Origin of the sequence: Halocatena salina (genome assembly GCF_023115355.1) — an archaeon.
Lineage (GTDB): Archaea > Halobacteriota > Halobacteria > Halobacteriales > Haloarculaceae > Halocatena > Halocatena salina.
Genome location: NZ_CP096019.1, coordinates 1,654,236 through 1,711,560, shown reverse-complemented (window position 1 = coordinate 1,711,560; position 57,325 = coordinate 1,654,236). Strand labels below are relative to the sequence as shown.

Annotated in this window: 57 protein-coding genes (1 of these 57 running past the window's edge); 23 read left to right on the top strand and 34 right to left on the bottom strand. The window is 59.4% G+C overall.

The window, feature by feature from the left end; all coding sequences use genetic code 11:
- Positions 1-165 precede the first annotated feature (165 nt).
- Positions 166-585, top strand: coding sequence for a Holliday junction resolvase Hjc (gene hjc, locus MW046_RS08725; protein ID WP_247992729.1), 420 nt, complete (start codon positions 166-168; stop codon positions 583-585).
- Here the strand turns inward: hjc and MW046_RS08720 are convergent.
- Positions 572-1,237, bottom strand: coding sequence for an SWIM zinc finger family protein (locus tag MW046_RS08720; protein ID WP_247992728.1), 666 nt, complete (start codon positions 1,235-1,237; stop codon positions 572-574). The genes hjc and MW046_RS08720 overlap by 14 nt on opposite strands.
- Positions 1,238-1,314: 77 nt before the next feature.
- On the bottom strand, positions 1,315-2,331 hold the full coding sequence (locus tag MW046_RS08715; RefSeq protein WP_247992727.1) for a DNA primase regulatory subunit PriL: 1,017 nt from the start codon (positions 2,329-2,331) through the stop codon (positions 1,315-1,317).
- 112 nt (positions 2,332-2,443) lie between these two features.
- On the opposite strand from MW046_RS08715, the gene MW046_RS08710 reads away from it, so the two are divergent.
- Together MW046_RS08710 and MW046_RS08705 are read left to right on the top strand one after the other, a co-directional pair.
- Complete coding sequence (locus MW046_RS08710) at positions 2,444-3,034, top strand: DUF7474 family protein (protein WP_247992726.1); 591 nt, start codon at positions 2,444-2,446, stop codon at positions 3,032-3,034.
- A 20-nt stretch (positions 3,035-3,054) separates the two neighbouring features.
- On the top strand, positions 3,055-4,245 hold the full coding sequence (locus tag MW046_RS08705; protein ID WP_247992725.1) for an inorganic phosphate transporter: 1,191 nt from the start codon (positions 3,055-3,057) through the stop codon (positions 4,243-4,245).
- A gap of 47 nt (positions 4,246-4,292) precedes the next feature.
- On the opposite strand, the gene MW046_RS08700 is transcribed toward MW046_RS08705, so the two are convergent.
- The 3 genes from MW046_RS08700 to MW046_RS08690 are packed head-to-tail and all read right to left on the bottom strand — an operon-like array spanning position 4,293 to position 5,643.
- Positions 4,293-4,730 (bottom strand): DUF5807 family protein, encoded by a 438-nt coding sequence (locus MW046_RS08700; RefSeq protein ID WP_247992724.1) that lies wholly within the window; start codon positions 4,728-4,730, stop codon positions 4,293-4,295.
- Between the two features lie 56 nt (positions 4,731-4,786).
- Positions 4,787-5,227, bottom strand: coding sequence for a DUF7112 family protein (locus tag MW046_RS08695; RefSeq protein WP_247992723.1), 441 nt, complete (start codon positions 5,225-5,227; stop codon positions 4,787-4,789).
- 32 nt (positions 5,228-5,259) lie between these two features.
- Positions 5,260-5,643 (bottom strand): 30S ribosomal protein S6e, encoded by a 384-nt coding sequence (locus tag MW046_RS08690; RefSeq protein ID WP_247992722.1) that lies wholly within the window; start codon positions 5,641-5,643, stop codon positions 5,260-5,262.
- Positions 5,644-5,741: 98 nt separating this feature from the next.
- On the opposite strand from MW046_RS08690, the gene MW046_RS08685 reads away from it, so the two are divergent.
- Positions 5,742-6,011 (top strand): WNWW family protein, encoded by a 270-nt coding sequence (locus tag MW046_RS08685; protein ID WP_247992721.1) that lies wholly within the window; start codon positions 5,742-5,744, stop codon positions 6,009-6,011.
- A gap of 7 nt (positions 6,012-6,018) precedes the next feature.
- Here the strand turns inward: MW046_RS08685 and MW046_RS08680 are convergent, their stop codons facing one another.
- The 4 genes from MW046_RS08680 to MW046_RS08665 all read right to left on the bottom strand — a co-directional run bounded on the left by MW046_RS08680 (position 6,019) and on the right by MW046_RS08665 (position 10,908).
- Positions 6,019-8,169, bottom strand: a complete 2,151-nt coding sequence (locus MW046_RS08680) for a beta-glucosidase (RefSeq protein WP_247992720.1) — start codon at positions 8,167-8,169, stop codon at positions 6,019-6,021.
- Between the two features lie 263 nt (positions 8,170-8,432).
- Entirely contained in the window at positions 8,433-9,551 is a 1,119-nt protein-coding gene (locus tag MW046_RS08675; protein ID WP_247992719.1) for a DUF373 family protein, read from the bottom strand.
- Between the two features lie 31 nt (positions 9,552-9,582).
- The gene (sppA, locus tag MW046_RS08670) at positions 9,583-10,599 is read right to left on the bottom strand and encodes a signal peptide peptidase SppA (protein ID WP_247992718.1); all 1,017 of its coding nucleotides are present in this window, start codon (positions 10,597-10,599) and stop codon (positions 9,583-9,585) included.
- Between the two features lie 60 nt (positions 10,600-10,659).
- Positions 10,660-10,908: an amphi-Trp domain-containing protein gene (locus MW046_RS08665; protein ID WP_247992717.1), complete on the bottom strand. Its 249-nt coding sequence runs from the start codon at positions 10,906-10,908 to the stop codon at positions 10,660-10,662.
- 259 nt (positions 10,909-11,167) lie between these two features.
- Here MW046_RS08665 and MW046_RS08660 point away from each other — a divergent pair, with 259 nt between their 5' ends.
- Complete coding sequence (locus tag MW046_RS08660) at positions 11,168-11,488, top strand: transcription factor S (RefSeq protein ID WP_247992716.1); 321 nt, start codon at positions 11,168-11,170, stop codon at positions 11,486-11,488.
- A gap of 70 nt (positions 11,489-11,558) precedes the next feature.
- Here MW046_RS08660 and MW046_RS08655 read toward each other — a convergent pair whose 3' ends face one another.
- The 5 genes from MW046_RS08655 to MW046_RS08635 all read right to left on the bottom strand — a co-directional run bounded on the left by MW046_RS08655 (position 11,559) and on the right by MW046_RS08635 (position 17,353).
- Positions 11,559-12,323: a DUF7001 family protein gene (locus tag MW046_RS08655; RefSeq protein ID WP_247992715.1), complete on the bottom strand. Its 765-nt coding sequence runs from the start codon at positions 12,321-12,323 to the stop codon at positions 11,559-11,561.
- A gap of 6 nt (positions 12,324-12,329) precedes the next feature.
- On the bottom strand, positions 12,330-13,262 hold the full coding sequence (locus MW046_RS08650; RefSeq protein WP_247992714.1) for a sulfide-dependent adenosine diphosphate thiazole synthase: 933 nt from the start codon (positions 13,260-13,262) through the stop codon (positions 12,330-12,332).
- Between the two features lie 133 nt (positions 13,263-13,395).
- The gene (locus tag MW046_RS08645) at positions 13,396-15,609 is read right to left on the bottom strand and encodes an amino acid permease (protein ID WP_247992713.1); all 2,214 of its coding nucleotides are present in this window, start codon (positions 15,607-15,609) and stop codon (positions 13,396-13,398) included.
- Between the two features lie 130 nt (positions 15,610-15,739).
- Positions 15,740-16,486, bottom strand: coding sequence for a 4-phosphopantoate--beta-alanine ligase (locus MW046_RS08640; RefSeq protein ID WP_247992712.1), 747 nt, complete (start codon positions 16,484-16,486; stop codon positions 15,740-15,742).
- A gap of 9 nt (positions 16,487-16,495) precedes the next feature.
- Positions 16,496-17,353: a pantoate kinase gene (locus tag MW046_RS08635; RefSeq protein ID WP_247992711.1), complete on the bottom strand. Its 858-nt coding sequence runs from the start codon at positions 17,351-17,353 to the stop codon at positions 16,496-16,498.
- Between the two features lie 390 nt (positions 17,354-17,743).
- On the opposite strand from MW046_RS08635, the gene MW046_RS08630 reads away from it, so the two are divergent.
- Positions 17,744-18,397: a hypothetical protein gene (locus tag MW046_RS08630; protein ID WP_247992710.1), complete on the top strand. Its 654-nt coding sequence runs from the start codon at positions 17,744-17,746 to the stop codon at positions 18,395-18,397.
- Between the two features lie 11 nt (positions 18,398-18,408).
- Here MW046_RS08630 and aspS read toward each other — a convergent pair whose 3' ends face one another.
- From aspS to MW046_RS08615, 3 genes are all read right to left on the bottom strand, one after another.
- On the bottom strand, positions 18,409-19,713 hold the full coding sequence (gene aspS / locus MW046_RS08625) for an aspartate--tRNA(Asn) ligase (protein WP_247992709.1): 1,305 nt from the start codon (positions 19,711-19,713) through the stop codon (positions 18,409-18,411).
- 66 nt (positions 19,714-19,779) lie between these two features.
- On the bottom strand, positions 19,780-20,481 hold the full coding sequence (locus tag MW046_RS08620; protein ID WP_247992708.1) for a phosphoglycerol geranylgeranyltransferase: 702 nt from the start codon (positions 20,479-20,481) through the stop codon (positions 19,780-19,782).
- A 159-nt stretch (positions 20,482-20,640) separates the two neighbouring features.
- Positions 20,641-21,639 (bottom strand): methyltransferase domain-containing protein, encoded by a 999-nt coding sequence (locus MW046_RS08615; RefSeq protein WP_247992707.1) that lies wholly within the window; start codon positions 21,637-21,639, stop codon positions 20,641-20,643.
- 111 nt (positions 21,640-21,750) lie between these two features.
- On the opposite strand from MW046_RS08615, the gene MW046_RS08610 reads away from it, so the two are divergent.
- Positions 21,751-22,311, top strand: a complete 561-nt coding sequence (locus tag MW046_RS08610; protein WP_124956347.1) for a TATA-box-binding protein — start codon at positions 21,751-21,753, stop codon at positions 22,309-22,311.
- Positions 22,312-22,449: 138 nt separating this feature from the next.
- On the opposite strand, the gene MW046_RS08605 is transcribed toward MW046_RS08610, so the two are convergent.
- Positions 22,450-23,001 (bottom strand): hypothetical protein, encoded by a 552-nt coding sequence (locus tag MW046_RS08605; protein WP_247992706.1) that lies wholly within the window; start codon positions 22,999-23,001, stop codon positions 22,450-22,452.
- Positions 23,002-23,621: 620 nt separating this feature from the next.
- On the opposite strand from MW046_RS08605, the gene MW046_RS08600 reads away from it, so the two are divergent.
- Positions 23,622-23,975: a DUF7473 family protein gene (locus MW046_RS08600; protein WP_247992705.1), complete on the top strand. Its 354-nt coding sequence runs from the start codon at positions 23,622-23,624 to the stop codon at positions 23,973-23,975.
- A gap of 20 nt (positions 23,976-23,995) precedes the next feature.
- On the opposite strand, the gene hisG is transcribed toward MW046_RS08600, so the two are convergent.
- Complete coding sequence (gene hisG / locus MW046_RS08595; RefSeq protein WP_247992704.1) at positions 23,996-24,841, bottom strand: ATP phosphoribosyltransferase; 846 nt, start codon at positions 24,839-24,841, stop codon at positions 23,996-23,998.
- A gap of 161 nt (positions 24,842-25,002) precedes the next feature.
- On the opposite strand from hisG, the gene MW046_RS08590 reads away from it, so the two are divergent.
- From MW046_RS08590 to dinB, 4 genes are all read left to right on the top strand, one after another.
- Positions 25,003-26,292, top strand: a complete 1,290-nt coding sequence (locus MW046_RS08590) for an amidohydrolase (RefSeq protein ID WP_247992703.1) — start codon at positions 25,003-25,005, stop codon at positions 26,290-26,292.
- 181 nt (positions 26,293-26,473) lie between these two features.
- Positions 26,474-27,109: a DUF4013 domain-containing protein gene (locus tag MW046_RS08585; RefSeq protein WP_247992702.1), complete on the top strand. Its 636-nt coding sequence runs from the start codon at positions 26,474-26,476 to the stop codon at positions 27,107-27,109.
- Between the two features lie 61 nt (positions 27,110-27,170).
- The gene (locus tag MW046_RS08580; protein WP_247992701.1) at positions 27,171-28,097 is read left to right on the top strand and encodes an oxidoreductase; all 927 of its coding nucleotides are present in this window, start codon (positions 27,171-27,173) and stop codon (positions 28,095-28,097) included.
- A gap of 65 nt (positions 28,098-28,162) precedes the next feature.
- Positions 28,163-29,404, top strand: coding sequence for a DNA polymerase IV (gene dinB / locus MW046_RS08575; RefSeq protein ID WP_247992700.1), 1,242 nt, complete (start codon positions 28,163-28,165; stop codon positions 29,402-29,404).
- Here dinB and MW046_RS08570 read toward each other — a convergent pair whose 3' ends face one another.
- Positions 29,405-29,716, bottom strand: coding sequence for a hypothetical protein (locus MW046_RS08570; protein ID WP_247992699.1), 312 nt, complete (start codon positions 29,714-29,716; stop codon positions 29,405-29,407). It abuts the gene before it with no gap.
- Between the two features lie 423 nt (positions 29,717-30,139).
- Between MW046_RS08570 and MW046_RS08565 the strand changes: the two genes are divergently transcribed.
- Entirely contained in the window at positions 30,140-32,818 is a 2,679-nt protein-coding gene (locus MW046_RS08565) for an AAA domain-containing protein (protein WP_247992698.1), read from the top strand.
- Positions 32,819-32,884: 66 nt separating this feature from the next.
- Complete coding sequence (locus tag MW046_RS08560) at positions 32,885-33,448, top strand: GrpB family protein (protein ID WP_247992697.1); 564 nt, start codon at positions 32,885-32,887, stop codon at positions 33,446-33,448.
- Position 33,449: 1 nt separating this feature from the next.
- Here the strand turns inward: MW046_RS08560 and MW046_RS08555 are convergent, their stop codons facing one another.
- Positions 33,450-33,848, bottom strand: coding sequence for a YlbF/YmcA family competence regulator (locus MW046_RS08555; protein ID WP_247992696.1), 399 nt, complete (start codon positions 33,846-33,848; stop codon positions 33,450-33,452).
- 201 nt (positions 33,849-34,049) lie between these two features.
- On the opposite strand from MW046_RS08555, the gene MW046_RS08550 reads away from it, so the two are divergent.
- The 6 genes from MW046_RS08550 to MW046_RS08525 all read left to right on the top strand — a co-directional run bounded on the left by MW046_RS08550 (position 34,050) and on the right by MW046_RS08525 (position 41,128).
- Positions 34,050-36,755, top strand: a complete 2,706-nt coding sequence (locus MW046_RS08550) for a PEP/pyruvate-binding domain-containing protein (RefSeq protein WP_247992695.1) — start codon at positions 34,050-34,052, stop codon at positions 36,753-36,755.
- Between the two features lie 49 nt (positions 36,756-36,804).
- Entirely contained in the window at positions 36,805-37,851 is a 1,047-nt protein-coding gene (dph2, locus tag MW046_RS08545; RefSeq protein ID WP_247992694.1) for a diphthamide biosynthesis enzyme Dph2, read from the top strand.
- A gap of 3 nt (positions 37,852-37,854) precedes the next feature.
- Positions 37,855-38,466: an METTL5 family protein gene (locus tag MW046_RS08540; RefSeq protein WP_247992693.1), complete on the top strand. Its 612-nt coding sequence runs from the start codon at positions 37,855-37,857 to the stop codon at positions 38,464-38,466.
- Between the two features lie 528 nt (positions 38,467-38,994).
- Positions 38,995-39,930: a hypothetical protein gene (locus MW046_RS08535; protein WP_247992692.1), complete on the top strand. Its 936-nt coding sequence runs from the start codon at positions 38,995-38,997 to the stop codon at positions 39,928-39,930.
- Positions 39,931-40,602: 672 nt separating this feature from the next.
- Positions 40,603-40,743 carry a hypothetical protein gene (locus tag MW046_RS08530; RefSeq protein WP_247992691.1) on the top strand — a complete coding sequence of 47 codons (141 nt, stop codon included), beginning with the start codon at positions 40,603-40,605 and terminating at the stop codon, positions 40,741-40,743.
- A gap of 19 nt (positions 40,744-40,762) precedes the next feature.
- Positions 40,763-41,128 (top strand): PIN domain-containing protein, encoded by a 366-nt coding sequence (locus tag MW046_RS08525; RefSeq protein WP_282190229.1) that lies wholly within the window; start codon positions 40,763-40,765, stop codon positions 41,126-41,128.
- 4 nt (positions 41,129-41,132) lie between these two features.
- On the opposite strand, the gene MW046_RS08520 is transcribed toward MW046_RS08525, so the two are convergent.
- From MW046_RS08520 to MW046_RS08485, 8 genes are all read right to left on the bottom strand, one after another.
- Positions 41,133-41,993 carry a class I SAM-dependent methyltransferase gene (locus MW046_RS08520; RefSeq protein ID WP_247992690.1) on the bottom strand — a complete coding sequence of 287 codons (861 nt, stop codon included), beginning with the start codon at positions 41,991-41,993 and terminating at the stop codon, positions 41,133-41,135.
- A gap of 394 nt (positions 41,994-42,387) precedes the next feature.
- The gene (locus MW046_RS08515; protein WP_368411402.1) at positions 42,388-44,205 is read right to left on the bottom strand and encodes an IucA/IucC family protein; all 1,818 of its coding nucleotides are present in this window, start codon (positions 44,203-44,205) and stop codon (positions 42,388-42,390) included.
- A 32-nt stretch (positions 44,206-44,237) separates the two neighbouring features.
- The gene (locus tag MW046_RS08510) at positions 44,238-45,629 is read right to left on the bottom strand and encodes a lysine N(6)-hydroxylase/L-ornithine N(5)-oxygenase family protein (RefSeq protein WP_247992688.1); all 1,392 of its coding nucleotides are present in this window, start codon (positions 45,627-45,629) and stop codon (positions 44,238-44,240) included.
- Positions 45,622-46,227 (bottom strand): GNAT family N-acetyltransferase, encoded by a 606-nt coding sequence (locus tag MW046_RS08505; protein WP_247992687.1) that lies wholly within the window; start codon positions 46,225-46,227, stop codon positions 45,622-45,624. Before MW046_RS08505 ends, MW046_RS08510 begins: the two co-directional genes overlap by 8 nt.
- A complete protein-coding gene (locus MW046_RS08500; RefSeq protein WP_247992686.1) occupies positions 46,224-48,032 on the bottom strand; it encodes an IucA/IucC family protein in 1,809 nt (602 codons plus the stop codon). Before MW046_RS08500 ends, MW046_RS08505 begins: the two co-directional genes overlap by 4 nt.
- Positions 48,029-49,534, bottom strand: coding sequence for a pyridoxal phosphate-dependent decarboxylase family protein (locus MW046_RS08495; RefSeq protein ID WP_247992685.1), 1,506 nt, complete (start codon positions 49,532-49,534; stop codon positions 48,029-48,031). Before MW046_RS08495 ends, MW046_RS08500 begins: the two co-directional genes overlap by 4 nt.
- Positions 49,531-50,904, bottom strand: coding sequence for a diaminobutyrate--2-oxoglutarate transaminase (locus tag MW046_RS08490; protein ID WP_247994753.1), 1,374 nt, complete (start codon positions 50,902-50,904; stop codon positions 49,531-49,533). Before MW046_RS08490 ends, MW046_RS08495 begins: the two co-directional genes overlap by 4 nt.
- Before the next feature lie 227 nt (positions 50,905-51,131).
- On the bottom strand, positions 51,132-51,422 hold the full coding sequence (locus tag MW046_RS08485; RefSeq protein ID WP_247992684.1) for a transcriptional regulator: 291 nt from the start codon (positions 51,420-51,422) through the stop codon (positions 51,132-51,134).
- Between the two features lie 86 nt (positions 51,423-51,508).
- Here MW046_RS08485 and MW046_RS08480 point away from each other — a divergent pair, with 86 nt between their 5' ends.
- Positions 51,509-52,465, top strand: coding sequence for a nucleotidyltransferase family protein (locus MW046_RS08480; RefSeq protein WP_247992683.1), 957 nt, complete (start codon positions 51,509-51,511; stop codon positions 52,463-52,465).
- A gap of 4 nt (positions 52,466-52,469) precedes the next feature.
- Here MW046_RS08480 and MW046_RS08475 read toward each other — a convergent pair whose 3' ends face one another.
- Complete coding sequence (locus tag MW046_RS08475; RefSeq protein WP_247992682.1) at positions 52,470-53,192, bottom strand: diphthine--ammonia ligase; 723 nt, start codon at positions 53,190-53,192, stop codon at positions 52,470-52,472.
- 449 nt (positions 53,193-53,641) lie between these two features.
- Between MW046_RS08475 and MW046_RS08470 the strand changes: the two genes are divergently transcribed.
- Both MW046_RS08470 and MW046_RS08465 read left to right on the top strand, forming a co-directional pair.
- Positions 53,642-54,340, top strand: coding sequence for a type 1 glutamine amidotransferase (locus MW046_RS08470; RefSeq protein WP_247992681.1), 699 nt, complete (start codon positions 53,642-53,644; stop codon positions 54,338-54,340).
- Between the two features lie 60 nt (positions 54,341-54,400).
- The gene (locus tag MW046_RS08465; protein WP_247992680.1) at positions 54,401-55,573 is read left to right on the top strand and encodes an acyl-CoA dehydrogenase family protein; all 1,173 of its coding nucleotides are present in this window, start codon (positions 54,401-54,403) and stop codon (positions 55,571-55,573) included.
- 8 nt (positions 55,574-55,581) lie between these two features.
- On the opposite strand, the gene MW046_RS08460 is transcribed toward MW046_RS08465, so the two are convergent.
- The 4 genes from MW046_RS08460 to MW046_RS08445 form a co-directional block, all read right to left on the bottom strand.
- Positions 55,582-55,965, bottom strand: a complete 384-nt coding sequence (locus MW046_RS08460) for a thiol-disulfide oxidoreductase DCC family protein (protein ID WP_247992679.1) — start codon at positions 55,963-55,965, stop codon at positions 55,582-55,584.
- 1 nt (position 55,966) lies between these two features.
- Positions 55,967-56,428, bottom strand: a complete 462-nt coding sequence (locus tag MW046_RS08455) for a cupin domain-containing protein (protein ID WP_247992678.1) — start codon at positions 56,426-56,428, stop codon at positions 55,967-55,969.
- 63 nt (positions 56,429-56,491) lie between these two features.
- On the bottom strand, positions 56,492-56,656 hold the full coding sequence (locus tag MW046_RS08450; protein ID WP_247992677.1) for a DUF6757 family protein: 165 nt from the start codon (positions 56,654-56,656) through the stop codon (positions 56,492-56,494).
- A gap of 292 nt (positions 56,657-56,948) precedes the next feature.
- Positions 56,949-57,325: the 3' portion of a beta-CASP ribonuclease aCPSF1 gene (locus MW046_RS08445; RefSeq protein ID WP_247992676.1), read on the bottom strand. 1,537 nt of this gene lie beyond the right edge of the window; only the last 377 of its 1,914 coding nucleotides appear in the window; its start codon lies off the right edge, out of view — the gene reads right to left on this strand; the stop codon is at positions 56,949-56,951.

The window sequence follows — 57,325 nt, the reverse complement described above, 5'->3', positions numbered from 1 at the left end:
GCGCGTATCGGTGCAACGACGCCATTCACTATAAACATAATTATTAATAATACTAAACTCGCCTAGGTTCCTAAAGGGTCGTCAGGAAACGGAACGGGAGTTGGTCGGGTTGAAAGCTTCAATCGACCGCTATCCCTTTAGGTATCCCCCCAAGAGACGGATACGATGGCGAATCGCAAGGGAGAACGGCGAGAACGAGAGCTTGTCAACCTGCTCGACGAGCACGGGTTCGCGGTGATGCGCGCGCCCGCAAGTGGGAGCGCAACCGAACGAGAGTTACCGGACGTGCTCGCGGGCAACGGATCGGTCTTTTACGCGATCGAAGCGAAATCGAGTGGTAGCGACTCGATCTATCTCTCTGGAGAGGAGGTTGAGAGTCTCGTTTTCTTCGCGCGGAATTTCGGCGCGAAACCCCGTATCGGCGTGCGGTTCGACCGCGAAGACTGGTATTTCTTCCATCCGGGCGATCTGTACGTCACCGAGGGGGGAAACTACCGCGTGAAACGCGAAACAGCACTTTCCTCGGGGACGGATCTCACCGAGCTTACGGGCGAATCCACGAAAACGGCGCTCACTGACTACTAGTGGCGTTGGGAAGTCGCGCCTGTCTCGCGGACTGTGGACGCCATTCACGTTCGAGCCGTGAGTGTGGAAACGCGTACTGTCGTCGTTGCTCGAACGGTTCGTCTGACGGCCCAGAAAAGGGGTAGACGCACATAACGACGGGATCCCCGTGGGGATAGCCGACGTTAGTCGGGTAGTCGGCGACAGTTCCGTCATCGATCAGCACGCAGTCCGCCCGGTCTCCGGTCTGTTCGACTACGACGAGCAGATCGTCGGTTTCCCGATCCCGAACCGTAGTTCCCGGAGTGAACTGACACGCCTCACAAACCGCCGGTTCCTCGGTGTGGACGAACGAGCGTCGACCACAAGCCAAGCAGGTGACAGCTCGGTGATCGGGAGCTGGAAGACGACCCCCCGTTATTTCGAGTGCAACTCGTCGGAGATGCTTGCATCGTTCGCCTCGATACTGGTGGTCAGGGCACGTACACCACCCCGACTGGAGGTCGACTTCGTACGCCGATTCGCTCTGCCCGACGACGACATATTTTCCGTTTCCAAGCGCTCTGGCGCGCATTTTCTCGGTCCATGCCCGTGCTGCCCGTGGTGGAAGACGACGGGTATCCGGAGCGAGAGCAACCGCCGATGACGCTGGTGAGTGTTCTGGATGCGTCATGATGTTTGGGGAATGTGGTTCCACACGAAACGTAGGTGTTCGAGCAGTATGAACCACACGCCCGTTGTGGCAGTTGCTCACTCGCTGTCCGTGGAGACGTCCGAGAGTTCCGCGGCGTAGGCCTCAAGAGGATGGTCGTAGTCGGAATGGTCTTCCTCACAGATGCCGTGTGCGCGCATGGTGTCAAAGCTCGGTGGTGAGAAGGGGACCGCTTGGCCCGCCAGTCGTTCCGTCGCGTACACGAACTGTTCGTCGTCGATACCACAGATCTCGGGAATCGTCTCGGGCGTCTGGCCGATGCCGGAGAGGAACGTGATGAGCGTGAATCGTTCCACCTGACCGAGTTCGTCGTCGCCGGATCGTTGGAGCAGCGTGGCGATACAGGCAGGGAATGCGTCCGGTTCGAAGCGATCGATGACGTCTGGATACTCGATACCTACGAGTTGAGTTCGGATTTCCCGAACGGTTGGGCGGAGTGGCTCTGCGATCTCGGGAGGAACCACGAATGGGAGTCCATCGAGCACCCGTGTTTCGATGGCCTTTCCGAGGATTTCGAGGAGTTCCGATTGGCTCACAAAGACGGACCCAGCAGTCAGTTCACGCTGGACGAGCGACCATCCGGCCTCTCCGGGCGCGAACTGGAGATACCGATCGACTGAGACGCGATAGGAGACCGTTTCATGGCGTTTCTGACGGTCTAGCCGTTGGACATCGCCGTCCAATCCCAGCTCCGCCAACACCGTTTCGAGCGAGAACGACTGGTCAGTCTGTCGGTCTGTTCTCGTCATTAGCTCCTCATCGATGCGTGTACGGGCGGTCGTGGCTTCGACAGCCGCATACTTCTCCACCGCACCGGGTGTATCCAGCAAGGAAACCAGCATCCGTGCAATGGGGTACGATAGCAGCTCGGTTCGAGAAGACACATGGCGGTCGGATTCGACGGTCCCCTCGGTGAGTGCGCGTATCACCCGTTCTCGGCCACGTTCGACCACTGCGTTGTTGGTTCTTACGAGCGAACCAAGATCCACGTCCGCATTGGCAACGGCGTCTCGGGCCGCGTCGAGAAACGGGTAGCGGGCGTGGTAGGCGTCCATGCTCCCGTTTCGCTGTGCCAGCGAATAAGCACGGCGGTCGACAGAAGGGCACCACAGCCCGCGTCACTCGGGATCCGAACGATATTGTATCCCGAGAGCAAACCCAGCGTTCGTGGCGCAGTTTCAGTATCCGTGTCCGGACTGTCGAACGACGACGAACCTTCACACGCCCGATTGTCGGTTCGATGGGACACCGTGGACCGACATCGAGGCGGCGTACATCGACATTCTGAGCACGCTTGCACAAGGAGCAAAACGTGAAGGCCGACTCCGCGAGGAGTCACCCGGTCGGTGGGATCGCCTGCATTCCGCGACGCTCAGTCGGCTCCGACACGATCAACGCGTCCGTGAAACACCCGGCGGTGCACTGGAGTTGCTCACTCCAGTGGCGTTCAAAGAGCAGATCGCCGTCCCGTCCCAAGAGCCGCTGGGACTCATCTACGAGGAGGGAAGCGTTCCCGGCTGTCACGACCACGCCGTCTTTGCGCTCATCGCGTACTATGAGATGGTCGGCCTCTCTTGGAGCGAAACCCGAGAGTACGTCACAGACTGGCTCCGTGAATCCGGGACGTGGAATCGGGGGGGATTCGAGGAAGCGACCCCCGAGGCGGTCGTCGACAACAAACGCCACGTCTACGTTCGGGGGTACGGTTGGCGGCAGGCTGCAGAAGAAGCTGCTGCTGTCATCAAACGACGGAAGTAACAGCGTTTTATAGTCATCATATGGACAGTGTCTTGTTCCTCTTTGCGGTGGGAACAGCGGCGTTTGTCGGCATTAACATCGGTGGCTCTTCGACTGGCGTCGCCTTCGGTCCTGCCGTAGGAAGCAGATCCATCACGAAGCTCGGTGCCGCAGCCCTGATGACGGTGTTTGCGTTCGCTGGCGGATTCACGTGGGGAAAGAACGTGATCAGAACGATCAGCGTCAAGGTTGTGCCCCAGAGCGTCTACACCCTCGAAGCCGCCGCGGGCGTTCTGTTGTTCGTTGGGCTCGCACTTCTCGTCTCGAATCTGTCGGGCGTTCCGGCCTCGACATCGATGACGGCCGTCGGCGCTGTCGCTGGATTGGGTGTGGCGTCGAAGACACTCCGATGGGATGTTCTCGGTCGGATCGTCGTCTGGTGGCTGATCGCTCCGATCATCGCCTTCTGGATCTGTGCCGTCGTCGGTCGATATCTGTACCCACATCTCGCTGTTCGATTTCCGGTCGACCAAAGCGACGGATCATTACTCGAAATCGATAGAACGAGTACGTATCCACGCATCTCGATCAGTGAGGAAACGACAACCAAGGAGCTACTAGCAAACGCACTCGTTATTGTGGTCGCTTGCTATATGGCGTTCGCCGCGGGGGCGTCAAACGCCGCTAACGCGGTTGCGCCGCTCGTTGGAAACGAGGCCATCGGGATGAACGCAGGAGTCGTACTGGCGAGCGTTGCCATCGGGATCGGAGCGTTCTCTATCGCCCGCCGGACCCTCGATACGGTTGGCAACGACCTGACTGATCTTCCGATTCTCGCCGCCCTGATCGTCGAGATCGTGAGCGCATCGCTCATCACGTTTCTCTCTCAGATCGGCATACCAGCCTCACTGGCAGTCAGCGCAACGATGTGTATCGTCGGACTCGGGTGGGGACGGGCGACGCGGTCTGTGACGCTGGCGAACGCGGCCGCCGGTGCTGTCGGCCCTGATCGGGACGACCGCTCGAACCCGGAGCGCTCCTCGTCGGCGACGGGAAACGTAGAAAACCCCGGCGAGGTGCCCGAAATCGGCGTCCCAGATCCGAACACGTTTTCGGCGCGGGAGCTGTTCGATCCCTCGGCGACTGCCCGAGTAGTCGTCCTTTGGATGCTCACACCCTCGTTTGCAGCGATCGCGGCCTATCTGATGTTCGAGTTCGTCGTCGGCTTGTGAAACCTCGGTGGTCCGGTGGTCTGAACGGTTCGTGGACGTTCTCGACGCTAGGGTTTTGAGTCTCCGGCCACCCATCGATCGGAGTACGTCGTATCACAGGTACAGTCGGCGTAGGCATGGATCACGTCGCCCTCGGCGTACAGTCCGCCAGCGTCCTCGTTTTGTTCTTCCGCGAACGCGAGAAGCACCTGAACCTGATGCTCGGTCTCTGGGTCCGGGTTGGGACACTCGCCCCCGGTGCAGTCGTCGAGAACGGTTCCCTCCGTCTCCATGGCTGTGCCCGCGAACGTCATGGGAGGAACACCGACGGCCTGCTCGAACACGCTTCGACCGCGGTCGCCGGGAAGAACAAGTACCGTACCCCCCTCGACGCGAGTGCCGTGGTCGGAGAGCGCCTCGCCGTCGGAAACGACGGTGTCACTCAGATAGATGAGCACGTCCTCCGGACGTTCTCCGGAGAGAAACGCGCGGTGTTGTTGGTCCATACGCCGAATAACGACCGTGAACGGAAAAGTCGACCTACTCCAACGGAGTCGGAGCCTTAGTGATCCTCAAGGCTGTCGGCGATCTCGGACAGCGACCGATCAGGACGTGGGATAACCGTGTACACTGCGGTCGCGCCTGGCCGCCTGATGGCATACTGGTGATCCGGTTCGATGACGTCGACGTGGACCGACCGGCCGAAAACCAGATCGCCCTCGTCGAACCATTCCCGAAGCCGGTTTACGCTCGGTTCTCGCGCCCCCTCACGGGCGAGACGGGCGTTATCGTACACGCTGCGGATTTCCGGCGTGCCATCGAAGCTTCGCTCGATGCGGGCGTGATACTGCTGGCCGTCCAACGTGAGGTGAACGACACCCTCGGGGAACAGTGACGACTCCGAATCGAGCACGAGCTTTGGATGGGCCGTCGAACCCGCACGATCGATCGTCCCGCGGACGGTGTCGATCGACGGATGATCGTGAGGAATACGGTCAGACACAGGTCTGAACGAGCGAACGAACGGCGTGTCTGTTATTCCTCATCGATCAGTTCTTCGACCGGCTGGGAACCACGATCGACGATCTTCGCGTTGATCTGCCGAGCGTCACTCCCGACCTCTCGACCACGAACGGTAACGCGCTTTCGCTCGCCGTCGACGGTGGGGTTAAAGCCCACACCGCCAGTCAGAAGCACCGACGACAGATCTTGACCAGCGACGTCCGAGCGCATCGGTCGGCCGGCATTGTCGGTTCCGCCGGTGATTTCGATCGTGTATCCGGAGAGACCCAACGCGCCGGCATCGATCTCCGTTCCGATTTCACGCCCGACGAATCGATTCGCTGTCTGTCCATCGACTTCGAACTGGTGCGTCGTCCCGTCCTCGGGATCGGCGACGTCAACCTGAAACTCGGCCATATCCTTCGTCAGTCGGTCAGCAGGCAAAAGCGTACTGAAACGAGCCACTCGACGTTCCCCCGCCGACAGAGCCAAGCCGACGGACGGTAAGCTGACGTATGGACCGTGAACGGCTCGGCACTGCCCTCGATACGTTCGATCCGACGCCCGGTGAACGACGGGTCGTCACCCGGCAAGCGATCGACTTGCACGATTCGGGCCGGTTCGAGGAAGACACGGGCACAGAACTCACGGCCGAGGTGATCGTCGACAACCTTCATGACGCCCCCGAAGATCGGCTCGCCGACCGCTGGAACTGGTGGATCGGTGCGCTCACGATCGCCTATGGTGGCTACGAACGGTTTCAGGTGCGGGCGATCGATCGGTAACACGCAGTCACGAGATCGGAACCGAAGTCCGAGCACGCAGATCACGCGAGGATCGCCTGACTGAGATCGTGTACGAGCCGGGAGGGATCGTCCAGCCATCTGACCGCTCGTACTGAGCGAACGACCGTTCATCGAGCGATAGTGAAACGGTCCGACGCTCGCCGGGATCGAGATGAAGTTTCTCGAAGGCAGCGAGTTCGCGCTCGGGACGGACAACGGCGGTGTCGAGGGTGTCGCCCCCCAGATACGCTTGGACAACCTCCGTGCCAGCGCGATCGGAGACGTTCTCGACGGGAACGCTGACGGTCACGGGTCGGCCATCGGTGTCGTGCTCGCCGTCGGATTCGAGGGTTACGTCACCATACTCGAACTGGGCGTAGCTCAACCCGTGACCGAACGGGAACGACGGTTCGATCGACTCACGGTCGAAGTGGCGATAGCCAACGAAGACGCCCTCTCCGTACGTGACGGTTCCCTCCTCGCCGGGGAACCGCTCGGTGGGTGCCGTCGGATACTGTGCTTGCTCGGCGAACGTGACCGGAAGACGTCCTCCAGGATCGGAATCACCGTACAGCACGTCAGCGAGCGCTGCCCCGTCGGCTTGACCGGGATACCACGTCACGAGCACCGCGTCGACGGCGTCGATCCATGGGAATTCCACAGGTCCGCTCGAGCGTACAACGACGACCGTCCGGGATGCTGCCTCGGCCACCGACGCGACGAGATCGTTCTGGTCGCCGGGCAATCGGAGATCATCGCGGTCTCGCCCCTCCGTTGCATCGTCTTGGACGACGACGACCGCACAGTCGGCCGTCGTTGCGGCGTCGACGGCGGCCGTGATGCTCGTCTGGGCCGTCGTGTCCTCGGAATCCGTGTCGAAGAAATCGAACAACGAGGTTTCGGGGACCGGATCGACGCCGCGCTCGAACGTAAGCGACGATGCGTGCGCTTGGAGACCGTCGAGTGGGGACGTTTCGACGGTGGGAGTGACCTCCGAACTCCCCCCACCTCGCTTGGTCTTGTCAGCGTTTGGACCGCAGAGCGCGATCGTCGCATCAACCGACAGCGGGAGCACGCCCTCGTTTTTCAACAGCACCGTTCCCTCGGTTGCGATACGACGGGAAAGCTGGCGGTGACTGGGCGTGTCGAGTGCTCCCTCACTGTCGCCGTCGAGTACGCCGAACCGTTCGATCGTCCCGAGCAGCCGCCGGAGTTTCGCATCGACCGTCGCCGAATCGATCCGTCCCTCGGTAACTGCTGTGCGCAGTGGCTCTCCGAACCACGGCTCGGGGGGAATGGAGGGCAGACCCTCCATCGCCGCCGACAGCTCACCGTCGAAGTCAACGTCTGCCTCCATCTCCGAATCACCTTCGACGGCCGAGAGAAACAGCTCCGGGTCAACGCCGGGCATCTCGACGTCTAAACCGGCACCAGCGGCGTCGACAGCGCTTTCAGTACCGAACCAATCGGATACGACGTACCCCTCGAAACCGAACTCATCGCGCAGAACGTCCGCCAACAACCGGCGGTGTTCGCTCATATACGATCCGTTGACGCGGTTGTACGCGGTCATGATGGACCCGACATCGGCCTCCTCGACGACCGCGCGGAACGCTGGGAGGTAACACTCCCGGAGCGCTCGCTCGCTCACGTCAGCATCGATCGAATACCGTTCGGTCTCCTGGTTGTTGGCGACGTAATGTTTCGCGGTGGCGATCACTCCAGCCGATTGGATGCCCTCAACGGTGGCGACGCCGAGACGGCTGGTGAGATACGGATCTTCGCTGTAGTACTCGAAGTTGCGCCCACAGTGAGGTGTTCGGATGAGGTTCAACCCCGGTCCCAACACGGCATCCTGTCCGTAGGCGAGGGCTTCCCGAGCGATCGCAGCCCCCTGTTCGTGAGCTAGCGATGGGTCCCACGCGGCCGCCAGCGCGATCGGAGCCGGAAACGCAGTCGCCGGCTCGCCCGGGATCCGTACACCAGCCGGTCCATCGACCAGTCGAAACGCGGGGATCCCGAGCCGATCGATTGGTGGCAGATATCCCGTCGCCGTTCCAGTCGGATCTGCATCTCCGCTGAGCAGTCGATAACGCTCCTCGTCGGTGAGTTTCTCGACGAGCTGTGTGCTGCGATCGCGTGATGCTGCGTCGTCCATATCGATGGACGGAAGCGACCCACCATAAGGATACGTGATAGGAACGACGATCGCATTAGTGCGGACCGACACCCGTTCCGATCGATCAAAACACAGGGTTGGAGAGTGCCGAAGTCATGCGCATTCGGTCAGTCCTGCAAGCATCACTTCGTGTGGTGTTCTAACCACTTTGGGCACGATATTCTCGGCACTGGAGATCACAGACGGACACGTTCACCTGTTCGTCCAGATCGACCGTACGCACAGTCCTACCGAAAATCCGATCACTGTCGATTCGAGGCGTCCTTCGCAGGCGTTCGGACGCGTGAGGTAACTACCACGCCGAGCAGGCTGATGAGTACACCAGCGATCACGAACACGAGGAGCCGAGTGCCGGTGAGCAACACCAGTCCGTCGGTAGCGATCGGACCGACCGACATCGCTGGAAGTTCGACCGGGCCGATGACTGCCGCGTTTTCCAGTACGAACGCTCCAAAGCCCCTGACGATGAGACCGAGAGCAACGATACCGAAGGGGGCGTTGAAAAGCGCAGCGGGCACTCGGTCATCAGTGAGAAGCCTGTCGAACAGACGGCCGGTGCTGGCTGCGAGCGCGGCAAGCGCGAACCACGGAACGCTGACGAAGACGAACTTGATGCCCATCAACACGCCGGGCTGCATCCCGGAGATACCGATAGCCCCGGCGAACACGCCGATGAGCGCCAGTCCGGCACCGACGACGTAGGTGACGAACGACACCTGACCGGAGTAAAACGCCGCCCGAACGACGCTCGGAAACTGTTCGACGGCGTCGTCAATCCCGAGACCTTTGTACAGCAAGAATGCTCCGATGCCGGCGGTCACGACGGCCACCACAGCCGTCACGTTATCGGTGAGCGAGACGATCACAGGAATGGCAAGCAATGCGGTCCCCAACGGAATGAACAGGGTGCGACGAAGTTCCTCGTCGACGAGGAGGCGTTTCAGGAGGTAGTACGTCGACTCGATATCCCGCGCTTGCTGGACGATGACGCGATCGACAGCATCAACTCGGAGGCGGCTTTCGATGATCGGAACGGTCTGCTCGTCCGCAACGCTATCGACGACGACGACTGCCGACTGGGGATCGTGTTCGTCGACCAGCGCATCGATCTGATCTGCGATATCCCGATCGATGTTGACGGTGTCTCCCGACCCGGAGACGACCACCGATATCGCGTCCGTACACTCCGCTCGGAGGCTGCGTGCGACCCGGAGCGTCTCAAGGAGACAGTTGACCCGGCTGTCCTCGGGAGCAGCGACACCAGCCGATGTGATAAGATCGATGATCGCCGCTTCACCGACGACTGGCGTTCCGTGGTCGAAATCGCCGTCGCGGTCGACACACAGTACCAGCGTGGTCACAGTGGGTCGGATGTTCTACCGGAATAAAAATCTATAGCCGAACGTCGAATCGTTCGTCAATGTGGCTCCACACGCCAGCACCGAACGCGAACGCAAGTCCCCGTGCGCCGCGTTGGAGGCGCTGTCGTACGCTCCGTTCCGGTTCGAATTCGGTGTGAACCGCCTCGGTGTCGAGCAGTTCCGTCACGCGGTCGAGTACGTCTTCATGGGTACCGATCGCGTCGATGAGATCGATATCTTGCGCGTCGTTGCCGAGATACACGCGCGCTTCGGTGTCGCGGATCGCGTCCGGATCGATGTCACGCCCATCAGCGACGCGTTCAACGAAATGCTCGTAGTAGTCGTCGATCAACCCCTGAAGATACGCCCGTTCGTCGTCATCGATCTCCTTTAGCGCCGTGCCAGCGTCCTTGTACCGACCAGCAGCAAACCGTTCGTAGGAAAGGCCGAGTTCCTCGGCGAGTGTGCTCGCGTTGAGTCGAGAGCCGATCACGCCGATGCTCCCGATGACGCTCGTCTCTCGCGCCCAGATCTCATCACAAGCGCTGGCAATCCAGTAGCCACCGCTCGCACACGTATCTGTCGCGTACGCGATCGTCGGTCCTTCGAACGACACCACGGCGTTTCGGATGTCTTCGCTCGGAACGACTTCACCACCGGGCGTGTTGAGTTTCACGAGAAGCGCATCCGCGTTGCGGTCCGCCTCGGCCCGCTCGATCTGCTCGACGATGTCATCGGCAGGGATCGAACGGCCCTGCCCCGGAACCGGACCGAAATCGCCATCACGAGTGATCGGTCCCGTAACGGCAACCTCCGCGACGTTGTACGTCGGAAGCACTGTGGTTGTGAGTCCGCCAGCGATCCGAGCACCGAGCAGTGTCGTTATAACTGCCAACAACACACCGAAAACGCTCGTTCCTGACGGCACCCATACGAACAAGAACACACCGGCTACGGTCCCAAGAAGCGTTCCGAGCAACACGAACACGAACCGGACGATGGTTGTTGCCGTGCTGTTCGGATGCAGTATGTCGTCTCGATCTGGCATACGCCAGCTTACGATCGGAATGATAAAAACCAGATGGGAAACGGAACATGATCGTCCGGGTCACTCACTGGGAGGCGACCACGACAACGTCACCACCACTTCCTCTTTGTCGGTTCCGATCATTGGCGATCGTTCGGTCACCGTGGTCTCACACGAAACTGTCGGTGATGGACGAAGCGTGACTTCCTTGTTCCCGACGGGCACCGTCATCGGTGCCTCTTCATCGACAAACTCGTCCGCCAGATCGCGGAGATACTCTGCAACCTCCCGTCGGCTTAGCTCCGCTTCGAATTCTGTCGTCTCGGACATCGGTACCACCCACCGTGATTAGGGTCCCGTTCCATAAATACTTCCACTACGATTACTGATCAGTTTGTAATGGCTTAGTATGATCTACAGTCATTTCTGACGATATTGGTATACAATCCATCAGATAGCGCCACAACGGTCGCTCGATACAGGGGCTATTTATTTAACGGACGTATCCAACACGCCTATCAGCCATATTGTTTGTGACGTATCGCATTCAATCCCGGTGTTTATACAGTCTGACCTATTCCGAGAAGGTATGAAGTTCTGCGATGAGTGTGGTTCGATCATGCACAAGGAGGACGATACGTGGGTGTGTCGCTCCTGTGGATACGAGACGGGGGGTGACGCCGAGGCCGAGGAGGCAATGGTCACCACACAAGCACAAGAAGACGGTGGTATCGTCGATGTGAGTGACGCCGAGGATAAAGGGCTTCCTACGACGTCCGTCGTCTGTCCGAACTGTGAGAACGATCGGGCGTACTGGTATATGCAACAGATCAGATCGGCCGACGAGTCCGAAACGCGGTTTTTCATCTGTACCGAGTGCGAACACCGTTGGCGAGAAGACGACCACTGAACTGTCCTAACCACGATCCCTCGGAGTGACTACTATCGCACTCGATGGCGAGGATGTCACGAATCGACGGTCACTCACTGTTCCCGTACATCGCATCATGTTCTGGACAGAATTCCGGATGGCGGAGCTGAGCAGTGATGACGCCGGGGTGTCTGTGGGGGTTAGAGAGTCGACACCGTTCGTCGTCACAGAACGCTTCACCGGTGGCAAGATAATGGACCGCACTCAGCACGTATCCCTGTAACGCTTCGGTCGTCCGGGGATCGTCTTCGACGAGAAATGCACCGTCGACCTCGTTTTCGAGCAGTTCACGCGGAGGGGTGTCACCGGAAAGCAGCGCGTGGCGTTGTTGTGCCTTATAATAGCTCTCGGGTTTCGCTGGCGCTTCGTACAAACCGGGCACGGAAACGAGCGCTGGCTGTCCGAGCACGCTCACCCGCTTGTGCCAGCGTCCGTCGTGCTCGCCCCAGGTGCCGAGCACCCGATCGAGCAGAATGACACGGGCGTGATCGAGCGACCCGGTCGGTAATCGGGTTCGGAGCGCGTCCTGTAGCGCTCGGCCGTCGTACAACACCCCACCGGCTCGTTCGGGCTGGGACAGTGCCCGCTCCTCATACCGGACGATACCGAGCATCTCCGAGCCGGTCTCGCGTTCGTACGGCGACTGGACACGCGCTGTGGCAAACGCTGACGGCAGCGCTTCGTCGGCGTGCTGGTCGAGAAACCGCTCTCGAACCGTCACGTCGGCGTCCACGCGCTCGTCGAGCCACGCTGCGATACGCTCGCAGTCGGCGACCGTCGTGGGTGCACGATACAGTGATATCTGCTCGACCATGTGGTCTCAGTCGTCAGCAGACGCCGTTGTGGTGGTCAGTTCCACCGGCTCGGCGTCGACACCGAGTTCTTTGAGCGCGATCTGAGCCGCCCGTTTGCCCGAGAGCAGCATGGCACCGAACGTTGGACCCATGCGTGGTAGACCGTACGTGGTGGCAACGGCCATCCCGGTGACGATGAGTCCGTCATGAGCCAGTCCGGTGTGTTCGACGACCGCGTCCTCGCTTTTGCCGACCCACATCGAGTCGTGTCCCGGCGAGTCGTGCCCCGGCGCACCGTACTGACCCTCTTCGGTCTGGTCCATCCCGGCGTTCGTTTTTGCGTCCTCGATCCCCGGTGCGTTCAACACGCCGCGCTCGTCAAGCTTTTTCACTGCCATCGCGTCGTGACCCGTCGCGTCGATCACCAAATCCGCCTCGACAGCGATCGGATCCACGCACGTCAGTTCACGGGGCAACGCGTGCACCGGCGTCCAGTTCATCACGATCCCACCGATGCGATGGTCCTCGCGGATTACGATGTCCGTGAACTCGGTCATATTCTGGATCTTCGCGCCCGCGTCACACGCCGCCTTGATCATCGCGGAGCAGGCGTGTGGACCGTTCGCCACGTACAGCCCCTCGCTATCGGCCGCAGGCTTGTAGTCGACGTCGTAATCGTCGAACACCGCTTGGGCAGGCGACCGAACGGTGACCTTATTCATCAGAAAGCCGCCGAGCCAAAAGCCGCCACCGAGGTAGTTGTTCTTCTCGACGATCATCGTCTTCACGCCGCGAGACGCCAACTCCGTCGCCGCCATCAGGCCGGACGGACCGCCACCGACGATGATCACGTCGCTGTCGGAGAAATCCATGAACTCATCGGTCCACTCCTGACCGATCGCCCGCGTCACATCTGCCTCACCAACCTCACTGAACGTTCCGAACTCGGATTCGGACATACAACTCAGTGGTATCCTCCAGTGGTAATGGATGTTTCGGTTATTCATAAATAGAATACATTCATATTGTTTATTATATTATAGTCTAATAGACGTAGCTACAGGACCAGTTGTACAAAAGAGACGGTCTGACTCAACCGAAGAGACGGTGCTTTATCCGTCGATACCACGGAATCACCGTTTCCGGATCTTTGGCGAGAAGGACGGACGACTCCGTCTCGGCGGCGACGATGTCGGTCGTTGGGCCGAAGAAATCGGGGGCTGGATGGGACGAAGAGCCGAGAATCAACAGATCAGCGGCGTCACCGCGTTCGATCAGTGCGGTTCGTACGTCGTCTCCGAGGATGATCTCCGTCTCCGTGGGACTCGACACCAACTCCTGAAGGGTATCCAGATACTCCCGTGCCGTCGTGATCATCTCTTGGGAGGCGTCCTCGGGAATGACCTTCATTAGCGTGAGCGAGCTGTTCGTCGAGACAGCGATCGCGTCCGCAAGTTCGACCTCAGTACGGTCGTACGGCTTTTCTTCTGTAGCGACGACGATGTCTTGCAGTTTCTCCAGTCCACGATGTTTCAGCACGGCGACTTGGACGGGGATATCAGAACGAAGGATCTCATCCACGTGGCTTCCCTGAAGATACTGTTTTTCCATCGGCTCGTACCAATCGATGACCACCAATTCGGTCCGGTCGTCGATCTGGTCGAACAGCGCATCGGTACGGTCGCGGGTGAGTATGTGCTCGAAGTTGACGTCGCAATCGGTAGATGCCAATCGGTGTTCGAGCGTATCGATCCACCCTTTGTCGAAATCGGGATCGTACTCGGAGAGGGGAAGCTGTGGAGGCACCTCGGAGATGACGACCATATCGAGAGTTGCGTCGTATCGGCGGGCGAGCGCGGCGACGATCGCCAACAGATCCCTGTTGGGCCGTTCTTCGACGATCTCGACGACGATCTTCGAATGAGTGTCAACCACGGTTCCGAGACGTTCCTCTTTGTCGTCGATCGCTTGCTGGTAGTGGACTCGTTGGAGCTGATCGCCGATGGTGTGGTCCGGGTGAACCGTCTCGCCGATCCGCGTCTGGACGTAGTACCACGCGATCCCGAGCACGATCAAGACGATGGCGCTCACTTGCGAGAGTAATCCCATAAACGGGATCAGCAGCAACGCGGCGGCCGTCCCAAGGAGGGGAAGCACCGGGGAAAAGGGGGTCCGAAAGTCCGGATCGTACCATTCCGGTTGGGCCCCCCGGAGCAAAACGACAGTCACGTTCAACAACGCGAACACGAGGATGCCGAACGTTCCCCCGAGCTTCGCCAAGCCTTCGGCATCGAACAGAAGCGCCAATCCGATCATGATCAGCCCCGTCAGCCAGATCGATCGGGTCGGGGTTCCAAACCGAGCCGAAGATTTGCGGAGTTTCGGCGTCATGAGTCCGTCCTGGGACATGGCAAACGGAAACCGGGACGACGACAGCGTCGCTGCGTTCGCCGTCGAGACTGTGGCAAAAATGCCAGCCAGCGCGATGATAGCGCCACCCAAGGTACCCAAAAACAGTTCGCCCGCGTCAGCGACCGGTGCCGTGCTCTCTTCGATCTCCGGGAGCGTCATCACACCGGTGATGATCAGCATAATTCCCGCATACAGCAGCGTTACGAACACGACGGCAGCGATCAATGCCCGTGGAAACGTCGTTCCCGGGTCTCTGACTTCGCCTGCGACGGCGGTCGCTTTGACGACCCCCAGATAGGAGATGAACACCAGACCAGTCGCAGTGATAACCCCACTCCAGCCATGTTCTAACAGCGGAGAGAAGTTCCGGGTGTCGATGACGGATACTCCTCCTCCGACGAACACCGCGAGGATCATAACGAGTCCCAACACCACCAACGTCTGGAACTGTCCGCTTTGCTCGGCACCGAGCCAGTTGACGAGGATGAGGCCGATCCCACCGACAGCAGCGACAGCGACAATGGAAACAGAAGAGAAATACGTGACGTACCAGCCCAATCCGACGAGGGCGAACGAGCCTTTCAGGATGAGTGCGAGCCAGGCCCCCAGACCGATGACGGTTCCGACCAATGGACCCATCGCACGGCTCACAAAGAAGTACGGGCCGCCGGCGTGGGGCATGGCTGTCGCCAGTTCGACGGCACACATCGTTGCGATCAGGGCGATGGTTCCTGCAAACACGAACGCAAGTGCCGACGAAGGGCCCGCCGCTGCTGCAGCCGGTCCTGGCAGGACGAAGATTCCGGCTCCGATCATAGTGCCCGCTGCAGTGGTGAAAACCGCAGCGAGACCGAGCTCTCGTGTGAGTTCGGAGTCGTTCTCGGTCGGAACCATATCGTTCAAACTTCGGCGTTCAACCGGTTAACCTTAGCGTGGGGAAAATCCGCCTGCCGCCTTTAGCCCTGTTTCGAGGACAGATCCGCTACAGAGACAGTGAAAAGAGCGTATTCGCTCGCTGTTGTGCTCAGTCGCCGCCGGTTCGAATGGCTCGTTCGGTCTCGGTCAACACCGTCTCCGGATCGAACCCGGCGATGACGTCGTCTAACTGGTCAGAAGACGCGTCGGCAAGGTCGCGCGCGTGGGTCGTAATGTTCGGAAGCGCCCTGATGACGTTATCGATGATCGGCACGGCTGCGGTCTGTGGCGATCGCGACAACGGATTAAGATCGATGACGAGTTCGGTTTTGCCCATCTCTGCGAGCGCTTGGGCGCGATCGCCGTCTTCGAGTGGAACGAGTACGACATCGGCGTCGTAGATCCCATCAGCGTCGACTTTCGCTCGTTCGTGATCGAGACCGGGAATGCGTTCGTCAGCAGTGGTTCCTTTCACCTCACACGCCCCGTGTTCCCGGAGGTGATCCACGATGGCGTGAATCCGCTCTTCGGTCCGGTTGAAGAGATTTACTTCGAGATCCGCACCGGTCGCCTCTGCAAGCGTGATGAGTTCGTCGGGAACGAGCGCGGCAACGTTGCCGTTGACTGAGAGTACGGGATGACGAGCACGAAGGAGATGGGCAGCGGCGACACGTTCGGCTCGGTCGACACTGGGTAACGTCCGTTCGCCGAGGAGATAATCGAACGCTTCGCCGCGCCCTTGGGCGATGAGACCCTGCGGGCTGGTGATACCTTTTTCCACCCCGTCTTCGATCCGGTGACGGGTGAGAAGCGACTGGTACCGGGGGTGGCTCTCGGGCACCTCGATATCGCTCATGGGTCGGATTTACCGAGCATCCAAAAAAGTCGTGCGTTGTCCACATTCGTTTCGCGGTCCGCCGTCGATGTGACAGACAGTCGGGTCGTATCCCGCCTTGGTTAGTCCCTCACCGAGTGCGAACACCGTTTCTCCGAGCATCGCCATCGACGCCTCGCCACCGGCGTTTTGGACGGCCGTGATGGTCTCTTCAACGCGCTCGGTGAGAAGTCCAGCTTTGCGGGCGAATCGACGGGACTCGGTCATGAACCGCTCGAGCGTGGGCTGTTCGAGCAGGCAAGCGAGCGCGTCCTCGCCGGCTCGTGAGAGCGCAGCAGTGTCTCCGCCGAGAATCGTGGCCGTGTCCAAGCCGCCGAAGGAAACGTATTCGATCCGCTCACGGACGAAAAGCCCGTCGATCTGCCCGTGAGGGGGACCCCCAGGTTCGCGTCGAATCGGGACGCCCCCACGAGCTTGCCCGACCACGTCACCGAGACCGGTTCCCGCCGCAACCTCTGCGGCGTGAGCGATCGCGATCAGTTCGTTTTCCGTCCGGTCGTCTTCGGTGATAGCGTTGGCGGTCAGAGCCGTTCCGAGCGCACTCGCCCCCGAGACGCCAAAGCCAGCACTCACCGGCAGCTCAGTGTGGATAGTCACCCGCGCGGTCACTCCCAATCGATCGAGCACACCCTCGACGGCCGCCATCGACACCCGCTGGTCGTTTAACACCACAGCGGACTCCGCAGCACGCTCGACGTCCACAGAAACCCCATCCGAGAGAGCGAGTCCTGCACCTCGTGATCCCGCCCGCTCTGGGTCGTCGTGTGGATGGATGCTGAAAAAGCCGGTTATGTGGCCAGGGACGAACGCGCTGGGACTCCTCGACATCGATCCCGAATCAGGGGGTCGTTCCCTTGAACCTTACAGTTCGTGGTGAGTGCATTACCCGACGATCCCAAAACACATAAATTATTTGTGATATTGCTCATCACACCGCACGGTACCGTTCCACGGGGAGATGATCCACGTTCTCGAAATTACCATCACCAGTAACAAGGATCACATCGAACGCTCGCGCTAGAAATCGATGCAGCTCATCGACGATGCTATCTAAACTATAAAAAATATTTTATTTAAATAATTAAGTTCTATTCATGGTGTTTCAAATCCCAACCACCCCATGTTTTCCCGGAGTTATCTACAATGAGACATATTACCACGAGATAGCATCGTATAGCAACATGAACGTATATTAGCAGTCGGCTACAACGTACCGGTATGCTTTCGGCCCTCTACCGAACCGCCCGTGAGCAGTTCACGCTCAAACACCTCCTTGGTATCGTCGTCCTGTTCGGGTTTTTCGCAGTGGTCCTCAACGCGTCCCAAGAGATGTTGATCGGGTTTGCCATTGCGCTCGTCGTGACCGAATGCATCACCGTGTTTCAGAACACACCGGAGGTCGATCAGCGATACGTGAAAGGAGTGATCGGTGTGGGCGTGATTGGTGGTAGTCTCCTCATGGCCTATTCCCTCGTGGTCGGCAGTTCCGGACCCATGTGGTTTCCGGTACTCACGTCGATCGGTGGCGTATGGCTGCTCGCCGACGTGTACGCCGATTTCCGTCGCGGCGAGGGTGCAAACGCCGGACAGTCCGAGGATCTCTCGTCTGCGGATGTGATGCTCCTCTCGAACCACGGTCACCTCGTGGCGAACGTGCTCGAAGATGAGCCCCACACCGTCGAACAGCTCGCCGCCGAGTGTGATCTGACCGAGTCACGCGTTCGGGAGGCGCTCGATTACATGGAACGGTCGGGCGTCGTCGCTCACGACGGTCAGCAGTACGTGCTCAGAGAAGAGAACGTGGGGCTGTGGGCGTTCGTGCGAAACATCGTTGCAGGGACTGCCAGACGAATCGCGCGCCCACTTTCCTAACTCTGTTGTCGCTACGGCGAAAGTCGTTGGCGATCGCGGGGGAAGAGGACAGCTTCCCGGATGTTCGAGAGACCGAGCATCGTCATGACGAGACGCTCGACGCCGTAGGCCCACCCGGCGTGGGGGGGCATCCCGTATCTAAACATCTTCGTATAGTACTCGAACGCCTCCGGATCCAATCCCTGCTGTTCGAATCCGGCGACGAGTTCGTCGTGGCGGTGTTCGCGCTGGCCACCGGAAACGAGTTCCATTCGCGGATGCATGAGATCGAACCCTTTCGAGAGCTGGGGATCGTCGTCGTAATCCTGGATGTAAAACGGCTTGATCTCGCTGGGCCAGTCGGTGATGAAGTAGTGCCCACCAACGTCGTCCCCGAGGGCTTTCTCGGCTTCGGTCGGGAGATCGTCGCCCCAAACCAGCTGTTCGTCGAGTTCGCCGGTGGCGTTGATGCGCTCGATCGCCTCCTCGTAGGTGAGTCGGGGAAATGACTGCTGGGGCACCGCAAACGAATCTGTGAGATCGAGTGTTTCGAGCTGTTCGTGACAGTCGGTCTCGACGGCCTCATACGCCGCCCGAAGCGTCCCCTCACACACGTCCATCGCCTCGTGATGATCGATGAACGCGCTCTCGAAGTCGATCATCGTCGCTTCGTTGAGGTGCCGAGGGGTGTTGTGCTCCTCGGCTCGGAAGATCGGACCGATCTCGAAAACGCGTTCGAGTCCGGAGCCGACCATCAGCTGTTTAAACAGCTGTGGCGACTGGTTCATGAACGCCTCCTGTCCGAAATACGTGAGTGGGAACAGCTCCGTGCCGCCTTCTGTCCCGGTGGCGACGATCTTCGGGGTGTTGATCTCAGTGCAGCCGACCGATCGGAAGTAGTCCCGAACGGCGTTCAACACTGTCGACCGGATCTCGAAGATCGCCTTGCTCTCCCCGCTGCGGAGATCGAGCGTTCGGTTGTCCAGCCGCGTCGAAAGGTCGGCATCGACCTTCCCCGTCGGGTCGAGGGGCAGTTCGGGATCAGCTGGGGCCAGTACCTCAACCGATTCCGGCACGATCTCGACGCCGGTTGGTGCGCGTGGCTCTTCCTCGACGGCACCGGTCACACTGACGACGCTCTCACGACTCACGTTCGTTCCGGTCTGAACCAGCGATTCGTCCATCTCGTCGGGAGCGAACTTGACCTGAATCTTTCCCGTCTGATCTCGAACGATGAGAAAGGCAATCCCCCCGAGATCACGGATCTCGTGTGCCCACCCGGCGACGGTGACGCGCTCGCCCGGCTCGGCGTCTACTGTGTACGTTCGATCGTCCATATCCGGATCTGGCGGTCGGGCGTCTTAAGCCCGATCAATTTCGATCCACCAAGAACGCCACGCGCGCTATTTCGCGTCCTGGACGCCTCGAACAGTCTCCCGAACTGCCTCGATCCCTTGGTCGTGGACGAGATCTCCGACGATGATCGTATCAGCATACTGTGCCATCTCGTAGGCCGAGTTGTAATCGTGAATCCCACCGCCATAGAACAGGGTCGCCGAATCAAGCGCGTCAGCCGCGGTTTTCACGAACGATGGTTCGCCGAGCATTCCTGAATATTCGAGGTAGACGATCGGTTGGCCGAACAGTTGCTCTGCGACTTCTGCATAGGCGGCAACGTCGTCAGGATCGAGATCGCAGTCGGCCGTTGTCAACTCCCCAACCGACGAATCGGGATTCAACACGATGTAGGCCTCCGGAAACGTGTGTGCCCAGTCGATGCTGTCGTCGAGGCGCACCCATTCTTTGTGCATACCCGTCAACCATGATATGTCACCCGCATTGATCACCACCGGAATGAGATATCCATCGAGAACGTCCGAATGAACGACCACACCTGTGCCGCTCGGTTCGATGAACACGGGGACAGAAACGCCGCTACACGCCTCGATGACACGAGTCATCTTCTCTTCGGTCATCCCCATCGTCCCGCCGACGATGATGGCGTCGGTCCCTGTCTTACCAACATCCTCGACGGATTCATCGTCGAGAAGCGTTTTATCGGGATCGATCTTGACGACGTGATCCCAATCCTCCCACGGCTGCATATCAGCCTCCACCCGACCACCGAACAAAACGGCTTCGAAACGGGAGCACAGCGATGAAAACACGACTAGATCACCGAATTATCCTCGATACGGTCGTCCCATCCGTGTGGGACGGGAGCACTGATCATAATTAGACCATGAATCCAACGTATATAACCGTTACCGCCCGCCAGACCGATCGTTCGCCGTGAGAACGAGGATGTGGCGCGTCAGCGACGCGTGGACGCGCCGTGTAAACGAGGTTTCGACGGTCCATCCCGCCGACGTGGCTGCCTCCGCCCACGGTCGGTCAGCCACGAGCACCGCCCGGGGAGCGACACGGTTGGCTTCTTCGAGCGTCGCGGAGACGAGTCGAGGGAGACTGCCGTCGGAGCGTTCGTCGACGATCTTCGATTGGCGACCGTACGGCGCATCGAAGACGACGGCGTCGACCGCATCGGCAGCGAACGGCAGACGCGTCGCGGTACCGGTGAGCACTGTACCCGCGTCGGAACCGAGATATCGGGTGAGATTCTCTCGGGTGCCACAAGTCATCTTGAGCTGGGCGTCGAGTCCGATCACGTCCGCACCAGCCAGTCCGGCCTCGATGAGCAGCCCGCCGGTGCCACACATCGGATCGAGCACTCGCGCTCCGGGGCGTGCACCCGCGATGTTAGCCAGTGCACGGGCGAGCAACGGTCCCATACTGCCCGGCTGGAAGAACGGTCGTTTCGAGGGCATCCGGTCTCCGAAGTCCCGGATGCTGCGCGCAACGAGCCAGCCTAGCACACAACTGTCATCCGAAAACAGCGCTCGCAGTTCATGGTCGGGATCGTCGAGATCGATCTCGAACCCCCGTTGGGTGAGCACTGCACCGAGTTCGCGCTCGGCACGCTGGGTATCAACATCTGTTGTCCCGCGAACGTCCCGCGCCCGAACGGCGACCGTTCCGCGCCGATCGATCACCGACTCCGTCAACAGCTGCCGTGCGGATTCAACCGCGGCATCCGTGTGACCAACCATCGCGCCTGCACGGCGGGTAAACGCCAACGACTCGATCTGATCGATGTCGGTCGCACTCGCCAATCCGGGTGCCAGTCGAGTGACGCCAGAGCAGCCACTCCCCGCCTCACAGGCAGCGAAGGCGTCGTCCTCACCGGCGAACTCCAGGACGTACACACAAACACTCACCGCTCGGACCGCATGAGCACACCGATCTCTCGACAACTGGATCTATCAGCACAACCCCCGTACCTTTATAAGCCTTAAATACGATCTTTAAGTCGAACGATGACCGATCCAAAGGAAACAATCAATATCGAGAACGTCGTTGCGTCGACGGGCATCGGCCAGGAGCTTGATCTACAGAGCGTTGCTATGGATTTGGAGGGGGCGGACTACGATCCCGAGCAGTTCCCGGGACTTGTCTACCGGACACAGAGTCCGAAGTCGGCGGCACTCATCTTCCGGTCGGGAAAGATCGTCTGTACGGGGGCGAAATCGACCGACGACGTTCACGAGAGTCTTCGTATCGTTTTCGATAAGCTTCGTGATCTCAATATTCAGGTAGACGAGGATCCGGAGATTGTCGTCCAAAACATCGTCACTAGCGCCGATCTCGGTCGAACGCTGAATCTCAATGCTATTGCGATCGGTCTCGGACTGGAGAACATCGAGTACGAACCCGAGCAGTTCCCGGGGCTGGTGTACCGACTCGACAATCCCGATGTCGTCGCGTTGCTGTTCGGCTCGGGAAAGCTCGTCATCACGGGGGGCAAACAGCCCCAAGACGCCGAAGAAGCCGTGGACAAGATCGTCTCGCGACTGTCCGAGCTTGGACTGTTGGACTAACACCCACCTTTTTTGCGCTCGGGTGGCCTTCGGCCACCACTCCCGCAAAAAATCTGGACCAAAAAAAGCCGCTCGCTAACGCTCGCGGGAAGTGACCTTCCCGCTCCGCGACTGCCCCGCTCCGCCGCCTCCGTGTTCTCAGTCGTCGGCGTGGACGACCGACGACTCGCCTATAATGCGCGCGATCTCGGGGTAACAGGCCCGCAAGCCATCGAGATCACCGCGTTGGCGATAGTGGCAGTACTCCGCCAGCATATCTACTAACGCGGCTGGGGCACTCGTTGCGTCGGGCTGTTCAGTCACCTCGGCTGGTTCCCGATCGTTTTCAGGTGTGTACACCGACTGGACGACGGTCCCGTCGCGCTGTTCGTGATACCGCACCCGGCCGCCGTTCTCGAACCAGCCCGTGACGACCAGCTCCTTTGCCGCCTCGTAGCGCGTGATATTCGCAATGCCGGGCAAATCGTCGTACGCCACCTGTGACCGGCCAAGCCCGGCCGTTGCTAGAATCTGTTCGATCTGCGTGGCGTGGGCACAGCCCGTACTCCGGCACGGCCGACACCACGTTCCTGTCCCCACGTCCACGACGTGGTACAGCTCCGCTTTCGAGATCGTCGCTCGATCCTCGACCGTCGAGAGGTTCACCGACTCACCCAGCCGATCCCAGAACTGAAACACCGGTAGCGTCATCTTCCCCCCACGAACGCAGTTCCCGCGAGCGTAGCGAAGCGGAGCGAGCGGCTTTTTTTGGTCCTCTCAGATGGACGAAATCCATCTGGGAGCCTGCAAGAGCGAAGCTCTTGCAATGCAGATTTTTTGCGTGAGGGTGCGCTCCGCGCACCCGAACGGAAAAAAGGTGGCTGGTCACGTTTCTGATACGATTCGACACCGTTACATGTCTCTGCTTCGTTCCCAATCATGGGTTCTAGTGCTTGCGAGAACCCCAGCGTCGGGTGCCTCTTACACCCGGCGCGTTTCCATGAACGCGCGGCCGTGATGTGCTGGCGTTCTCATTTATCGTTCCTTACCCCTTCACACATAAAGGTACTGATGCAACGAGTAATGTTGTGTTAGACAAACAACTCGTAACTGCTCGATACCCAGCACAGTGCTCTCGGCGATGGCGCTGTTCGAGGCAATACTGATGATATTGCAGGATCATTTTTATCCATCATTTTGAGCAGTGTAGTAATGCGAGGTTACTCCGCGCGAACGAAGCGAAGGCAAGCCAGCAAGACCTTTGTTCCCGCGCGGCAGATTTGTTGCCAGAGTGGTGAGCTTCGCTCGCCCGAACACAACAAGGTGGTTCAGTGCTACAGATCGATCCAATCGGCAGTGGACTGTTCGCGTACGTCGTGACGTTTCTGGCCGCGTGGATGTTTTATGCGGTCACATTGCATCTCGCGGCGCTGTACGTCGTCGGTGAGACACCCCACCAGCGCGCTGCCCTCGCCGGAGCGGCCCCTGCGGTCGTTTCGTTGTCGGTGCAGCCGTTCAGTCCGCTCGTGGCTGTCGTGCTCGCGCTCGTGAGCGATGCGGGCGCGATTCACGTGGTCTACAAGCTGCGGAAACGGGGAACGGCACTGCTTGCGGTCGCTCACTACACCATCGCCATCATTTTCGGCTTCGCGCTGTTCAACATCATCACGCTGCTTTCGGCGTGAGTTGCCGAGTGACGACCGGCCTACTCCACGAGCCGCTCAATTTCGGTCACGAGGATGTCGTACGCGCCGTGTTCGCGCAGTTGGGCGATGGTTTCGAACACCTCGGTTTCGTCGACCACGGCATGAACCGCGAGCGCGTCCTCACCGGCGATGTCCATCACCGTCGGGCCACCCATGCCGGGGATGACGCTCCGAACGTCATCGAGATGTTCTCGGGGAACGTTCATCATCAGATAGCGTTTGTCGGCGGCGGTGAGCACCGACTGGAGCGCCGTTCGGATCTGTTTGACCTTCGAGTCGTCGGCCGTCTCCGGACGGGCAAACAGCCGTACTGAACTGTCGAGGACGTCCGCAACGACTGCAAGGCGGTTCATGCGCAGCGTCGTTCCGGTGCTCGTGATGTCGATGATCGCGTCGGCGATGTCGACGTGCGGAGTCAGCTCCGTCGCCCCAGAGACCTCTACGATAGACGGGGAAACATCCTTATCCGCGAAGAACTCTCGTGCGATGCCCGGAAACTCGGTGGCAACGGTGCCGTCGGCGAGATCAGACACCTGTTCGATCGGTCCGTCCTCGGGGGCTGCCAACACCAATCGACACCGGCCGAACTCCAGATCGAGCAGGTCTATGAGCTCGGCTTCGGACTCTTTGGCTTGATCGTACCCGGTGATGCCGATTTCAGCCGCACCATCAGCGACATACTCCGGAATGTCCGCCGCACGTGCAAACAAGACGGTCACATCCGGATCGACGGTGTTCGCATACAGCTTCCGATCCGCGCCGTCGATGAGATGGAGTCCAGCCCGCTCTAACAGATCGGTCGTCGGCTGGTGCAAGCGTCCCTTGTTAGGCACGGCAATACGCATTATCGACCGTTGACGCTCCACGAAACAATTGCTTTTGCATTGCGGCGACGAACCACACACAGACGACAGCTCGCCTGCGACTACGGGACACGCGGGCGGAGCTGGCTTCTGAATCGAACGAACCCGATGGATTGACGCAGCTTCGGGGAAAACCGGCAGTAATGACGACGCTGGGAATCACCAACGGAGTCGTTCTACAGCCAGATCTTTCCGTGTCGAAATCGGACGTACTCATCGATCAGTCCTCGGGTGAAATCATCGATGTCGACCCGGAGATCGGTATGAGCGGTGATCGGCAGTTAGACGCGACCGATTCGCTCGTCATTCCCGGTCTGATCAACGCCCATACACACGTTGCAATGACGCTACTCCGTGGGTATGCGGACGACAAGCCGCTCGAAACGTGGCTCCGGGAGGATATCTGGCCGGCTGAAGCCGAACTCACCGCCGAAGACGTTCGAGCGGGAGCACGGCTCGGCATGGCGGAGATGATTCGATCGGGAACGGCTGGGTTCGCCGACATGTATTTTCACGTGCCCGCCATCGGTGATGCCGTCGAAGCGGCAGGGATGCGTGCTCGGCTGGGCCACGGGATCATCACCGTCGGAAAAACCGATGCGGAGATCGAAAGCGACGTCGAGGAAGGCATCCGTGTTGCCCGCAAACTCGGTAGTGAACGCGTTTCGACGGCACTGATGCCCCACAGCCTCACCACCGTCACCGAGACCACACTCACCACCGTGATCGAGCGCGCCCGAGAAATGGATGTACCGGTTCACAGTCACGTGAGCGAAACCACAGCGGAGGTCGAACCGATCATCGAAGAGCGCGACGTACGCCCAGTCGAGTACGCGCGCTCATGTGGTCATCTCCAGCCCGAGGATTTCATCGCCCACGCGGTTCACATCGACACCGAGGAGATCGAACGGCTCGCGGACACCGGCACGGGCGTCGTTCACTGTCCGGCCTCGAACATGAAACTGGCAAGCGGGATGGCTCCGGTTCAGGCGATGCTCGATGCGGGCGTCACGGTCGGACTCGGAACCGACGGCGTGGCCTCGAACAACGATCTCGATATGTTCGATGAGATTCGCGACGCAGCCATGATCGGGAAGCTCGCTGCCGAGGACGCCAGCGCCCTCGCTGCACCGGATGTCGTTCGGATGGCGACACAGGGCAGCGCTGACTGCGTCGGCTTCGAAAGCGGTCGGATCGAATCCGGTGCGCCCGCCGACCTCGCCGTGCTCTCACTCGATGCACCCCATCTCACGCCTGCACACGATCTCGTGAGCCACCTTGCGTACGCTGCCACCGGTTCGGACGTACGCCACACTATCTGTGACGGTCAGATTCTGATGCGTGAGCGCGAGCTTCTCACCATCGACGAAGCGACGGCCCGCGAGGAAGCCACGAAACGAGCCGAAGAGCTCATCGCCCGAGCAGAAGCGTAGCTGCTACACCGTCGGAGAGATCGAGAAACTACAGGCCGTTCTGTACGAGTACTCGTCTCTCGATGGTCCATATAATGAATCATGGAGTTCTGACCGATTATTACCTAGATAGTAACAGTTTATCATCCATCTTCATGATAAGTGAATAGATATAAATGAGAGTGGAATATATTCGATGTAAATGATCGGTGATGCGATAAAATATCCGACACAGCATGACGATTGGATCAAAATCATCCTGATCGGTGGGGGACTATACGTGTTTTCAATGATACCACTCATCGGAATGATCGGAGGGCTGTTGCTCTCGGGGTATTACGTCCGTACGCTTCGGGCTGCCGCCATGGAGGAGGAAACACCACCAGTGTTCGATGAGTGGACCGAAATGCTCATCGATGGAATCACGTATGTCGGTATTGCACTTGTGTACCTCCTCATCCCAACCATTTTATCAGTAATATTACTGTTGATAGCCGGTGGAGATTCATTGGTTGGTCTGTTGATGACAGCGGTCCTCGTGTTGGTAGCCGTATACCTACTTCCTGTTGCACTGACAAATTTCGCAGTAACCGACAGTGTCGATAAGGCGTTCGATCTGTCGACGATTTCGGACGCCGCATTCACCAGCGAATATTTCACCGCTGTGGTGCTCGCAGTTGTCGTCGGATTCGCACTTTCACTCATCGGAACGATATCCATACTACTATTGGTTGGTATTCTAATCATTTTCTACATGAATGTGGTCGTTCATTACATCCTAGGGAAGGGTTGTGGTCCCCAGCTCCAGCAGAAAAACGAGAAGAGAATTACTCCATAACGATCGCCTTGTTCCCATCGCCGTCGGTACACTTCTGTACCATAAGCCCACACCAACACTCATGACAGCGTGGACGGATTCGGTGAGCGGACAAACGATCGTCGTCACGGGGGCCAACAGCGGAATCGGATACGCAGCCACGAAAGCATTCGTCGCTCGCGGTGCCGACGTGGTGCTCGCGTGTCGGAGCATCGAACGGGGAGAAGCGGCGGTGAATCAGCTCCGTACGGATGTGTCCGATGGCTCCGCGACGGTGTTGGAGCTGGATCTGGCGGATCTCGACTCGATTCGGGCGTTCGTGCAAGCGTTCGAGACAGCCCACGACGAGCTAGATGTGCTATGTAACAACGCGGGGGTGATGGCAATCCCTCGAAGCGAAACGGCAGACGGCTTCGAAACGCAGTTCGGGGTGAACCACCTCGGGCATTTCGCGCTCACGGGGCTGTTGCTCGAAACGCTGCTGGAAACGGAAGGCGAGACGCGCATCGTGACCCAGAGCAGCGCGGTTCACGAACAGGGACGGATCGATTTCGAGGATCTCCACCACGAGGACAGCTATAACAGATGGACAGCCTACAGCCAGAGCAAGTTGGCGAACCTCCTGTTCGCCTACGAGCTACAACGACGCCTCGATCGCGCCGATATCGAGGATCTCGTGAGCGTCGCCTGTCACCCGGGCTATGCGGCGACGAACCTCCAGAAACGCGGTCCCGAGCAGTCCGGATCGGCGCTACGACTGTGGCTGATGAAAGCCGCGAACGCGCTCATCGCCCAGTCTCCAGAGCAGGGCGCGCTGCCGATGTTGTACGCCGCGACGGAAACCGACGTAAGGGGTGCATACGTCGGTCCCGACGGCGTCAGAAACATGCGAGGCCACCCGGAGCCACAACGCTCCAGCGATCGATCGTACGACGAGGCGACCGCCGAACGGCTGTGGTCGGTGTCCGAAGAGCTGACCGGCGTGACCTACGGTTTCGACGGTTCGTAGGCGCGAGCGCGTGACCGATCGCCGCCACGAACAGCTACAAATCACCCCCGTGTGTAGAGGGACGTATGAACGATGGAGGCCTTCCGGGAGTACCCTCGGAAGAGCGGATCGTTCTACACGTCGATATGGACTGTTTTTATGCCTCCTGTGAGCGCCGTCGTGATCCGTCCCTCCGACACGAACCCGTCGTTGTCGGGATGGGATACGAAGCTGGCGAAGCCCACGGTGCGGTGGCGACGGCGAGCTACGAGGCACGCGAGCACGGCGTCGAGAGCGCACAAGCCATCTCCCAAGCATTAAACCACCTACCTCGCGCTGTAGACGCCGATGATCCGGATGGAGCGGTCGGCCACTACCGCCCAGTAGATATGGCCTACTACGAGTCGGTGAGCGAGGAGGTGAAGACAGTGTTACACGAGGTCGCCGACACCGTTCGGGAAGTCAGCATCGACGAAGCGTACGTGGACGTGAGCGATCGGTTAGGATGGGACGGGGCACCAGTGTTCGCTCGAAACCTCAAAGCGCGGATCCACGAGGAGGTCGGTGTGCCGGCGAGCATCGGGGTCGCACCGAACATGAGCACTGCGAAGATAGCGAGCGACCACGACAAACCCGACGGACTGGTCGTCGTGACACCCGATGAAATCCGCCCGTTTCTAGCGCCACTCGACGTCAAGCGACTGCACGGCGTCGGTCCCGTCACTGCTCGTGAGTTGCGATCGATGGGGATCGAAACGGCGGGAGCGTTGGCCCAAACCGACCGGCACCGCCTCGTCGATCGATTCGGTGCGCGCGGTGGGGACATCCACGACTACGCGCGAGGTCACGACGATCGCGAGGTTGAGCCAGTCGGAGAGCCAAAGAGCCTCTCGAACGAGTCGGCGTTCACCGAACCGACCGAGAACCCCGATCGCATCCGTGACCGACTCCTCACGCTGATCAAACAAGTGACGACCCGCACGACACAGCACAACGTACTGTACAAAACGATCGGCATCAAAGTCGTGACGCCACCGTTCGACGTGCACACACGGTCACACAGCTTGTCCGGACCGGTCGACGATCCGGCGCTCGTCGAACGCATCGTACTCGATCTGATCGAGGAGTTCGAAGAACGACCGGTCCGGAAACTCGGAGTCCGCGTCTCGAATCTCTCGTTCGTTGACGCCGATCAAGCCAGTCTCGATGACTGGGAGCAATCACCTACCGAGTCGAACGACACCGACGGTACCCCCGTACAGCCGGACGGTGGAACAGCCACCGAGAACGAACGCAGCCGGCAAACGTCGGTGTTCAAGTTCGTCTGACTACTTTTTACCGGGGACTACCGCCCGGAACCGATCGATCGTGTGTGAAAGCGAACGCCGATTCGAGGACAACATCGCGTCTTCCGGTGCCTTGTAGTAGGCGATGAGGCTCCAAATGAGGATTCCTGCTCCCGCGCCCAGCGCAGATCCCACCAGATCGAGCGTGTAAAACGCAACCCCTTGTCCTGAAAGGACGATCAACGTGGGAATGCTCGTCGTGTGAGGGACGAGTGCGTTCTCATCGATCAGTGTGGGTATGAGACTGGCGATCGCGACGATACTCCCGGCGAGGATGACGATGTCTTGCCACATGGTTCTGTTGGAGAGTGAAAGTACCCGACGGCTTCGAAGTGAAGGGTGCCCTGAACGGGCTCGTTTCAACGTAAGAACTCGAGCTGTAGTAAATGTTTTCGTCTGTTGTCACTTCGATTTGTGATGTCATATCAAGATCATAGCTCGTAAACAATCATGATGTTGCAACAGTGGTGAATAGGAGTAAATCGGGTTAGAACTCTTTTTAGAGCCACAGACACCGGTATTGTGATCTCGCCTGAACTAATCCGATGATAGATTATGTCCATCATAATAGTTATGTTTCCACCCTAACCCACTTATTAGTATATATTCTGATATAAATTATAACGGTCTGTCGTCCGGGCGGAGTTGTTCTCAGGAGTGACACTCGTTGGGGTGGAGACCGACATCCTCATTTCCGGGGATCGTTCCATGTAGGACGTGGAACTTCGGGGTCCTGTCGTGGCTGTCGAGGAGCCGAGAACGGTGAATACGCGCGATGGCACCCGGGACGTCGCGGAGATCACGATGCGCCCGGGGCGAGGCGAGGAGCCGCCAGTAACCGTGTCCCTGTGGGGATCGTGGGCCGAAACGGCCGAGCTGCTCGTGACGGGAATGACGCTGCTCGTGACCGAGCCGAGCCGAGAGGAGTTCCGTGGCGAGGCCCGATATGCGACCACCGCGGAATCGTACGTCGTCGTCGAGCCGGAATTCATGGTCGACGTGACCGATATCCGTGAGTGGGTGCAGTGTTCCCGGCAGTATTATCTGAGCAAGTTCACAAGCGCGTCGCTGTCCTATCCGTTAGTGAAAGGATCGCTGGTACACGAAGTGTTCGGCGATCTGCTCAGGGGACGCGATCTCGAAACATCGGTCGAGGAACGGGTCGCAGACGCCGGGTTGAAGCTGGGTCTGCTCGATCGGGACCGGACGGCGGTCGCCGAGGACGTTCAGTCCAACGCACGAGCCATCGAGAGATGGCTCCAACAAGGAACGCTCACCGAAGACGACGAGTGGCGCTCGGAGCTGACGCTGATCAGCGAGACGTTCGGGATCAAAGGCCGGGCCGATGCCGTCAGGCGGGGGGACCCCGTCGAACTCAAGACGGGCAAAAACACTGACGCCGAACCCCGATTCGAGGACAAGGTGCAGGCGACCTGTTATGCGCTGTTGCTCGGCGAACACGGACAGACGCCGGAAACAGGAACGTTGTTGTACACGAAAAACGCCGTGCTCAATCGAACCGAGGAAACCGGGGATCTCTCTCCGGCCAAGGAGTTCTCGATCGGTCCGGGGCTGTTGCAGTTCGTCGTTCGCGCGCGAAACGAACTCGCTGCCATGGAGTACGACATCTCGGTGCCGACAGGATACGAGAGCAACGCGATCTGTGAGTACTGTTTCGAACAGGACACGTGTATGGTCGTCTCGGGACGACTCGATCAAGAGTCGAAAGCGGGCTCGGTCGGTGGGGCACTCCCATCCGCAGAACGCGAGTACTTCGATCGGATGTACCGCGCGACCGAAACCGAGCGCCGGGAGATTCACCGCGAGTACGCGAAGCTGTGGACCCAATCCGCGGCCGAACGCGCGGCCGACGACAAGGCGCTCCTCGGTCTCCAACCGCAGGGACGGAGCCAACGCGTCGATGGAACGTGGGAACTCCGAGCGGAGAACGACGACACGGCTGTGTCGAAGATCCGCGAGGGAGATACAGTGCTCGCCAGCGACGGCCATCCGACGCGGGGAGACACCGAGCTTGGGCGGGTCGTCCGGCTCGAAACCGACGCGGACGGGACCACTGAGATCATCGTTCACGCCGACGAACCGATCGAACTCCGTCGTCTCGACGTGTACCCCTCCGATTACGGCATTAACGGGCTGTTGACGGCGATGCACGACGCCGTGTTGAAAGGCTCACAACGCCGCCGTGATATCCTGTTCGGTCGGCGTGATCCCACCTTCGGAGAGACGAACGCCACGTTCATCGATAACAACACTGCCCAGAACCGGGCCGTCGAGCTTGCAGTGACCGCAAACGACTGTGCGCTGATCCATGGCCCACCCGGAACGGGGAAGACCTACACGTTAGCGCGCGCGGTGCGCGCACTCTGTGAACGCGGTGAACGGGTGTTGCTGTCGGCGTTCACGAACCGAGCCGTCGACAACGCGCTCGAACAGCTCCGCGAACAGGGCTTTTCGGAGTTCGTCCGGATCGGCACCGAACACGGCGTCAGCGACTCGATGCAGGACGCTCGGCTCGAACACCGGGGAGAGCCCGAGGAGCGGGCCGCGACGCTCCGGAACGCCCCTGTCGTGGCTGGAACCGCGGCCACGTGTGGATCGTCGGTACTGAAAGAGTGTGAGTTCGACGTGGCGATCGTTGATGAGGCGGGCCAGCTCACCGAACCGGGCACGCTAGCAGCCATCAACCTCGCGGATCGGTTCGTGCTCGTTGGCGACCACGAACAGCTCCCGCCGGTCGTCAGAGACGACGACTCGGAGCTAGGTACCTCGTTGTTCGAGCGGCTCATCGAACAGTACCCCGACGCGGCGGTGACGCTCGATAAGCAGTACCGGATGGCCCAGCGCATCCAGTATTTCTCCTCACAGACGTTTTACGACGGCCAGCTTCGGCCAGCGACGCCAGCCGTTGCAGGCCAACAGCTCGCTGAGCTGTCCGCCGTTTCCTCCGAGGCGCTCCCATCCGCGCTACAGGATGCGGTGGCGTTCGTCGATCCCAACGGCGCGATGACGGGAAACGTCAATCGACAGGAGGCCGACCGCGTCGCCGAGATCGTCGACGCTTACCGGTCTGCTGGTGTGGCTGCGGACGATATCGGCGTCATCGCCCCCTTCCGCGCACAAGTGGCGGCGATCACCCGGCGTGTGCCCTCAGAGATCGATGTCGACACTGTCGATCGGTTCCAAGGCTCAGCGCGGGCGGTGATCGTCGTCTCGTTTGTCGCTACCGACACGCTCGACAGTCCGATCTTCGAAGACCGAAGGCGGGTGAACGTGGCGCTCACGCGGGCGAAAAAGGCGCTCTGTCTCGTTGGTGACGAGGACGCCCTCCGGAGCGATCCGTTCTACGAACGGATGCTAGAGTGGGCAGAATCGTGATCTGTCGTGTGCTACCATTAGACATTCACCGAAAAGACAGAACCGTTCGGCTCGCTTTGAGAGATAATGGTCAACGTGGACGACGATCCGATCGAACTCGTCCCCTCCAGACACGAGGCGTGGTGTGAACGCTACCGAGCCGAGCGGGAGCGGATCCGAACGGTCGCATCAGCCAACTCGCTTGGATCGCGGCTCGAACGGATCGAACACGTCGGTTCGACAGCGGTCCCACGCCTCCCAGCAAAGGACATCGTGGATCTCGACATCGTCGTTGCCGACGAGGCAGTGGCCGGCGTTTCCCGAACGCTTGAACGCGAACTCGGCGGGAGCCGCGTCGAGAACACGGAGGGGTGGCACCCCCTGTTCCGAAGGCACGACGGCCAGCGGTTCAATACTCACGTGTTCGGCGCGTCGGACGACGGCTGGAAGATCAGCGTCGTGACCCGCGACGTGCTCCGGAGACATCCGGAACTCCGCGAAGAGTACGAACAGTTAAAACGAGAACTCATGGAGCAACACGAGGATCTGACGGCGTACTCCCGTGGCAAAACGCGGTTCATCGGACAGGTCCTCGACACCGCCCGTCAGAACGACGGTCAGACGTACGCGTTCGCCGTGCCGTCGGTGTGAGTCAGTCCTGACAACAGCCGCCGGCTTTCTCACCGAAATCGACCGCCAGCGGCGCGGAAATCATCTCGTTGAGTTCCTGAAGTTCGAGTTCCAGCTCCGATTGCAGTTCGAGAAACTCGCTCATCACCGGCACGTCGTGGAGTTCCTCCTGAGCGGCCTGTAGCTCCCGGAGATCCTCGTTGGTGGCGTTGCCGGTCTGGCGTGCGAGCATGAACTCCTCGCGCAACTGCTCGAACCGTTGGACCTTCTGTTGGGCCTCTTCGCTCTCTTCGACGCGCTCTTTGGCCTCGAGGAACTCCTGGTACGTCGGAAGCTGCGTGATCGCTTCTCCGAGGTCGCTTGCCAACTCAGTTACCGTGGCCTGCGGTATCTCGGCGTCAGCTGTCGTCTCGGTGCTCATACCCGCAATTGGTGATCGAGCGGTTTATACTGACCGACAAGACCAGACGACACTCATGGAAACCGACATTCGTGTTATTTGTTCGCAATATTCAATTGTTTGTTCGTCGTACCCACCATGTAATGTCGATGCTCACGATAGCAGTCCGATCGACGTCCGTCCATCGAGGTGACAGTCAAACACCGTCATGGGTGGAGTCCGATGAGTGAGAGCGCGGCTCCCGCGGAGATGCCGTACATCGTTTCGTTGTCGGCTGCCGAAGACCGGACGTCCGACCGGACACTCCTCGGTGGAAAGGGCGCTGCGTTGACTCGCCTCGTGGACGCTGGGCTGTCGGTTCCAGAAGGTTTCTGTGTGACGACCGTCGCCTACCGCGAGTTGCTCGACGAGGAAACGCGAACGATGATCCGAGAGCTTTCGGCGATCGATCCAACGGACACCGACGCGATCGAGGTGGCGGGAGCTTCTCTCCGCGATCGACTCCACGAGCAGCGGTTCCCGGTCTCCGTTCGAGACGCGATCACGGACGCACTTTCCGACGTGAGCGGTAACCGGTACGCCGTCCGTTCGAGTGCAACGGCCGAAGACAGTCCGACGACGTCGTTTGCAGGCCAGCACGAAACGTATCTCAACGTTCCCAGCGACGCGGTCATCGATCGTGTGCGTGACTGTATGGCGAGTTTGTTCACCGATCGCGCGATCGCCTACCGGGCTAGAAACGACGTCTCTCACACGGAGAGCGCGATCTCGGTCGTCGTCCAGCGGCTGATCGACGCCGACGTGTCGGGTGTCCTGTTCACCGCCGATCCAACGACGGGTAACCGGCACACCGCGTCGATCGAAGCAAGCTTCGGTCTCGGAACGGGGTTGGTGTCGGGGGATGTGACGGGGGATACCGTTCGCGTCGACAAACGAACCAGTGAAATTCAGGCGTACGAAGTCAACGAGCAACGACGCGAGACGCGATCACAGCCGGACGGCGGCACCGAGACGGCCGACCGCCCCGCTGCAGAACGCACTGCCCGCGCGCTCACGAAACGACAGATCCACACGCTCACTGAGTTGGGAACGGAGATCGAAGAGCTGTTCGATCGCCCACAAGACATCGAGTGGTGTCTCGTAGACGGTGATGTGTCCATCGTCCAGTCCCGCCCGATCACGTCGCTGTTTCCTGTTCCCGAGCCGAAGCCTGCTGACGACCAACTGCACGTCTACATGAGCATGGGCCACGGGCAGGCGTTCGCCGAAGCGATGCCGCCGCTCGTGTGTGATCTCTGGAAAGCGTACGCTCAGAAATCGATGTCACTGTTCGGTCTCAGTCCGACAACCCGATGGGTAGCCGAGGCTGGCGGCCGCATCTACGTGGACATCACAAAACCGTTGACCATCGGTCCGCTCCGGCGACGGCTTCCGACGATAATGGGCAGTGTGAGCGGCTCGGTGGGGGCTGCGCTCGATGAGCTGCTGGCTCGCCGTGGCTGGGCGTTCCGCGACGGACGGACAGTGCGCTCAGCACTCGCATCAGTACCACAGATCGTGAGCGCGGTCTTGACGGGTGCGAAAGCGGGATTCCCGTTACTTCGAATGATGATCGACGGCTTCGTTGGAGCGTTCATCGGGGCACCGGTTCCCCCTGAAGAGGAAGCGGAAAAATGGAACGCGTGGGGCGAGCAGATTGCCGCGCGAATGCGTGATCCCGATACACCCGCAGGGCGTGCCCACGCTGCGTTCAACGTCTGGGAGTCGATCACCGACTTCCCGTCAGTCGGGCCGTTGTACGCCGCGTTTGCGGTGGACGTCTGGTTACGGCGGTGGGCAGACAACGAGCCGAGCATTGCGGACGACGTAACCGCAGTCGGACGAGGATTCCCGGAAGAGCTCGTGACTCGCATCAATCTCGGATTGGGCGATCTCGCAGACGTGGCCCGCGAGCATCCGGATGTCGCTGCGGCGCTCAAGTCGGACGAATCACTCGATGAGATCGAGTCGCGGGCGGGCGGCCAAGCGTTCGTAGACGCGCTGGATGAGTATCTTGACGTGTTCGGTCACCGGGCGACCGGAGAGATGGATGTCAGTCGACCACGGTGGCGTGATGACCCATCAGGGCTGCTTGCAGCGGTTCGTGCAAACCTCGAACACAACGAGCCGGGCAGCCACCGCGAGCACGTTCATCAGATGGAACGGGCGGCCCACACGGCAGTACGACGGCTCGAAGCACACGCCAACTACGGCGTGTTCGGTCCAGTTCGGAAACACGTCGTCCACCAACTCCTCCGGACGTATCGAGGCTACATCCGGACTCGAGAGTATCCGAAGCACGGCGTCGCTCGCATGTTCGCCGCGTGGCACGAGGTGTTCCGTGACACCGGTGAGGCCCTCGTCGCCGACGGACAGTTAGACCGTGCTGCGGACGTGTGGTTTCTTCAGAAAGATGAACTGTTCGCCGCGCTCAACGGCGACTCGATCGATGTGGATATCGATGCCCGCCGAGCGGAGTTCGAGCGCCACGCAGAGATGGACGCGCCGCCCGTGCTGACGAGCGATGGCGACACTCCGAGCGCACAGAGCGATCGAACGGAGGTGCCCGACGGTGCGCTGGTCGGCACCGGCGTCTCGGCGGGTTTCGTAGAAGGAGTCGCTCGCGTGGTTCACGATCCGATGGAGGAGACGATCGAAACGGGAGAGATCCTTATCGCCCCCTCTGCCGATCCCGGCTGGACGCCGCTGTTTTTGAACGCTGCCGGCATGGTCGTCGAGGTAGGGGGACGAATGAGCCACGGTGCGCTCGTTGCTCGCGAATACGGGCTTCCGGCGGTCGTGTCGGTTCCCAATGCCACCCGACGGATCGACACCGGCCAGCGGGTTCGCATCGACGGTACAGACGGGATCGTCGAGATCCTCGAGTGACCCGGTCGCAACCACACGGGTTATCCGCACCGATCCACTGGAACGGATAATGAGCCACGGATCGTCCGGAACGGAGACCTCCGAGGGTGATCTCCGAAAAACAGGGTTGGCACTCAAACACGACCGCGAGTGGGATTACGAGCTGGATCGGATCGTTTCGGCAGTCAACGAACGTGATGCATCGACGGTCGGGCTGCAATTTCCGGAAGGGCTAAAACGGCGGGGGCCGGCGGTCGCCGACGATTTACGCTCACTTCTGGGCGACGACGTTCACGTGATGATCTCGGGGCAGCCCTGTTACGGGGCGTGTGATCTAGATACGTACCTCATGCGTCGAACGGACGTGTTCGTGCATTTCGGCCACTCTCCGATGAAAGAATCGGAGAAGATCATCTACGTGCCGTTGTTCTCGAACGTCGACGTCGCGCCCATTATGGAAGAGGCGATCGGTGAGCTACCCGAGGAGGAAGTAGGACTGGTCACGACCGCACAACACATGAACCGGTTCGAGGAGATGCGATCGTGGCTCGAACAGCGCGGCTACACGGTGCACACCCGGCGTGGTGACGAACGACTCACCCACGAGGGACAGGTGCTTGGCTGTAACTACGCGAGCGCCGACATCGACGCGGATCAGATCCTCTACGTCGGTGGAGGGAAGTTCCACCCACTCGGGCTGGCGATGGAACACCCAGACAAGCGGGTTGTCATCGCCGATCCGGTGAACAACGTGGTCACCGTCGCCGACACCGAGAAGTTCATGAAACAGCGCTACGGCGCGGTTCACCGCGCGATGGACGCAGAGCGCTGGGGGGTGGTGTTCTGTACGAAGATCGGTCAAGGCCGGTGGGAGGTCGCCACCGACATCGTCGAGAACAACGACGACGCGTATCTCATCACGATGGACGAGGTGACGCCCGATCGGTTGCGAAACTTCGATTTCGATGCGTTCGTGAACACGGGCTGTCCGCGCATCACGACCGACGACGGCCCGCAGTTCCACAAACCGATGCTCACGCCCGGCGAGTACGAGATCGCCGTCGGGAACGAGCCGCTCGAATCGCTGTCGTTCGATACGTTCCACGGCACATGGTGATCCATGCGACGGGGGACGCTCGAACGCGAGCTATCGGTGGTCACCGGCTTCGAGGAGCCATCACCCCGCCTTGAGCAGTATCCCACGCCGGCCGACATCGCGGCTCATCTCCTCCATCTCGCCGACGTGCAGGGTGATCTCGATCGGACCGTCGTTGATCTCGGCACCGGTACGGGAATGCTCGCGCTCGGTGGGGTGCTGTGTGGCGCGCCGCGTGTCGTGGGCATCGACCGCGATCGGTGCGCGCTCACACGTGCCCGCGAGAACACACGGCGTGTGAACCCACCGACGCGCCCGGAATGGGTGTGTGCGGACGCGACGGCTCTCCCGCTCACCGTGGAACGATCGACTGTGGTGATGAATCCTCCTTTTGGTGCACAGCACGGGAACGAACACGCAGATCGGGCGTTTCTCGGAACGACGGCCGACATCGCGGCGGTCTCCTATTCGATCCACAACGCAGGCAGCCACTCGTTCGTCGAGGCGTTCGCCGACGATCATGGGGGCGACCTCACTCACGCCTTCGCCGTCGATCTAGATCTTCCCCGCCAGTTCGACTTTCATACCGATGACCAGCGACGGATCGACGCCGAAGCCTACCGGATCGAGTGGTGATACACGCCGATCACGGACTGGTGTCCGAGTCGACAACCGTCCCCACCGAGAGACGAACAGCCGAGAAACGGCGTCGGTGATGCAGTATCTATCTGAGATATTTCTAATTGCTATTCATACCTCTTAGTTACTCTTCACCACCTCAATGATTATAGTCAAGATACAATAATATATTTAGTATTATATCTTATCAATTCTAAATTATTTTTATTTAAGTATTATGATATTTTTATGATGCCTGTCAGACGTACAAGGTGGTACGCTTTGAGAATTGAAACTGCAATAGAATAGCGGATGTTCCCCATCTTCTCGATCCATGACCAGAGCCAATATATTAAATAATTTACATATGATGAAAACCACGAAGGAGGTAGAACACCACCCACAATAATTTATATAAAATTATTAATATAATTACAAATATAATTATTTATTATACACCGTCAACACATTTTATTACTACTAAAATATATAAAATATAATTAGATACTATTATGATTAGATGCTATATATTTATTATTAGATATAATGGGGGGGATATCCCAGAAAGATCCAGATGGGGAGAAGAAATCAAAAGAGAGTAAGCAGACGCGGCGTGCTGTTTTGCGGGCCATCGGTGTTACTACAGGGTCACTAATCGGACTGAATACTGGAACGTATGAGATATCTGCTGAGACTATCCCTACCACTCCCGACGCTTTCCGAGTACAGGGTAAAGAGATCGTAACGACTCGCATTACACCGAACGAGGCACGTGTAAAACGACGACGCATTAGCACTGATCTCAAAGAGCGGTACGGTCGGGAGTCGTTAGTAACTATAGAAACATATCCCAGAAAAGATAATAATAACGATGGACTCCCAAACCGAGAGACACGGACAGTCCGTCGGCCGTGGAACACCTACTACGCGAAAGAAGACGAATGGGATGAATATCTTACAGGGCGGGATAAAGTGATGGCTGAAATCAGTCCTGCGGCGCTAGATCGCCCCGCTGATTGCCCAAAGTGGTATTATGAGAACGTTGATGGCGGGTTCGAGCGTAAAGGACCGATGAATCTCGTTGGATTAACCATAAACAAAAAAATTGATGGACTCGTTTCTATCCTCCAGTCATGGGGATGGACAGATAATGTTCTCCAATACAACCGATTCGCCTGGATACCTCAAAGGTCTCAATTTGAACAGCAACATCGCTCTGCGGCGGAGAGTTCGGCTCGGCTTGATGGAGGGTATCACGTTAAGTTCTGGGCGACAGGAGATACGTATACGACGATAACGGCTCACGAAGACGACAGAGTTCCCCACGAAGCTGTTTCATTCAATACTGCGGAATTCGAGATAGTCGATATTTTCAACTCCCATGGAAGATCGAACGCTATCAAAAATCGCTATAATTTCAATAATAGTGGTTATTTAGACCATGGCGGATACGTCTCACATATATATTCGAGTATAGAATAATCAGATACGCAGTACAAACATGGATCAGGAATGCGGTACGTTCACGTGATCCAGCGTTCACAGCGACAACAACCTCACACATCATAACCATGTCGCTAGCTCTCAGCCACAACGAACGGCGTTGGAGTTATCATTTACCCCGTAATGGAGAGAATAAAACTTTTATCGGAGTATGCAATGAGTTTTAGGTATGATTCAAGATATGAAGGAGATTCTGATTAGTTGTTTATTCATATTTATTGTTGGGTTTATCATATGGCCACCATACGATGCGTTTTGGAGTGGTATATATAGCGTATTCGGAGAGACCACGTTGATACTAGCCATACTACTTATGTCAGTGTTATTTTCATCGGTATTTGGTGGCTTATCTGGCGTGGGATTGTTTAATTTTGTGTCATCGTCAGTGATAGTGTACATCATCAGCATGTGGGCGATCGAAAGGATTTTAGAACCGAACAGCCCCGTTCATTTTATTTTATATGGAATCATACTGTTCGGTTTCATCATCGGAGTCGCCACTTCAGACTATCTACTACCATCCAGCGTTCACTCACGATCGCAGTGACATCCTCCCCGCCGTTTACGGCAGGGTTCCTGCTTGTAGAGATAGCTGATTGAGATGAAACGATGTGCTCACAAGCGAAACAGCAAATCCGCCTCGGTGTATACATGGCCGATAAAACCATTCGTGTCTCCGAACGGACGTGGCGCAAGCTTCGCGCGCGCAAGCGCGGAAATGAGATCGAGGCGGTCATCGAGCGCGAGCTAGACAACGATGATCCGTTGGCTGGGTTCGGAGCGGGACCATGAAGGTTCTCGACAGTAGTTTCTGTGCCGACGTCCTTCGTGGCCCACCGCAGCAAAAGAGTACCGGCTTGCCCATCCAGAGGAGAGCTTCGTCCTTACGTCCGGCGGGTACTACGAACTGTACCACGGGGCTGTAAAGGAAGAGCGCGATCCAGTTCACATCGATGACGATCTTCCGTGGGTGGAACGGCTGGAGTACACCCAGTCGCACGTCCGAGAAGGCGCACGCATCCGACAAGAACTGAAAGAGAACGGCCAGCAGATTCAACACCCAGACATGATACTCGCCGGTGTCGCTCGGTCGCTCGACGTTCCGCTCGTCACGGCGGACACCGGATTCAAGCGCATCCACGGTCCCGACATCGACAACCACCGGGAGCTGTACTGAACTCCTACGCCCAGCAGACCGCGAGCATGTGCGGAGAAACATCGACGAGCGATGAATCCGTCCTGAGCAGGTCGTTCAGTTCTCGGATCGTGTCGCGGGCGGGCTCGTCCAACGCCTCGAAGTGGGTTCGTCGCAGACCAGCAACGCCTTCGAGGGCGACAACCGTTTCGACGGCAAGCCCAGCGTTTGAGAGCAGATCAACCAGTTCGTCCCGTCGGAAGAAGTGACAATCGAAAAGAGCGGGATCCATGTCGTGTCGCTGGGCGAGAGCAGCGGTGTAGTCTCGCTCGCGAACGAGATCTGGCATTACTGAGAGATCATCACCATCAGCAGTGCCCCGACCGGCGTACTGGACCGTGATCATGACCATTCCTATCAACCCCATGACGGAGACGAACACCGGCCCGTCGGAAGTGGTGACCCGTCGGAGTTCAGTGGCTGCCCGAAGCCGTTCAGCGCCGTCGAGAACGTGTGAAATCGGCCCACCGAGACAGCAGGTCGCAGCAAACGTCTCGTCTTCGAAATCGAGATCGCGGACGTCGCCAGCGTGGACGGTGACGCGGTCGTCCACACCGTGTTTCTCGATCTTCTCGCGTGCAAGTTCGCGTTGGGTTTCACTCGGGTCCACGAGTGTGACCGTGTATCCCTTCCGGGCGAGCCAGATGCTGTACCGACCAGCGCCCCCACCGACGTCAAGGACGTGCGGTGAGTGGTTGGGTTGGCTGGACGGAAGGTAGGTGTCGAGTTGCTCGACGGTGCCCTCCCACTCTAGTCGGTGGAAAAAGTCCCGGTCGAGGCGCTCCCACTCCTGTTCACCGTACTCGTCGTAGTACGTTTCGGGATCCGTTCGATTAGGGTGTACCATGTATGAAAATGGTTTCGGTATGATTGATAATTCCCGATACAGCATTGACGACTCTGACCGCTATTGTCACTCGTCACTACCCATCGACGGTCCGGGGATGGAATCAGTAATCGTAGCTGCGTCCGTTGGGTCTAGGACAGTCGTTTGTAGCTTCGGTACGCGCTTACAACCGGAATCGCGTGTAACAAACGTCGTTCCTGCTTCGCGGGCGATTCCAGCAACGATCGTGTCCGCTGCCCCGGGATGCCTGCATCGAGCACAGCTGCCCTGATTGTCGCGGACTCTTTGGCTGCCTCCACAGCAATCGTCTCGGTCCTTCCTTCGAGTTTGTTGTACGCCGTCTTCGCGAGCAGTTCAGCACCTCCGCGATCTCCGGTGCTGATAGGGGTTCAGATTAGTCCTCCCCGACCACATCGAGCGCGTTCCGGACGGTGCCGTGTTCGGAGGCGTGCGGTCGGCCGGGTGCGTCGCCGTAGCCGTACTCCAACAGCCGGTTGCGGTTGAGACAGAGTTTCGTGAACTCCGGTTGGAGCAGATCGAACAGTTCGAAGCGGTCTTGGAGTTCCGGGAACCGGTCTTGATACCGGAGGATGGTTTCGCGCGCGTGGGTCCACAGCCGCCGTTCGTCGTAACCGTGGTGGGTTTCGAGAACGTCGGCGACGTACCGGAGCACGCCGACGAACAGCCCGCTGAAGATGAACTGACACAGCCCTTCTGGCGGCTCGGTCCGGAGCACGCTGCGCAGTTCGTCGGGCAGCGCTTCTAACTCCGGGAGTGGCTGGTCGCTGACGTTCACGTCGTCGACGAAGTCTTTGACCGCGAGCCGGGTGGGAACGCCGTCCTCCAGTATGAGAATCGTGTTCTGACCGTGAGGGGAGAAGACGGTGCCGTACCGATAGAGGAAATGCAACAGTGGCGGCAACACCACGTCGAAAAACCGTTCGAGCCACTCATCCAGCGTAAGCCCCGAACGCTCAACGAGCTGTGAGAGATACGGCGTCCCGTTCTCGACGTGGGTCAACGCCGCCAGCGTGATCGGCTGTTCGTTCTCTTCGACGAACGTGTAGATGCTCTCACGCCAGATCGTTCCCAACAGTTCCGTGTACTGATATGGGACGCCGTCGATGGCAGTGAAATCCTCGTGATCGTAGTTGATCCCGGCGATCTCTCCCGGCAAGATGAGATCACACACATCGGAGAGAAACTCGTCGGTCTCGTAGATCCCCTTGATGTACTCCGTGATCGTCGGTGCGAGTTCCGTTCGGCTGCCGGGCAGTCCGCGCCAAACGAGCGTGTTGAGAATACACATTGGGAGTTTGACGTGGTGACGGTCCAACGAATCGACGTTCACGAACGTCCGGACGGACTGTTGGGGCAGATACCGATCCGGGCCGTTTCCGAGCGGAACGATGTCGTCAGTGGCGATGTCGCCGGGGAACAACTGCACGATCGAGTTGTCCCACTGCCAGTCGTGGATCGGCAGGAAGTAGTACGAATCGGGATCGAGACCGTCCGAACTGAGTTGGTTGCGGAACTGCTGATAGTGATCGCCTAGTTCCGCTTGGACGAGCGAGTCGTGTGAGACACCGTCTACGGCGGAAAACGTCGCGTTCTCGCGGGACACGGCCACCCACGACAGCGTGATCGGTCGCTGTTGTTCGGGTGCGTACGATCGATAGTCGGTGTATCCCCACCCGAGTCGGCCTTTGTTGTACGTGATCCACGGGTGGCCGTCCATCTCGCCTTCTAGGTGGGCGTAGCCGAGTTCGGTGATATCGGTCGCTCCCCGCTTTCGGCTCCGGGCTTCGATGTGGGCGTCCGCGAGCAGCGTGTTGTTGTACTCGCGGATGAGGTTCCCAGCCGTGAGCGGGTCGATGCCGACAGTCGGCTGAAGATCCCGCAGAAACTGGATCGGATCAGTCGCCGGTCGCCATGCTCCGTCTGTCCGACGCTCGACCGTCTCTTCATACACGTGATAGCTGTCTAGCAGCCGCTGGGTCGCTTCGAACCGATAGTCGCTGTCGGTGTCCATCGGCAACCGATACCGGATTCGGTCGTCAGTCCCGGCGTCGCCCTCCGGAACGGGCGTGATGATCTCCTCGTACATGAACGTTGAAAGCATCTTGGCCAGTAGCTGGCGGCTGACGGTCTCCCACACATCAGGCGTCAACGCCGTTTCGAGCGGGATGTTGTCAGATATCGATTCCTCCATCTGGGGGTTCTGATTTCCAAGCGTCATTGTTGTCAGTCGGTGTGTGTCTCCGACGCCGACCGCGTGGATGCGTCGGAACGCTGGTCGTCAGTCGATGCGTCGGACACCGTGGCTCCAGGTGCATGCTCGATGAACTGATCGAGAGAGAAATCCTGATAAACGGTGTCGGTGTCCGCTGGATACCGCTCGCGTCCGAGGAGTTGGTTCACGATACGGGTGTTCCGGTAGCAGCCGAGACCGAGATCCGGCGTTCCGACGCCGTGGGTGTGTAATTCTGCGTTCTGGACGAACACCCGTCCCTCGGTTCCCGGGAGTTCGAGCCGGTAATCCTCGGTGATCTCGAATCGACCGTGCTCGTCGAACGCGATCCGTGCTGACAGCGGATCGAGACAGTCCGGAACGGGACGCTCATAGCCGGTTCCGAGGATCACCACGTCGCTTTCGTGGGAGAACGCCTGTTCGGTCTGAGTCTGTTCACACACCAGCCGGTAGCCACCGGCCGTTTCCTCGATCCCGGACACCTCGGTCATCGCAAAGAGACCGACGTCCGGGTCACGGTGCCCGATCGAACGCCGGTAGAGCAGGTCATAGATTTCCGCGCTCGTGGTCACGTCGATTCCTTTGTACAGCAGATCCTGATCTGGAATGAGTTCGTCTTTGGTTTCCTGTGGAAGGTCGTACACGTACTGAGTGTACTCCGGGGTGAAATGCTGGAGTCCGAGTTTCGAGTACTCCATCGGGAAAAAACCATCCGAGCGCGTTAGCCAGTCGAGGCGGTAGCCGCCGTCGGGCTGGTGATCGAGGAGATCGAGAAAGACCTCCGCGGCGCTCTGGCCCGATCCGACGACCGTGATCGAATCGGCATCGAGACACCGCTCTCTGCGATGGAGATACGAAGCGGTGTGGAACACGTCACACTCGGAGTGACCAGCCAGTTCGTCCGGAACGTGGGGTTGGCTTCCGATCCCGAGCGCAACGTTCTCGGCGTGGTATTCGTGGGCGTCACCTGTCGCTGGATCGACTGCCGTAAGCACGAACCGCTCTGTGTGCTCGTTCCAGCGGACGGATTCGACCCGACGGTCGAACACACAGCTCTCGAGCCGTTCGGACACCCACCGAAGGTAGTCGTCGTACTCCCGCCGCGGGATCTGGAACTGTTCATAAAAATAAAACTCGTAGATCCGTCCCGTTTCGCGCAGATAGTTGAGGTAGCTGTAGGGGCTGGTCGGATCGGCGAGCGTGACGAGATCCGCCAGAAACGGCACTTCGAGCGTTGTTCCCTCGATGAGCATGCCTTCGTGCCAGATGAACTCCGAGCGCTGTTCGAGAAACAGCCCCGTTGCTTCGGTGTCGTCGAGCAGGGCTGCCAATCCGAGGTTGAACGGTCCGAGACCGATCCCGACGACATCGTACACCTCAGTCATCGGCGGTCACCTCCCGACCGCCGCCGAGCGCCTGAAACCGATCGCGGTCACACACCATCAACAGGGCGTCCTTTTCGGGAAGTTCGATCTCTCGTCGTGGCTCGAATCCACACCGCTCGAACACGTGGATGACGGCGTCGTTTCTGATATCGGGTTCGGTGAGGATCCGGTCGGTTTCGGGGTGTGAAAACTGCATCTCCGTGACCGCCCGCACCAAGGGTATCGCGTAGCCGCGTCCGAGATACTCTTCAGGTCCGATGAGCAGGTGAATCCCCTGATCGGCCGGTTCGGTGTCACAGTATTCGGCCAGCTCGTCGCCTCCAACCCAGTAACACTCCCAGTAGCTCATCGGTACGTGATCGAGATAGCCGATGTAAGGCGTCAGATGCTCGTCGTCGAGTTTCTCCGCGACCGCCGCCCGAACCGCCGGGAGTGGCTCGTTCAACTGCCAGTACGGCAGCACGTGCTCGGCATTGAACCACGCGTGGAGCCGCTCTAAGTCACGGTCCATCGTCGCTTTCCGGAACGCGATCGTCCGATTCAGGGTCGGGTCGTAGGTTCGGTAGTCGTAGGCCGCCGTGTTGATGCCGGTGCTCATCGTCCGGACACCTCCAGCTCGGTCACGAGGGGGTTGTCGATCTCCGTGTACACCGACTGGTTTTCGATCGATCCTTCGAGTTCGTCCATGCCGTGAAGCCGCGTCAGTAGATTCGCCTTACACGGGAGCGTTTCGGCGGTGAGCAGCTCTTCGAGCAACGTCGAGGAGTCACGATCGACCGCCCGAAGCTCCCGTAGCGTCGTCCGGAGCAGCCCGAGCAGCTCTGGTTCCTCGATGAGACCAGCGGATCCGAAGGCGTTGATGAGTCCGAAGGCGTTGTTGAGGATCACGTAGTACCGGATCCGCTCGTCCGTGACCTCGTCCCGACAGATCGTATCAGCACGCTCGCCGACGCCCGGCACGAACGCATCGACGGTCTCGTAGGTCGATTCAGCGAAGTAATACCCCTGGTTGTCGCGGTAGTAGAACCGATCTGGATACCCATCCTCCATGGCGAGCACGCTGTTTTGCTGGTGGGCTTCGAGTCCGATCCCATAGGTGAGATACAGCCACAGCACCGGTCGAACGGAGATCGACAGATACTGTTGGAACCACTCTTTGCTCACAGCCGCCGTGTCCCGTCCCTCACGCTCCGCTATCGTGTGAATGATGTTGCTGAGCCGAGAGCGAGTCGCGTCGCCATCGCCAGTGAGGTGAGTGCTGTGGACGTGGTCCTGACAGAGTGCGACGACTGGCGTGACACCAGTTTCGTGCCCCTCGCAAAACGGATTCTCACGCAACACGACCTCGAAACCGGATTCTCGCTCGGATCCCAGATCAAGCGTGAGATACGCCGGATCCCGAACGATGTCGAAGGCCGGATATCGCTCTCGAAGCTGCGTCCCGAGATCCGTTTCGAGTAGCTCCGACACCGCCATTCCCCGCCGTAGTTCGGGCTGCTTGTTCGTCCGAACGGAGTTCGTGATCCGCACGTTCAAGGAGCCTTTCACCATGAACGAAGCATTCGGACTGTAGAGGGTCCGCACCGATGACGTGGGATAAAACGTCGGTCCGAGCGCACCGAGGTGTTCAAGCGTCCCCGACTCGATCGCCGACTCGACGTGAGGCTGATCGAGCAGATACGCCGCTTGCCACGGATGGACCGGAACCAACGCGTCGTCGCCGTCGAGGCGACCGGCGGGCACACCGAAGTCACGTAGCTCTGTTTTCACCAGCTCGACGGCCGACGCCTCGCGCGCCGAACCGTGGTTCACGAGTTCGGGTGCGGCACGGAAGTAGTGGAGTTGAAACTGTCCGCGCAGCTCGGGCGCATACGTCGGCTCATCACGTTTTGCGATCCCCTCTCTGTGTTTCGGCGTCGGATGAAGAAGGTGACCGAACACGAGCGACTGCTCGGCGTCCCGAAACGTCGGTTCGTCACCGTACAGCCGGTCGACATCGTCACGGGCCGCGACATACCGTGCCGTGTTCTGACAGCTGCGAATGATCCCCAACAGGAGTTCATCCGCGCTGTCGGGATCCGAACGCGACAGCGCGAGATCCCGAACGATCACGCTGGCGAGCGTGGTGTAATCCAGCTCGATCCAATCGCCCGATCCCGAACGGCAGCACACCGGCAACGCGAACAGGTGGCGGCCGGTCGGCGAATCATGCCGGACGGGCACCGCCAACTCGATCCCCATGTTCGACAGCTCGCTGTAAAACACCACCGCACAATCGGGATGGTCGATCACCGCCGGCTCACGGCGGTCGAAGGATCCGGTTTCCCTGAAATAGCAGTTCAGCAGTCCATGAGTCGTTGCCGCTCGGGCGATCGACTCCGGATCGGGTGATCGTGCCGTCATCGTTTCGTCCCCCGCGTGTACTCCGTTCGCTCACCGGTCGAAAGCGCCATCCCGTGTCGTTTGATCGCTGTGAGGATCTCCTCGACGTTATCGACCGTCGTCCGTGGATTCAACAGCGTGAATTTGAGACAGGTTTCGCCGTCGATCGTCGTCCGAGCGATCATGGCCGTGCCGTCGGCGCGCAACCGATCCCGGATTCGGTCGTTGATCGCCTCCTCCGAGTCGGTCGGTGGACGATACCGGAACACCACGGCGTTCAACGTCGGTTCGTGTTTCAGCTCGAATGCGGGATCGTCCTCGATCCGTTCGGCGACCGCGGTTGCGAGATCGAGTGTGTAGTCGATCAGCTCGCCGAAGCCGTCCCGTCCGAGCGTTCGAAACGCGATGTACGGTTTCAGCGCGTCGAAACGTCGGGAGGTTTGGACTGACTTGGAGACGAGATGCGCAGCGTCATCGGATTCTGGGTTGAGATACGCGGCGTTGCGGTCGATGTACCGGTAGTGTGTGCCGTCTCTGAGGAGGAACGCCCCACAGCTGAGCGGCTGATAAAACAGCTTGTGAAAGTCTACAGCGATCGAATCAGCCGTCTCGATGCCGCGTAATTTCTCCCGGTGACGGTCGCTGAGTGCGAGTGCACCGCCGTAAGCCGCGTCGACGTGGAACCACAGGTCGTGTTCACGCGCGCGAGCACCGAGCTGAGCCAACGGATCGATGCTGCCGAAATCGGTCGTTCCAGCCGTCCCGACCAACGCGAACGGCTGTCGATCGCTGTCAGCCAGTTCCGTGAGCGTCGAATCGAGGGCGTCGATGGAAAGACGATGATGCTCGTCGGTGGGGATCGAAACGATGGCGCTTTCACCGAGTCCGAGCTGTGCCGCGGCTTGGCGCGCCGTGAAATGGGCGTCCGCCGAACAGAGGATGCACAGCGAATCCGCAGCCGGTGGGAGACCGTCCACCTGTGCGTCGTGGTCGAACCGTTCGTCGAGCACCCTGTTACGCGCGAGCAACAGTCCCATGAAGTTCGACTGAGTGCCACCGGTCGTGAATACGCCGTCGGCGTCGTCTCCGTAGCCGAACACGTCAGCTAGCTCCTCGATGAGACGGGTCTCTAACACCGTTGCCGCCGGAGCCTGATCCCACGAATCCAATGACTGATTGGTGGCAGAGATGAGCACCTCCGCGGCCAACGCCGGAATCATCGGTGGACACTGGAGGTGTGCCACACACGCGGGATGGGACGTCCCGACGGAGTTGGCGACCACCGTTTGAGCGACCGACTCGATCGTCGCCGTCAACCCCTGACCCTCCTCGGGAAGCATCTCTCGGTCCTCGAACGCGAGCTGCTCGGGCGATCGTCCGGAGTACGGCGTTGCGCGCTCGAGATACACGTCAGTAACGGCCTGGTGGGCCTGTTCCATCGCAGTCCGGTAGGCTTGGGTGGTGCTCGATCCCAAAAACAGCCCCGCGGTGAGTTCCCGCTCGGTCGTGTCGGCTCGGCTCATCGAGCACCCTCCGTAGCTGTCGCGGTTACCACCGCTTCGTGGAAGATAGCCGCAATCTCGTCGATCTGTGCTTTCGAAACGGTCAACGGCGGGAGAAATCGCATCGTTGCGCCTGCGCGGCCCCCCCGCTCGATGATCAACCCCCGATCGAGGCACGCCGATTGGATCCGTTTTGCGAGGTCGGGATGTTCCGGATACGGAGGGGTATGCTCGTCGGACGCCCCGCTCGAACCGACACTTTCGACGGCAGTGCCTTCTGGATCGACGATCTCGACACCGAGCATCAGTCCTCGACCCCGAACGTCGCCGATCACGTCGAACTGCTCGTCAGTTCGTTCGAGCAGGGATTCGAGCCGTGTACCCATCTGATCCGCGTGCTCGTCTAGGTCGTTGTCGAGCACGTACTCGATCGTCGCCCGACCAGCCGCCATCGCCAGCTGGTGTCCACGGAACGTTCCCGCGTGGGCACCCGGCTCCCAAACGTCGAAGCGCTCATCATACACGATCACCGCCAGCGGAAGTCCTCCACCGATCGCCTTCGAGAGCGTCACGACGTCGGGCGTGATGTCGGCGTGTTCGAACGCGTACAGCTCGCCAGTCCGTCCGAGTCCGGTTTGAATCTCGTCCACGATGAGAGGGATGTCACGCTCTCGCGTGATTCGTCGGATCTCCCGTGTCCACGCGTCGGGCGCGGGAATAACGCCCCCCTCCCCCTGAACGAGTTCGGTGATCAATCCCGCTGGCTCCCCGATACCACCGTTGGGATCGTCCAACACGTGCTCGACGTATCGGCTGGCAGTCTCGTGTCCGGATGCCGAACCGAACGGACTCCGGTAGTCGTAGGGGTACGGCAGGTGGTGGACGCCGGGCATCAAGCCGGACACGTCGGATTTGACATCAACGTCGCCCATCAGGCTCAACGCACCGGTGGTCATCCCGTGGTAACCACCCTGAAACGCCAGCACGTCTCGGTTGCCGGTCGCGGTTTTTACCAGTTTTAGTGCCGCCTCCACGGCATCGGTCCCTGCAGGACTGCAAAACTGGATCTTCGCCGAGGAGACGAACCGGTCGGGCAAACTTTCGAACAACGCATCAACGAACCGTTCTTTGAGCGGCGTCGTGAGATCGAGCGTGTGATGGGGACGCTCGTTTTTCAACGCGCGCTCGATCGCGTCGACCACGACCGGGTGGTTGTGCCCCAACGCGAGGCTCCCCGCACCGGCGAGACAGTCGAGATAGCTGTTCCCATCCGCGTCCTCGACCGTTAGCCCCGTAGCCGTCTCGATGGTGATCGGAAGATGACGAGGATACGTCCGAGCGTTCGATTCCCGAGCGGCCTGCTGAGCCAACAGCTCATCAGCGTCTACCATTTCCACACCCCCCGCCCCTCGGAACCGTCGGCGGTACACCATGTCGGAGACATCAGTTTGTGCATTTATCGATTTAGGCGAACCTAAAACACATAAAGCCACCGGTTTTTAGGCTATCCTAAATGGTTGGCGCGACAGCAAACTCTCTGGAAGATGGATGATGTAGCGTCGAAAAACGTCGTTTTCAGTTGAATTGCTATGCTCCGTGAGAGAAGCGTTCCCAGATATCAATCGATCATGAACACGGGTTCGTCGATGCTTTCGCTTTTGCAGTTGGGACAGCGCGACGGACGGTTGATGATATCGTCAAACTCGGAGAAGCCACACTCTCGGCACTCGGGCGGTGCGGCGAGCAGTTGTTCATCGGTCGACTGAAGGGATCGAGCGAGGTGCTCGACGTGTGAGAGAACCTCACTGCTCGGAATGGCGAACTCGGTTGCGAGCACGCCGGGAGGAGACGGACTGTTTCGAATGTGGGTTGCGATCTGCTGGCGCGTCGTTTCGCGCTCACCCTGCATACGTCTCGTACCCACTCATCCCCCAAACGATTATCGGAGGGTTCGAAGCCGCAATGGCTATACATCAGCGCTGAGTGGCAGCGACTATGCACGCAGTCGTCCTGGCTGGTGGTTACGCTACCCGATTGTGGCCGATCACCCGTCACCGTCCCAAGATGCTCCTTCCAGTCGGTGAAACGACCGTCATCGATCGGATTCTCACAGAGCTTGAGGGGGATGACCGCATCGAGAACGTGTATCTAAGCACGAACGAGAGCTTTGCTGATGACTTCAGATCTCATCTCGAAGACGAAGGGTATGAGAAAACGACGCTCTCGATCGAGGATACGACCGAAGAGAGCGAGAAGTTCGGTGTCATGGGGGCATTGGGCCAACTCGTCGAGCGCGAAGGTATCGACGACCAGTTGCTCGTCGTCGCCGGGGACAACCTCATGGGCTTTGAGATGTCGGAGTTCATCGACTACTTCGAGGAACGCCAAGCTCCGACGCTCGCAGCGTACGACGTGGGATCCCGTGAAAAAGCGAAATCGTACGGACTGCTCGCACTCGATGGCGAACAGGTAGTGGACGTACAGGAAAAACCCGACGATCCAAAGAGCACGCTCGTCTCGATCGCCTGCTATGCGTTTCCCGCCCAGTCGATCCGGTTCGAGGAGTATCTCTCGGGAGACAACAATCCCGACGAACCGGGTTGGTTCATCGAGTGGCTTCAGGATCGCGAGAACGTGTACGCATACAGCTTCGACGAAGCGTGGTTCGACATCGGCACGCCGGAAAGCTATCTCGAAGCGCTCGACTGGGCGCTCGATGGCTCGTCGTTCGTTCACGAAACCGCCAGCGTTACGAACTGCGATATCGGTGAGAACGTTCACATTATGGCCGACAGCGAGCTAACGGACGTCACCCTTTCGAACACCGTCGTCTTTCCGAACTCGGAGCTGTCCAACACGGAACTTACCGAAACGGTCGTCGACGAACACGTCACGATCGACGATGCGGTGCTTTCGGGAGCACTCGTCGGACCGTACTCACGGCTGTCGTGAGGTTTCAGCGGGTTCCGCCGAGCCACGCGTCGGTGAGGAGCAAACGGCCACGCTGGCCGTCCCATTCAGTGTCGTATTCGAGTTCGATGGGGTGCGTCATGTGCGGCCCGTCAGTGACTATCGTTTCGTACTCGCCGCCTTCCCCGAGTACGTGCACGCCGTATCGGTCGTTGAGATCGCGGAGTTCCCGGAGTGCTTGTTCGTCGAGTGTTCGTCCGAGCCATGACTCATCCAGCCCGGCAGCGGCGACCTGTACGATCGTGATCTCGAAGCCGGCTTCGAGCATCGAGTGCGCGAGTGCTGTGGGGTTTTCGTGCCATAGCGGCGCGAACAACTCCGCTCCGAGCCGGTCGCACATCGCTTTCACGCGGGCGTTCTGGTAGTCGCTCTCGACTGCACCAACCGTAACGCCGCCGATCCTCTGCTCCTCGTTGAGAGTTTCGAGCGCGCGCTCAAGCGGTTCGATCTCTCGGTCCCCTTGCTCGCTCGCATCGGTCGCTGCGCCGGTATCGAACTCCTCCGGACGAACGTTCAACAAGGAGATTCCGATGCTTTCGGCGGCCAGCGACGCCAGCTCCGTTGCTGGGACGTGGTACATGTACGAATCGCCCTCCGGATGCACGGTGACGAGCCGCTCGATCGGATGGCCGGCCTCAAGCGCACGATAGAGCGCCCACGAGGAATCCTTACCACCTGAAAAGAGGCTTACCCACGGCGTATCGGTCATTATGGTGGGTAGGCTGTGGATAGGGAAACGAACTGCGATCAAAACAACTCTCAGTCAGCGAGGGAGTGGCGTCTCTCACCGTTCGATCTATTCTCACCTTGACGGTCGGTGTCGAACACGGGTACCGTAACAGGGGACACTCGCGGTGAGCGACGCTCACCCACGGGCCGACGGTTCTCGAAAACCCATCTTCACATCGGGAGCCAACGAACGAAAAAATGGAAACTCTCAGCGAAGGGAATGGCTTAGTTAGAGATTGACGTGAGCTAGTGTTTTTCCGCCCACGGCTGTGGGGTGCGACCGACTTGGTGGCCGTCGCCACCGCTATTTTCTTTTTTATGTCATGTTCTTACGAGATAGCTTGGTGATGGTTTCCAACTGCTCTTTTACGATCCGAAAAAGGTGGTGGATCGAAATTTCAAAACGTCTGGGACCGGTAGAATAGATAAATGGTACAGTTGCGTTTTGCGTTGTTGAACGCGTCCACGACGGAGGCTGCCATCCCCTCGACTAACCGGAATTTCCGGCGGGAGTTGGACGCCGATCTCACGGAGTTTCTCGTTTCCCGCGGACAGCTCCCCGACTCGTTCGAGTTCGATGGGGTAATCGTCACTGGATCGGCTGCATCGGCGTACTGGGAGGAGGACTGGATCGAGGACACCCGCGAGTGGATACAGGGGGCGCATGAGCGAGGGCTGCCGATCCTGGGCGTCTGTTTCGGCCACCAGCTGCTCGCCTCGGCGCTCGGTGGAACCGTCGCGGAGATGGACGAGTTCGAGATCGGCTATCGGGAGGTGTCACACGAGGACTCACCGCTGTTCTCGGGGATCGACGACCGATTCACCGTCTTTATCACGCATGGAGACCGCGTAATCGAACTTCCCGACGGAGGAGAGCGGATCGCCGAAAACGAGTACGGCGTTCACGGCTTTCGTGTCGGCCACGCGTTCGGGGTGCAGTTCCACCCCGAATACGACATGGAAACCGCTGCGGCTGTCACCCGACGCAAGGAATTCCTCGGAGAGGACCGCATCGAGTCGGTGCTCGCAGGCATCACCGACGAACAGTACGCCGAGGCCTGCCAAGCGAAACAGCTGTTCGACAACTTCACCGAGTACGCCGCGCAGATCCACCGCACACCGGCGTGAGTACTGGTCACCTGCGCCGGATTGGCGAGTGTTTTTATCGGGCGGCCCCGGAGAACCTCCATGCTCGATTACGTGGATTTGGAGGCGGATCTCTCGGCGGAGGAGCGGCTGATCCGGGATACGGCACGGGAGTTCGTCGCCGACAAGCTCGAATCTGAGATCGGCGAGCACTGGATCGAAGGGACGTTTCCGACCGACCTCATCCCGGAGATGGGCGATCTCGGATTTTACGCGCCAAATCTTGAAGGGTACGGACTGCCGGGCGTGAGTGAAACGGCCTACGGGCTGTTGATGGCCGAACTCGAAGCCTGTGATTCGGGGCTGCGGTCGATGGCCAGCGTCCAAGGGGCGCTCGTGATGTATCCGATCCATGCCTACGGCTCCGAAGCCCAGAAAGACGACTGGCTGGAGCCACTCGGTGCGGGCGAGGCGGTCGGCTGTTTCGGACTGACAGAACCACAGCACGGCTCGAATCCCTCGGGGATGGAAACCACAGCCAAACATGATGACGATGGGTACGTTCTGAACGGCTCGAAAACGTGGATCACCAACGCGCCGATCGCCGACGTCGCGCTCGTGTGGGCACGCGTGACCGATGGAGATGGAGCCGACGACGGCTCTGTTCGTGGCTTTCTGGTCGAAACCGATCGAGAAGGCGTCACCACCAACGAAATCAAAGAGAAGCTCTCGCTGCGAGCGTCCATCACGGGTGAGATCGGTCTAAACGGCGTTCACGTGCCCGAAGAAAGCGTTTTGCCGGGAGTCGAGGGAATGAAAGGACCGCTCGCGTGTCTGACTCAGGCGCGCTACGGCATCGCGTGGGGTACGGTCGGCGCGGCGCGGAACTGTTTCGAAACCGCCCGACAGTACGCGCTCGATCGGGAACAGTTCGGGGGACCGATCGCGCGCTTCCAGCTTCAACAGGAGAAGCTCGCGGAGATGGCGACCCAAATCACGCTCGCCCAGCTGCTCGCTCACCGGCTGGCCGATCTCAAAGAACGCGGCGATCTCCGGCCACAACAGGTGTCGATGGCGAAACGCAACAACGTTCGCGTGGCCCGGAATCAGTCCCGGATCGCTCGTGAAATCCTCGGGGGCAACGGCATCACCGCTGATTACTCGCCGATGCGTCATCTCACGAACATGGAAACCGTCTACACCTACGAGGGAACCCATGACATCCACTCGCTCATCCTCGGACAGGATCTGACCGGCGTTGCAGCGTTCGAATAGGTTCCGTGTTACCGACGGCGATCCGATTCGACCGGTGGCTCGGCGCTACAAATCCGTCCGAACCACGCCCGGTGGTCCGCAACCCAGTCGTACAGTCGTTCGCGGACATCCGTGTAACCCGGAACGCGACCGACGACACCAAACGGCCGCTGTAGCGCGGGGTATGCGTGGATCAATGCCTCTTCGACGGCTTCACCACAGGAGTACACCTCAGTGTCGGTGAGCAGGTGAGCGCAGTCGGTGAAATCAGCTGGAAGCCGAGACCGCTGTTGGGGTGTCACGTTGGCGAACCCGACGGCATCGAACGCGCCATGACGCACGATCCACTCCGTACACCACGTACAAAAGCCACAGTCGTCGTCGTAGACGACTACAGGACGGTCAGCTTTCATGCTATGTGAACCGCCCGGTTTCTCCGCCACAGTGCTCACAGAGCGTACGGAGTGCGTCGTCGGCCGATTCGATGCGCTGTGGCGTCCGGTCGCCACAGTCGGGACAGTCACGACGGATCTCGGTGTCGCCCGGGTCCGCCGGTCCCCCTAGCGCGATCGCCGTAACGCGCTCTTCGCCGTGGTTCGTTCCTTGCTGGAACCCGCCGGGCGCAAACCGGATGATCTCCCCAGACTCGACTGTCACCTCGCCGGCTTCTGTCTCGAACGTAACCGTCCCCGACTGGACGTAAAACACCTCCTCTTGCTCGGTGTGGCGGTGATAGCCGAACGCGAAGCTCTCTCCCGGCGCGAGTTCGTAGTAGTTGATCGCCAGCGCCGTCGTTCCGAGTGCCCGGCCGATGGGTCGCTTGACCGATGCCGGACCCATCCAATCATCGACCGAACCGATCCGTACGTGCTCCATACCAGTGGTTGGGGAATCAGAATAGTAAAAGTCAGGCTCGGTCTACAGCACGCTCACCGCCGATCATTCGACGCGCTCTGTGTTCAGCTTCTCCTGAAGCTCTTCGAGCCACCCCTCTGATTGTAGCTCCTCGAACCTGGCGCGGAAATGCTGCTGACACAGTCCGACCTTCACACCATCTTTTTCGACGGACATGGCAGCCTCCGTCTCGCAGTAGTGACACTGCATACGTCCCTTTCGGCGTCGAACGTACTGAACGCTACGGCTATCACAGACCTCACCTCGTTCGATTGTTCAACGACGGAAAATATGACACCAACCATCATGGCTAATGGGGTCGATTACGAGAGGACAGTGAGGGACCAACGAGATACGTCCGTCGATCGGTATTGGGATGCCATTCCTCTCCCCCGTTCGCTTGGTCCCTTCGGACGGGGACTACCCATTCATTATTGATTACACTCCTGTCCGAACTGCACAACTCGATAAATACTCCGACGACGAGACTCAGACCGGAGAGCTACCGGAATCGGAACGTCTCTAAGTTCTTGGGGGCGAACGTCCTCATATCGAATTTGTGATACAATGCTGAAGAGAGATCCTGAGCCGAGGACTCGTCTCCGTGAACACACAACACCTTCTCGGGGCGGGGATTCATCGTCCGTACGTAATCCACGAGTCCCTGTCGTCCGGAGTGACCGGAGAATCCATCGACGGTTTCAACCGACAGATCGAGCGAGAGCGTGTCCGAACGGCCACCACGACCGTTCATCGGAATCTCATCCCAGCCGCTCTGGATGCGTCGGCCGAGCGTTCCTTGGGCCTGGTAGCCGACGAACACCATCGTGGTGTCGGGGTCCGGACCGAGATGTTCGAGCCACGACATGATCGGGCCAC

Coding starts and splice junctions, on each gene's coding strand:
- MW046_RS08450 (WP_247992677.1), bottom strand. CDS start 56,656: ATGCAGTGTCACTACTGCGAGACGGAGGCTGCCATGTCCGTCGAAAAA.
- MW046_RS08550 (WP_247992695.1), top strand. CDS start 34,050: ATGAGTGAGAGCGCGGCTCCCGCGGAGATGCCGTACATCGTTTCGTTG.
- MW046_RS08715 (WP_247992727.1), bottom strand. CDS start 2,331: ATGGACGCCTACCACGCCCGCTACCCGTTTCTCGACGCGGCCCGAGAC.
- MW046_RS08665 (WP_247992717.1), bottom strand. CDS start 10,908: ATGTCCGAGACGACAGAATTCGAAGCGGAGCTAAGCCGACGGGAGGTT.
- MW046_RS08605 (WP_247992706.1), bottom strand. CDS start 23,001: ATGACGCTACCGGTGTTTCAGTTCTGGGATCGGCTGGGTGAGTCGGTG.
- MW046_RS08480 (WP_247992683.1), top strand. CDS start 51,509: ATGCACGCAGTCGTCCTGGCTGGTGGTTACGCTACCCGATTGTGGCCG.
- MW046_RS08590 (WP_247992703.1), top strand. CDS start 25,003: ATGACGACGCTGGGAATCACCAACGGAGTCGTTCTACAGCCAGATCTT.
- MW046_RS08635 (WP_247992711.1), bottom strand. CDS start 17,353: ATGTCGAGGAGTCCCAGCGCGTTCGTCCCTGGCCACATAACCGGCTTT.
- MW046_RS08640 (WP_247992712.1), bottom strand. CDS start 16,486: ATGAGCGATATCGAGGTGCCCGAGAGCCACCCCCGGTACCAGTCGCTT.
- MW046_RS08515 (WP_368411402.1), bottom strand. CDS start 44,205: ATGGAGGAATCGATATCTGACAACATCCCGCTCGAAACGGCGTTGACG.
- MW046_RS08680 (WP_247992720.1), bottom strand. CDS start 8,169: ATGGACGACGCAGCATCACGCGATCGCAGCACACAGCTCGTCGAGAAA.
- MW046_RS08570 (WP_247992699.1), bottom strand. CDS start 29,716: ATGTGGCAAGACATCGTCATCCTCGCCGGGAGTATCGTCGCGATCGCC.
- MW046_RS08685 (WP_247992721.1), top strand. CDS start 5,742: ATGGACCGTGAACGGCTCGGCACTGCCCTCGATACGTTCGATCCGACG.
- MW046_RS08470 (WP_247992681.1), top strand. CDS start 53,642: ATGGTACAGTTGCGTTTTGCGTTGTTGAACGCGTCCACGACGGAGGCT.
- MW046_RS08585 (WP_247992702.1), top strand. CDS start 26,474: ATGATCGGTGATGCGATAAAATATCCGACACAGCATGACGATTGGATC.
- MW046_RS08620 (WP_247992708.1), bottom strand. CDS start 20,481: ATGCAGCCGTGGGAGGATTGGGATCACGTCGTCAAGATCGATCCCGAT.
- MW046_RS08500 (WP_247992686.1), bottom strand. CDS start 48,032: ATGACGGCACGATCACCCGATCCGGAGTCGATCGCCCGAGCGGCAACG.
- MW046_RS08535 (WP_247992692.1), top strand. CDS start 38,995: ATGGGGGGGATATCCCAGAAAGATCCAGATGGGGAGAAGAAATCAAAA.
- MW046_RS08530 (WP_247992691.1), top strand. CDS start 40,603: ATGGCCGATAAAACCATTCGTGTCTCCGAACGGACGTGGCGCAAGCTT.
- MW046_RS08475 (WP_247992682.1), bottom strand. CDS start 53,192: ATGACCGATACGCCGTGGGTAAGCCTCTTTTCAGGTGGTAAGGATTCC.
- MW046_RS08520 (WP_247992690.1), bottom strand. CDS start 41,993: ATGGTACACCCTAATCGAACGGATCCCGAAACGTACTACGACGAGTAC.
- hjc (WP_247992729.1), top strand. CDS start 166: ATGGCGAATCGCAAGGGAGAACGGCGAGAACGAGAGCTTGTCAACCTG.
- MW046_RS08630 (WP_247992710.1), top strand. CDS start 17,744: ATGCTTTCGGCCCTCTACCGAACCGCCCGTGAGCAGTTCACGCTCAAA.
- MW046_RS08610 (WP_124956347.1), top strand. CDS start 21,751: ATGACCGATCCAAAGGAAACAATCAATATCGAGAACGTCGTTGCGTCG.
- MW046_RS08490 (WP_247994753.1), bottom strand. CDS start 50,904: ATGGTAGACGCTGATGAGCTGTTGGCTCAGCAGGCCGCTCGGGAATCG.
- MW046_RS08655 (WP_247992715.1), bottom strand. CDS start 12,323: ATGGTCGAGCAGATATCACTGTATCGTGCACCCACGACGGTCGCCGAC.
- sppA (WP_247992718.1), bottom strand. CDS start 10,599: ATGCCAGATCGAGACGACATACTGCATCCGAACAGCACGGCAACAACC.
- MW046_RS08555 (WP_247992696.1), bottom strand. CDS start 33,848: ATGAGCACCGAGACGACAGCTGACGCCGAGATACCGCAGGCCACGGTA.
- MW046_RS08460 (WP_247992679.1), bottom strand. CDS start 55,965: ATGAAAGCTGACCGTCCTGTAGTCGTCTACGACGACGACTGTGGCTTT.
- MW046_RS08580 (WP_247992701.1), top strand. CDS start 27,171: ATGACAGCGTGGACGGATTCGGTGAGCGGACAAACGATCGTCGTCACG.
- MW046_RS08560 (WP_247992697.1), top strand. CDS start 32,885: ATGGTCAACGTGGACGACGATCCGATCGAACTCGTCCCCTCCAGACAC.
- dph2 (WP_247992694.1), top strand. CDS start 36,805: ATGAGCCACGGATCGTCCGGAACGGAGACCTCCGAGGGTGATCTCCGA.
- MW046_RS08510 (WP_247992688.1), bottom strand. CDS start 45,629: ATGACTGAGGTGTACGATGTCGTCGGGATCGGTCTCGGACCGTTCAAC.
- dinB (WP_247992700.1), top strand. CDS start 28,163: ATGAACGATGGAGGCCTTCCGGGAGTACCCTCGGAAGAGCGGATCGTT.
- MW046_RS08465 (WP_247992680.1), top strand. CDS start 54,401: ATGCTCGATTACGTGGATTTGGAGGCGGATCTCTCGGCGGAGGAGCGG.
- MW046_RS08505 (WP_247992687.1), bottom strand. CDS start 46,227: ATGAGCACCGGCATCAACACGGCGGCCTACGACTACCGAACCTACGAC.
- MW046_RS08455 (WP_247992678.1), bottom strand. CDS start 56,428: ATGGAGCACGTACGGATCGGTTCGGTCGATGATTGGATGGGTCCGGCA.
- MW046_RS08705 (WP_247992725.1), top strand. CDS start 3,055: ATGGACAGTGTCTTGTTCCTCTTTGCGGTGGGAACAGCGGCGTTTGTC.
- hisG (WP_247992704.1), bottom strand. CDS start 24,841: ATGCGTATTGCCGTGCCTAACAAGGGACGCTTGCACCAGCCGACGACC.
- MW046_RS08495 (WP_247992685.1), bottom strand. CDS start 49,534: ATGAGCCGAGCCGACACGACCGAGCGGGAACTCACCGCGGGGCTGTTT.
- aspS (WP_247992709.1), bottom strand. CDS start 19,713: ATGGACGATCGAACGTACACAGTAGACGCCGAGCCGGGCGAGCGCGTC.
- MW046_RS08720 (WP_247992728.1), bottom strand. CDS start 1,237: ATGACGCATCCAGAACACTCACCAGCGTCATCGGCGGTTGCTCTCGCT.
- MW046_RS08650 (WP_247992714.1), bottom strand. CDS start 13,262: ATGTCCGAATCCGAGTTCGGAACGTTCAGTGAGGTTGGTGAGGCAGAT.
- MW046_RS08690 (WP_247992722.1), bottom strand. CDS start 5,643: ATGGCCGAGTTTCAGGTTGACGTCGCCGATCCCGAGGACGGGACGACG.
- MW046_RS08660 (WP_247992716.1), top strand. CDS start 11,168: ATGAAGTTCTGCGATGAGTGTGGTTCGATCATGCACAAGGAGGACGAT.
- MW046_RS08540 (WP_247992693.1), top strand. CDS start 37,855: ATGCGACGGGGGACGCTCGAACGCGAGCTATCGGTGGTCACCGGCTTC.
- MW046_RS08645 (WP_247992713.1), bottom strand. CDS start 15,609: ATGGTTCCGACCGAGAACGACTCCGAACTCACACGAGAGCTCGGTCTC.
- MW046_RS08700 (WP_247992724.1), bottom strand. CDS start 4,730: ATGGACCAACAACACCGCGCGTTTCTCTCCGGAGAACGTCCGGAGGAC.
- MW046_RS08485 (WP_247992684.1), bottom strand. CDS start 51,422: ATGCAGGGTGAGCGCGAAACGACGCGCCAGCAGATCGCAACCCACATT.